This window comes from Actinoplanes campanulatus (assembly GCF_014647795.1).
Taxonomy (GTDB): domain Bacteria; phylum Actinomycetota; class Actinomycetes; order Mycobacteriales; family Micromonosporaceae; genus Actinoplanes; species Actinoplanes campanulatus.
Window position 1 is genome coordinate 1 of the sequence record NZ_BMPW01000015.1, and the last position, 57,671, is coordinate 57,671.

42 protein-coding genes and 4 pseudogenes (1 of these 46 running past the window's edge) are annotated in these 57,671 nt (G+C 67.8%); 23 read left to right on the forward strand and 23 right to left on the reverse strand.

The features are described 5' to 3' along the window. Window positions 1-58: 58 nt before the first annotated feature. Window positions 59-316 (forward strand): annotated as a pseudogene (locus IEZ13_RS46820) (ISAzo13 family transposase); the annotation flags it as partial. Between the two features lie 504 nt (window positions 317-820). On the opposite strand, the pseudogene IEZ13_RS26865 reads toward IEZ13_RS46820, so the two are convergent. The 4 genes and pseudogenes from IEZ13_RS26865 to IEZ13_RS26880 all read right to left on the reverse strand — a co-directional run. After that, a pseudogene (locus IEZ13_RS26865) lies at window positions 821-1,846 on the reverse strand (IS256 family transposase); the annotation flags it as partial. Between the two features lie 168 nt (window positions 1,847-2,014). After that, window positions 2,015-3,519, reverse strand: a pseudogene (locus IEZ13_RS26870) (ISL3 family transposase). Window positions 3,520-4,507: 988 nt separating this feature from the next. Then, window positions 4,508-4,804: a hypothetical protein gene (locus IEZ13_RS26875; protein WP_183218309.1), complete on the reverse strand. Its 297-nt coding sequence runs from the start codon at window positions 4,802-4,804 to the stop codon at window positions 4,508-4,510. Between the two features lie 242 nt (window positions 4,805-5,046). Next, a complete protein-coding gene (locus IEZ13_RS26880; protein WP_372441879.1) occupies window positions 5,047-6,198 on the reverse strand; it encodes a helix-turn-helix domain-containing protein in 1,152 nt (383 codons plus the stop codon). Window positions 6,199-6,344: 146 nt separating this feature from the next. Here IEZ13_RS26880 and IEZ13_RS26885 point away from each other — a divergent pair, with 146 nt between their 5' ends. Beyond that, complete coding sequence (locus IEZ13_RS26885) at window positions 6,345-6,635, forward strand: flavin reductase (protein ID WP_229795073.1); 291 nt, start codon at window positions 6,345-6,347, stop codon at window positions 6,633-6,635. Between the two features lie 48 nt (window positions 6,636-6,683). On the opposite strand, the gene IEZ13_RS26890 is transcribed toward IEZ13_RS26885, so the two are convergent. The 5 genes from IEZ13_RS26890 to IEZ13_RS26910 form a co-directional block, all read right to left on the reverse strand. Next, the gene (locus tag IEZ13_RS26890) at window positions 6,684-7,970 is read right to left on the reverse strand and encodes a tyrosine-type recombinase/integrase (protein WP_183218305.1); all 1,287 of its coding nucleotides are present in this window, start codon (window positions 7,968-7,970) and stop codon (window positions 6,684-6,686) included. Further along, entirely contained in the window at window positions 7,960-8,148 is a 189-nt protein-coding gene (locus IEZ13_RS26895; protein ID WP_183218303.1) for a helix-turn-helix domain-containing protein, read from the reverse strand. The genes IEZ13_RS26890 and IEZ13_RS26895 overlap by 11 nt, the downstream gene beginning before the upstream one ends. Next, window positions 8,145-9,482 (reverse strand): replication initiator, encoded by a 1,338-nt coding sequence (locus tag IEZ13_RS26900; protein ID WP_183218421.1) that lies wholly within the window; start codon window positions 9,480-9,482, stop codon window positions 8,145-8,147. Before IEZ13_RS26900 ends, IEZ13_RS26895 begins: the two co-directional genes overlap by 4 nt. Before the next feature lie 100 nt (window positions 9,483-9,582). Then, complete coding sequence (locus IEZ13_RS26905) at window positions 9,583-10,920, reverse strand: FtsK/SpoIIIE domain-containing protein (protein WP_183218420.1); 1,338 nt, start codon at window positions 10,918-10,920, stop codon at window positions 9,583-9,585. Window positions 10,921-10,946: 26 nt separating this feature from the next. Further along, window positions 10,947-11,270 (reverse strand): hypothetical protein, encoded by a 324-nt coding sequence (locus IEZ13_RS26910; protein WP_183218301.1) that lies wholly within the window; start codon window positions 11,268-11,270, stop codon window positions 10,947-10,949. A 156-nt stretch (window positions 11,271-11,426) separates the two neighbouring features. On the opposite strand from IEZ13_RS26910, the gene IEZ13_RS26915 reads away from it, so the two are divergent. Further along, window positions 11,427-11,990 carry a GntR family transcriptional regulator gene (locus IEZ13_RS26915; RefSeq protein WP_183218299.1) on the forward strand — a complete coding sequence of 188 codons (564 nt, stop codon included), beginning with the start codon at window positions 11,427-11,429 and terminating at the stop codon, window positions 11,988-11,990. A 1,151-nt stretch (window positions 11,991-13,141) separates the two neighbouring features. Here IEZ13_RS26915 and IEZ13_RS26920 read toward each other — a convergent pair. The 5 genes from IEZ13_RS26920 to IEZ13_RS26940 form a co-directional block, all read right to left on the reverse strand. Next, window positions 13,142-20,221 (reverse strand): polymorphic toxin-type HINT domain-containing protein, encoded by a 7,080-nt coding sequence (locus tag IEZ13_RS26920; protein ID WP_183218297.1) that lies wholly within the window; start codon window positions 20,219-20,221, stop codon window positions 13,142-13,144. Between the two features lie 29 nt (window positions 20,222-20,250). Further along, entirely contained in the window at window positions 20,251-24,141 is a 3,891-nt protein-coding gene (locus tag IEZ13_RS26925; protein ID WP_306421546.1) for a LamG-like jellyroll fold domain-containing protein, read from the reverse strand. 378 nt (window positions 24,142-24,519) lie between these two features. After that, window positions 24,520-25,560 (reverse strand): tyrosine-type recombinase/integrase, encoded by a 1,041-nt coding sequence (locus IEZ13_RS26930; protein WP_183218293.1) that lies wholly within the window; start codon window positions 25,558-25,560, stop codon window positions 24,520-24,522. Further along, window positions 25,557-26,000 (reverse strand): hypothetical protein, encoded by a 444-nt coding sequence (locus IEZ13_RS26935; RefSeq protein WP_183218291.1) that lies wholly within the window; start codon window positions 25,998-26,000, stop codon window positions 25,557-25,559. Before IEZ13_RS26935 ends, IEZ13_RS26930 begins: the two co-directional genes overlap by 4 nt. A 219-nt stretch (window positions 26,001-26,219) precedes the next feature. Then, window positions 26,220-27,647: a recombinase family protein gene (locus IEZ13_RS26940; RefSeq protein WP_183218289.1), complete on the reverse strand. Its 1,428-nt coding sequence runs from the start codon at window positions 27,645-27,647 to the stop codon at window positions 26,220-26,222. A 48-nt stretch (window positions 27,648-27,695) separates the two neighbouring features. Here IEZ13_RS26940 and IEZ13_RS47970 point away from each other — a divergent pair, with 48 nt between their 5' ends. Next, window positions 27,696-28,661, forward strand: a complete 966-nt coding sequence (locus IEZ13_RS47970) for a hypothetical protein (protein ID WP_372441880.1) — start codon at window positions 27,696-27,698, stop codon at window positions 28,659-28,661. Window positions 28,662-29,583: 922 nt separating this feature from the next. Here IEZ13_RS47970 and IEZ13_RS26950 read toward each other — a convergent pair. The 4 genes from IEZ13_RS26950 to IEZ13_RS26965 form a co-directional block, all read right to left on the reverse strand. Further along, window positions 29,584-29,979 carry a hypothetical protein gene (locus tag IEZ13_RS26950; protein ID WP_183218285.1) on the reverse strand — a complete coding sequence of 132 codons (396 nt, stop codon included), beginning with the start codon at window positions 29,977-29,979 and terminating at the stop codon, window positions 29,584-29,586. A gap of 5 nt (window positions 29,980-29,984) precedes the next feature. Further along, a complete protein-coding gene (locus IEZ13_RS26955) occupies window positions 29,985-31,961 on the reverse strand; it encodes a hypothetical protein (RefSeq protein ID WP_183218283.1) in 1,977 nt (658 codons plus the stop codon). Further along, on the reverse strand, window positions 31,958-32,737 hold the full coding sequence (locus tag IEZ13_RS26960; RefSeq protein WP_183218282.1) for a hypothetical protein: 780 nt from the start codon (window positions 32,735-32,737) through the stop codon (window positions 31,958-31,960). The genes IEZ13_RS26955 and IEZ13_RS26960 overlap by 4 nt, the downstream gene beginning before the upstream one ends. 103 nt (window positions 32,738-32,840) lie before the next feature. Then, a complete protein-coding gene (locus IEZ13_RS26965; RefSeq protein ID WP_183218280.1) occupies window positions 32,841-33,515 on the reverse strand; it encodes a Crp/Fnr family transcriptional regulator in 675 nt (224 codons plus the stop codon). Between the two features lie 358 nt (window positions 33,516-33,873). On the opposite strand from IEZ13_RS26965, the gene IEZ13_RS26970 reads away from it, so the two are divergent. The 12 genes from IEZ13_RS26970 to IEZ13_RS27020 all read left to right on the forward strand — a co-directional run bounded on the left by IEZ13_RS26970 (window position 33,874) and on the right by IEZ13_RS27020 (window position 45,342). Further along, entirely contained in the window at window positions 33,874-34,767 is an 894-nt protein-coding gene (locus tag IEZ13_RS26970) for a helix-turn-helix domain-containing protein (RefSeq protein ID WP_183218278.1), read from the forward strand. After that, a complete protein-coding gene (locus tag IEZ13_RS46825; RefSeq protein WP_221245157.1) occupies window positions 34,716-34,973 on the forward strand; it encodes an integrase core domain-containing protein in 258 nt (85 codons plus the stop codon). Before IEZ13_RS26970 ends, IEZ13_RS46825 begins: the two co-directional genes overlap by 52 nt. 285 nt (window positions 34,974-35,258) lie before the next feature. Next, window positions 35,259-35,522, forward strand: a complete 264-nt coding sequence (locus IEZ13_RS26975) for a metal-sensitive transcriptional regulator (protein WP_221245259.1) — start codon at window positions 35,259-35,261, stop codon at window positions 35,520-35,522. A gap of 121 nt (window positions 35,523-35,643) precedes the next feature. Then, on the forward strand, window positions 35,644-37,041 hold the full coding sequence (locus IEZ13_RS26980; RefSeq protein ID WP_183218419.1) for an MBL fold metallo-hydrolase: 1,398 nt from the start codon (window positions 35,644-35,646) through the stop codon (window positions 37,039-37,041). A gap of 25 nt (window positions 37,042-37,066) precedes the next feature. Beyond that, window positions 37,067-37,639 carry a rhodanese-like domain-containing protein gene (locus tag IEZ13_RS26985; protein ID WP_183218274.1) on the forward strand — a complete coding sequence of 191 codons (573 nt, stop codon included), beginning with the start codon at window positions 37,067-37,069 and terminating at the stop codon, window positions 37,637-37,639. 84 nt (window positions 37,640-37,723) lie between these two features. Next, window positions 37,724-38,503 (forward strand): sulfite exporter TauE/SafE family protein, encoded by a 780-nt coding sequence (locus IEZ13_RS26990; protein WP_183218272.1) that lies wholly within the window; start codon window positions 37,724-37,726, stop codon window positions 38,501-38,503. Window positions 38,504-38,535: 32 nt separating this feature from the next. Continuing rightward, on the forward strand, window positions 38,536-38,676 hold the full coding sequence (locus IEZ13_RS26995; protein WP_183218270.1) for a hypothetical protein: 141 nt from the start codon (window positions 38,536-38,538) through the stop codon (window positions 38,674-38,676). A gap of 1,025 nt (window positions 38,677-39,701) precedes the next feature. Continuing rightward, complete coding sequence (locus tag IEZ13_RS27000; protein ID WP_183218268.1) at window positions 39,702-40,301, forward strand: DUF4956 domain-containing protein; 600 nt, start codon at window positions 39,702-39,704, stop codon at window positions 40,299-40,301. Then, entirely contained in the window at window positions 40,298-41,083 is a 786-nt protein-coding gene (locus tag IEZ13_RS27005) for a polyphosphate polymerase domain-containing protein (RefSeq protein WP_183218266.1), read from the forward strand. The genes IEZ13_RS27000 and IEZ13_RS27005 overlap by 4 nt, the downstream gene beginning before the upstream one ends. Continuing rightward, window positions 41,076-43,040, forward strand: coding sequence for a CotH kinase family protein (locus IEZ13_RS27010; RefSeq protein ID WP_229795075.1), 1,965 nt, complete (start codon window positions 41,076-41,078; stop codon window positions 43,038-43,040). The genes IEZ13_RS27005 and IEZ13_RS27010 overlap by 8 nt, the downstream gene beginning before the upstream one ends. 140 nt (window positions 43,041-43,180) lie before the next feature. Further along, window positions 43,181-43,735: a hypothetical protein gene (locus tag IEZ13_RS27015; protein WP_189285753.1), complete on the forward strand. Its 555-nt coding sequence runs from the start codon at window positions 43,181-43,183 to the stop codon at window positions 43,733-43,735. Further along, on the forward strand, window positions 43,735-45,342 hold the full coding sequence (locus tag IEZ13_RS27020) for a CHAT domain-containing protein (RefSeq protein WP_183218262.1): 1,608 nt from the start codon (window positions 43,735-43,737) through the stop codon (window positions 45,340-45,342). The genes IEZ13_RS27015 and IEZ13_RS27020 overlap by 1 nt, the downstream gene beginning before the upstream one ends. Window positions 45,343-45,422: 80 nt before the next feature. Here IEZ13_RS27020 and IEZ13_RS27025 read toward each other — a convergent pair whose 3' ends face one another. Genes IEZ13_RS27025 through IEZ13_RS27045 form a run of 5 tightly spaced genes read right to left on the reverse strand, consistent with a single transcriptional unit; the run spans window position 45,423 to window position 49,156 of the window. Continuing rightward, complete coding sequence (locus IEZ13_RS27025; protein WP_183218260.1) at window positions 45,423-46,673, reverse strand: styrene monooxygenase/indole monooxygenase family protein; 1,251 nt, start codon at window positions 46,671-46,673, stop codon at window positions 45,423-45,425. Continuing rightward, complete coding sequence (locus IEZ13_RS27030) at window positions 46,658-47,278, reverse strand: GTP-binding protein (protein ID WP_229795076.1); 621 nt, start codon at window positions 47,276-47,278, stop codon at window positions 46,658-46,660. Before IEZ13_RS27030 ends, IEZ13_RS27025 begins: the two co-directional genes overlap by 16 nt. Continuing rightward, window positions 47,253-47,603, reverse strand: a complete 351-nt coding sequence (locus IEZ13_RS27035) for a DUF742 domain-containing protein (protein WP_183218258.1) — start codon at window positions 47,601-47,603, stop codon at window positions 47,253-47,255. The genes IEZ13_RS27030 and IEZ13_RS27035 overlap by 26 nt, the downstream gene beginning before the upstream one ends. Before the next feature lie 12 nt (window positions 47,604-47,615). Continuing rightward, window positions 47,616-48,095 (reverse strand): roadblock/LC7 domain-containing protein, encoded by a 480-nt coding sequence (locus tag IEZ13_RS27040; RefSeq protein ID WP_183218257.1) that lies wholly within the window; start codon window positions 48,093-48,095, stop codon window positions 47,616-47,618. After that, window positions 48,092-49,156 carry a sensor histidine kinase gene (locus IEZ13_RS27045; protein WP_183218256.1) on the reverse strand — a complete coding sequence of 355 codons (1,065 nt, stop codon included), beginning with the start codon at window positions 49,154-49,156 and terminating at the stop codon, window positions 48,092-48,094. Before IEZ13_RS27045 ends, IEZ13_RS27040 begins: the two co-directional genes overlap by 4 nt. Before the next feature lie 142 nt (window positions 49,157-49,298). Here IEZ13_RS27045 and IEZ13_RS27050 point away from each other — a divergent pair, with 142 nt between their 5' ends. From IEZ13_RS27050 to IEZ13_RS27075, 7 genes and pseudogenes are all read left to right on the forward strand, one after another. Further along, entirely contained in the window at window positions 49,299-50,381 is a 1,083-nt protein-coding gene (locus IEZ13_RS27050) for an amidohydrolase family protein (protein ID WP_229795077.1), read from the forward strand. A 13-nt stretch (window positions 50,382-50,394) separates the two neighbouring features. Beyond that, window positions 50,395-51,690 (forward strand): type I glutamate--ammonia ligase, encoded by a 1,296-nt coding sequence (locus IEZ13_RS27055; RefSeq protein ID WP_268240144.1) that lies wholly within the window; start codon window positions 50,395-50,397, stop codon window positions 51,688-51,690. A gap of 55 nt (window positions 51,691-51,745) precedes the next feature. Next, window positions 51,746-54,217, forward strand: a complete 2,472-nt coding sequence (locus tag IEZ13_RS27060; RefSeq protein WP_183218254.1) for a glycoside hydrolase family 5 protein — start codon at window positions 51,746-51,748, stop codon at window positions 54,215-54,217. 81 nt (window positions 54,218-54,298) lie between these two features. Continuing rightward, window positions 54,299-54,421, forward strand: a complete 123-nt coding sequence (locus tag IEZ13_RS47570) for a hypothetical protein (protein WP_260178810.1) — start codon at window positions 54,299-54,301, stop codon at window positions 54,419-54,421. A 9-nt stretch (window positions 54,422-54,430) separates the two neighbouring features. Next, complete coding sequence (locus IEZ13_RS27065; RefSeq protein WP_203833870.1) at window positions 54,431-54,763, forward strand: hypothetical protein; 333 nt, start codon at window positions 54,431-54,433, stop codon at window positions 54,761-54,763. A 270-nt stretch (window positions 54,764-55,033) separates the two neighbouring features. Next, window positions 55,034-55,231, forward strand: a pseudogene (locus IEZ13_RS27070) (response regulator transcription factor); the annotation flags it as partial. 37 nt (window positions 55,232-55,268) lie between these two features. Further along, on the forward strand, window positions 55,269-57,671 hold the 5' portion of the coding sequence (locus IEZ13_RS27075; protein ID WP_183218253.1) for a hypothetical protein. 558 nt of this gene lie beyond the right edge of the window; 2,403 of the gene's 2,961 nt are visible here — the first part of the coding sequence; the start codon lies at window positions 55,269-55,271; the stop codon falls past the right edge of the window.

The following is a 57,671-nucleotide window of genomic DNA, read 5'->3' on the forward strand; positions in this document are numbered from 1 at the left end:
GGCATAGCTGAATCTTCTCCCAGGTTTCGATGTCTCCATCAAACCCGGGGCGGAACACCTGTACGTGGCTTGCGAGGCCAACGCGCTCGGCCATGGCGGGATCACTGCGGTGGCAAGGCTGGCAGGGGTCTCGCGGTCGACCATCGTGCGTGGACGCGACGAGCTTGCCAGCGGTGCTGCGATACTTCGGCGAGTACGCCGTCGTGGGGGTGGACGCAGGCGGGTCGCTGAGCGCGACCCAAGCCTGGTCCCGGCGTTGGAAGCCCTGATCGAGCCGATGGAGATTGGCGACCCGGTCTCTCCGCTGCGGTGGACCGCGGCGCCTATCTCACCAAGACGGCCTGGACCAAGATCGTCCGGCACCAGATGGTCGACGGGTTCGCCTCTCCTGACGACCCCGACCGAACCGGCTACTGGACGGCCCGCAAGCGGCGCAGGAAACCACCCATCGACCGGTGGGGACTGATCCAACTGGAACGTCAGCGCGGACGATGCCCGCTCTGCCGCCAGTTGCTCCTGCACGCTGACCGCGAACCGCAGTCCCCCGCCGAGTGGGAACAGTGGATCACCGTGGTCCGGTCGGCGATCCGCCGTCAGGCGATCACCGCCGACCGGCAGGCCGTGTCACCGAACGGTCCACTCGCTTCACGCCTCGTGCACACTCACTGCGCCCGCAAGGCCGCGCGGCGCAACGAACGCGCACGACACCCCGCAGCAGAAGCCCACGGCACCTCTGGGTTTGCTTGAGCCGGATGCGGGGACGACTCGCACGTCCGGTTCTGAGGGGGCTCCGGCGCGGCAACGCGCCGGAGCTACCCGCCCAGGCCCGTTCCCAGACCGCGAGGGCCGCCCGATGCTTCTTACCGAGTTCGGACTCGGCCAGCTCCAGCAGGGCGGTCTCGGCCGCTTCGGCGTTCGCGGCGGTGTAGACCGGCTTCAGCCCGGCGGCCAGCTTCTTGCGGTCGGTGTAGGACACGTATCGCATCGATGCCCTGATCAGGTGAACGACACAGGTTTGGACGATCGTGTTGGGCCAGACCGTCTCGACCGCGGTGGGCAAGCCTTCCAGACCGTCGCAGCAGGCGATCAGCACGTCGCGGACTCCGCGGTTGCGTAGTTCGGTCAGCACCGCGAGCCAGAACTTGGCGCCCTCGGCGTTTTGCATCCAGATCCCGAGGACGTGCTTGACGCCGTCGCAGTCGACGCCGACGACCAGATGGGCGGCCTTGTTCCGCACGTGTGCGCCGTCGCGGACCTTCACGACCAGGGCGTCGATGTAGACGATCGGATACACGCCGTCGAGCGGCCTGGTCTGCCACGCCTTCACCTCGTCCAGCACGGCGTCGGTGACCACCGAGACGGTGTCCGGGCTGATGTCGGTGCCGTAGACGCGCTGCAGGTGATGGCAGATGTCCCGGACGGTCATCCCGCCCGCATACAGGCTGATGATCACATCGGACAGGCCACCGAGACGGCGTTCGCCCTTGGGTACCAGCATCGGTGTGAACGTGCCGGCCCGGTCCCGCGGCACCTCCAACGCGACCGGCCCGATCTCGGTCTGCACGGTCTTCGGGGTGCTGCCGTTACGCGAGTTCCCCGACCCTTTACCCGCCGGGTCGTGCTTGCCGTAGCCGAGATGCTGACCGAGCTCAGCCTGCAGCCTCCGCTCGAGCACGGCCTTGCACAACTCCGACAGGAAACTGCCCGGCCCCGTCAAGCGGCCACCGTCAGCACGGACCTGAGCCACCATCTGGTCCAGCATCTGCTCGTCCAACAACGCTTTCACCGCCGCCGCCGCCGCCCCCGGTACCCCATCCGACAACGGAAGCCGCGGCGCAACCAGCACGTCACCACCATCGTTATCCCTGGTGACGGCCTCGAACTCATCGGTCAGAGACATGATCACGATCCTGTCTGCCACACCGGGCACCAACCCGGCGATAACGGATAATCCACTCATCCGTTACACAGACCTTCCGGCTCTGGCGCAGAAACGGTGGTCGAGGTGACCTGTCTATGCGAGCAGGATTCGTTGACGCAGCAGGTCGAAGCCGGCGCGACCGTACATCTGCCGCTTGAGGAATTTCACTTTGGTGTTGGCCCCTTCGATCGGGCCGTTGCTGTAGGGCAGGGTCAGGCCGGCCACGACGGCGGACAGGTCCATGCGCAGGCCGTGGACGAAGCCGTGCAGAGCGGGCAGGTCATCGGCGTCGACGCAGGTCATCCACGCGTTGAGGGCTTCACCACGGCGGCCGGTAAGTAGTCCGGCGAACTGCCTGACACGCTCGGCGAGAAGGGCCAGGTGTCCGCAGGAGGCGAGTAGATCGTCCAGATGCTGCTGGTGAAGGGTAGGCAGGTCAGCGGGTCTGGTCATCAGCCACGAGACCAGCCGTCGTGGCGAGGGTGGTGTGCGGATCGCGTTCGCGCGGCCGTGGTTGAGGTAGCGGACCAGGAGGTTCGCGCTGCCGGTGTAGCCGAGTTGCTGGATCTCGGTCAGCAGCCGTGTCACCGGCACGCCGGGTTGTTCGGCGCGGCGGCGGCGCAAATGATCACGGAACGCGTCGACCAGGGTCTCGCGGTAGCGTGGTGGGCGTTTCAGCTGCTCGGCGGAGGCGGCACGGGCGTACCGTTTCACGGTGTTCAGTGCCAGCCGAGACGGCGGGCGCATTCCAGCAGGCCGTGGCCTTGATCGAGCAGCGCATGCACGGCCCGGTGCCGTTCACGGGTGCGCTCGTCCAATGGCTGATCCGGGCGGATCGGGCCGTCGCGCCAGCAGCCGCTGTGGGCGATCACGGTCTTCTCGACGGCCTTGGCAAGGTTCGCCCACAGGTGCCATCGGTCACTGACCTGCACTGCTTGGGGTGCTCCGGCGCGGATCGCCTCGGCATACGACGCGGAACCGTCGCGGCACACGACCTGCACGCCGGGATGTTCGCGCAACCACGCGGCCAGAGTTTCGGCCTTGCGATCGGGCAGCACATCAACGCGGCGATGGGTGACCGCGTCGATCAGCAAGGTCGCATAGCGGCGGCCCCGGCGCAGCGCGAAGTCGTCCACGCTCAGCACAGTCGGCACCGCCACGTCAGGCAGCGGCGTTGCCATCAGCACCCGCAACACCGTGCTACGCGAGACCCGGGCGCCTACCCGAGACAACACAGCCGTACCGGCCCGGCCAGCAGCGACGACGGCCAGATCAGCGACCAGCGCGGTCAACTGCCGGGTCCGCCGCGCCCAGCGCTGAGTCAATGCTGGCACCTGTTCACGAAACGTCCGCCGCGGGCAGGACAGCGCTGCGCAGACCAGGCGCCGGACCCGCAACTGCAACTGCACGACGACCGGACGCCCACCGACCGGAAGATCAGCAAGACGCCGCTGGTGATAGGCATGCACCCTTTCGCTGAGCTGCCCACAATCCGGGCAGGCCACCGCGGCCGATGAGGTCCGGGCGACCACGCCCACGGTTGTCCCCCGATCGAGTACCAGGCCGACCACGGCAACTTCGCCAAGAAGCCGGCGCACCTCGTCCGCGACGACACCGGCACACCGGCCGACGAGCCGACCGTGGAACAGCAGCAGGCCAGCAAGAAGGCCCACCGCCCACGCAAGCCGACAACCTGACCGCGAGGGCGCTGGTCCAGAATTGCTCCACTTAGTCAAGAGGAGCGGCCCGCCGAAGCCGGGCCGCGCGCACGCGCTACAGACCTACGGCCCCGCGCGCACGCCCAGCAGTACCGGGGCACGAGGGCCACAGCCCGCACGCCGGCAGGACGGAAAACGCGCCATGCCGGTGAGCCCGGGATCACTGCCGCAGCAGGGGCTGTATCCCTGACCGCAGCCCAGTCGGCCATCCGGTCGTTTTGATCGACATTTGTCGATAGCCGGTTTCACTTGACGGCAACGCTGACGATCCAGCACATGCAACGATGCCGATACCGCTACGCACAGCGGCGACTGGTTCGCTCGATCTCAACCGAACCGCATGTCACCACAATCTACCGCGGCCTTACGTACTAGACCCGTCAGGCGCAGATGGAAAGGGACGACCTAGCCTCATATAGACATCGGGCATCGCTTTGTTCCGCAAAGCGTCAGGAAATTCGCGCACTATCCAATCAAGCCACCTATCGACAAAACCTTCAACAGCCACCTTCAAATCCTGGAAATCGGCCTTCGCAATCAACGGACTATAGCTGCAGGCGACCGTGACCTCACCTGAACGAAGTCTAAATTCTAGATAATCATCTGATTCAGAGAAGGTAAAGGCTGTCGAATCCGTGAATTCGAGCGATTTCACGGCGACGGTCAAGCTGAGACACCAATCCAGAAGTGTCACCCAACCAAAGTTCGTACTGAAGTCGACTCCATGGAGTCGGAGGACAGCATCACCCATGAACGCCCCTTGAATCAGATCAGGCCGACTCACATACGCAAGTTCACCCTCCTCCTCAATCTTCCGCCCAGTGCGTGGATATCCTTTTACTATAAAATCTAGTTCTATCATGCATCCTCACGAGGGTACGATGGGCCACATGCTTCCCAATTCACCATTTGGAGCCATCCAGACCCTGACATGATTCTCACCATTAGCACCTACACCAGGCCAGCTCAGGATGTGCTCATGGTTACCACCCGCGCTTGTTTTTCCCGTGGCATTTGATTCATCAATTCTACTTACAAGACCATCGAAGATGTCCTTCTCGGTGAGATTCTCCGCAAACTTCGTCCCAACCACATCTGTGTCGCCATGATTAACCATCACATGGTTCGTAATACGTGCACGAATCTGCTTGAAATTCAGGTCCATCGGCCCACAGTTGTGCACCAGTACCGGCATGTTGCCGGCGAGCACATAGTACGTGTGGAGCAGCTACGGCGGACGAGGCAGCAGCACGGTATGGATCATGGCCCTGAGCTGGGAGACGGTCAAGATCTCCGACTGCCCGTCATCGATGAATGTCAACGTTGACAGCAGCCGTGACAGCAACGTGGGTGTACGTGCGCGCACGGTGGAGCGTTCGATCCCGGCCTGGCTCGGGGATCGGAGGGTCAGTGGCTGCCGGTGGCGGTCAGGCGGGTGACGGCGTCGATGCGGCGTTGGAGGCGGATGGAGCCGGCGTCGACGGCGCTGGTGTCGATGTGGTCGAGGATGTGGCGGGCGGCGTCGTGGTTGCCGGTGCGGGCGTAGCCTTCGGCGAGCCAGGTTTGGTAGAGGCCGACTTCGCGGACGTGGTCGGGGTTGTAGCCGGCCAGGGCATGGATGAGCAGGGGTTCGGCGTGGGTGGGTTGGCCGAGTTGGATGCGGCAGCGGGCGGCCATGACGTCGATTTCGGCGCGGTTGAGCCAGTACACCCATTCGGGTTCGCTGATCCCGGGGCTGCGCTGGTCGTAGGCGTCGTCGACGGCGTCCAGGGTGCGGCGGCAGGTGTCGGGGTCGTGGCAGCGGGCGGCGGCCCAGGCGAGACGTTCCAGCAGTAAAGCCCGTGCGACCGGGGTCGCGTCGGCGGCACCGACGACGGCGGTCTTGGCGATGAGCAGGCCGTCTTCGCGTTTGCCGACGTTGGTGATCTGGTAGGCGAGGCTGGACAGCAGTTGCCCACCCAGGACCCGATCTCCGGCCGTGTCGGCTGCGGCGGCACCGGTGAGGTATGCCTGTTCGGCGTGCCGGTAGTGGCCTGCGTCGGAGGCGATCCAGCCGACGAGTTGGGCCAGTTCAGCGATCACGGTGTGCAGGCGGACGCCGAGCCGGTCGGTGTAGACCGCCTCATCGGCCAGGCGGCACACGGCGTCGAGTTCCCCACGCACGACGGGGAGCAGTTCGCGGCTGCCGACCACGTCGTCACGGTGGCGTAGCTCGATCACCCGGGCTTCGAGGCGACGGAGCTGGGCGGTGCCGAGGCGGCGACCGTTTCTGGGCGTCTGTCCGGCGGGTGGCTGGTTGCCGCAGAGCCATTCGTGGGCCGTGCGGACCGGGTCGTGGGGGATGCCGATCGGGACGCCGAGGACCTGTTCGTAGCGGTCGACGACATCCGGGGTCGGATAGCGGTGGCCGGTTTCGACGTGGCCGAGGTAGGGCTTGCTGAAGTGGGTCAGCGCGGCCATGGTCGCGAGGCTGTGCCCGGCCGCTTCGCGGGCGGCGCGGAGCTGGTTGCCGAGGTCTCCGCTGGGTGGAGACGGTGGCAGACGGCCGTGGTCTTCCATGTTCATCCCTTGAACGCCGATGCTTGGTGTCAGGCCCAGCCGGAACGCGCTCCCACATTGCCGGACCTGTTGGTGCCGATCCGGGGAAGACCGGTCGCGGTGGTTCAGATCCCGTCGTCGATCCGGGTTCTTGGCAGCTTCGGTACATGCCGGTCTTCCCCACCGTAGCCCACCAGCCGAAGGGGAACGCCGCCGTGTCGATGCATGTTCCGGTCCATCCGGTGTGGACGTGTGCGGCGTGCGGGCGACCGTGGCCGTGCCCGAGCCGGCAGCGGCAACTGCTGGCTGAGTACACCGATGCGCGGGTGTCGCTGTTGGTGTTCCTGTCGGCGTGCTTCGTGCAGGCGTGCGCCGATTTCGGGACGACGCCGGCGGGCGTGCTCTACCGGCGGTTCCTCGCGTGGCCCCACGAGATGCCCATCGATCCAGATCGGTAGATGTGGATCTCCGCCCGGCTGGTGAGGGCCGGGCGGAGATCACAGGTGTCAGCTGTGGGTAGGATCGTCGCTGTCGTTGTCGGCTTCCGGATCGTCCTCGCTGTCGAGGGCGTCGCCCATGGATTCGATGGCGGCGCGTTGCATGCGGAGCCGGACGTGGGAGTACACGTCGGCGGTGGTGTGGATCTGCGCGTGACCGAGTAGGTCTTTGATCGTGACCAGGTCCACGCCCTGTTCCAGCAGCAACGTGGCGCACGTGTGTCTCAAGTCGTGAAACCGGATGTAGCGGACGTCGGCGAGGTCGCAGATGTCCTGGTGGTGGCGGTAGACGGCGGCCGGGTCCATCGGCGTGCCGATGCCGGTGGTGAAGACGAGCCCGGACTCTTTCCAGGTGTCGCCGGCCTCCCGACGGTCGATGTCCTGCCGGATCCGGTAACGCTTGAGCGAGGTGACGCAGTCGCGGGGTAGCACGATGCGCCGGGCCGAGCGATGGGTCTTGACCGGCTGGAATGTATGGCCGCCCCGGGTCCGGGCCAGGGTGCGCCGCACGTAGAGGTGCCCTGCGTCCAGGTCGATGTCGTCCCAGCGTAGGCCCAGCAGTTCCCCTTGGCGTAGCCCGGTGCGGAGGGCGAGTTCGAACAGCGGGCCGTGCCGGTGGTAGGCGGCGGCGAGTAGGTAGCGGCGGGCTTCCCCGGCGGTGAAGGGCTGGAAGTCGCTGCGCGGGGTGGGCAGCCGTACCGGGGAGGCGACGTTGCGGGCGAGGATGTCTTCGCGGACGCCGTCGGCGAGAGCGGCGGAGAGCACGGCCCGGATGTAGCGGATGGTGGCCGGGCGGATGTGTTTGCCGCAGCATGCACCGATGGCGCAGCAGCGAGGCCGACGGTCCGCGCGCGGGTGGTTCGGGTCCCGTTTCGTGTCCCAGCCCCAGGTGCAGCATTGGCACACGGTGGCGATTCGGTCGAGGAAGGTGCGGACGTCGCGGACGGTGAGGGTGGCGAGCTTGCGGTGGCCGAGGCCGGGGATGAGGAACCGGCGCACCAGCGACTCGTACGTGACATAGGTGGTGGCCCGCAGGCGGTGTCGGGCGACGCTGGTCAGCCAGGCGGTCAGGTAGTCACCGACGGTCAGGTTCGGGTCGGCGGCCACGACAAGGCCCCGGTTGGAGTCGGCGAGTTTCGTGGCGAGTTTGTCGGCTGCTTCGCGGCGGGTGGTGGCGTAGACGCAGATGCGTTTGCGGGTGCCGTCGGCGGCCAGGACGTAGCCGGAGCCGCACCAGCGGCCGTCGGCGCGTTGGAAGATGGTGCCTTCGCCGTTGGCTTTTCTTCTACCGGCCATCGCCGGCCTCCTTGGTCAGCGTGTCAAGGTATGCGGTGAGCGCGGTGGCGGGGATGCGTCGGCAGCGGCCGATGCGCACGGAGTGCAGTCGGCGGGTGCGGATCAGGTGGTAGACGGTGTGCCGGCCGATCTGAAGCCGGGCCATCACGTCATCGACGGTCAGCAGATCGACGCTCATGCCGACCGCCTGTCCCGTCCGGGGTCGGGACGGCCGGTGTAGCGCCAGTCGGCCACCACCAGCAGCGGCGTACCGGCGGGCAGGCCGAGGCGTTCGACTTGGCCGAGGGTGCTCCAGGTACGGCGTTCGGCGCGTAGCGCGGCGAAGGTGGTGGAGTAGCCGCGTGACTTCGACGCGAAGTGGCCGTGGAAGCCGAGTTGGTGCGCCCACCGCCGCAGCCCGGCATACTCCGACTGTCCACCGAGCCGCCAACACGTCTCGACCAGCGCGCGGACGTGCCCGGTCAGACGATCGAGCGTGATGCCGGGTCGCCGTCCGGTGCCGTTGCAGGACCGGCACAGCCGTCCGCCGGTGTGCACGGTGACGCCGCGTCCGGTGCAGGTGCGGCAGAACAGTGGCGGGATGTCAATCCCGGCGGCTTCGGTGGACTTGGTCGCGTACTTGGCGACGTACCCGGCCACCGCCGCGTCGGACATCCCGTTGCCGCCGATGCGCCGGATGTCGAGCTGGCGTCCCCAGCGCAGCACCCGCGCCGAGGTGATCCGGGAACCGGTAACCGTGATGCCCACTCCGGTTGCGGCAGCGCGGATCGCGGTCGTCAGCCGGCGCAGTGTGGCCCACCCGGGTGGTGCCGAGCCCGGCCCGGTCGGGCCGTCGAGGCGGACGATGGCGTGCAGGTGCACCACGCCGCGGGTCTGGAACTCGGCGACCTTCGCGAAGACCACCCGCACCTGCCCGGATGCCGCGGTTCGGGTCAGGCCCGCGGTAGCGGCGAGGTGGCGGCGGACGTCGATGGTGAACCGCGCCCACAACCGTCCGGCATAGGCGTTGAACAGCACCTGCCCGGTGTAGTCGTAGCCGCCCGGATCGAGCGCGGTGCCGATCTCCGGGTCGCCGATCGGGTGCCAGCGCCCGCAGCCACGTCGCGGATGACATCGGCGTGGTTTCCCGTCACGTGCGGGGCCGCAGTGCACGGGGCCGAACGAAGGCGCGGTCAGCGTGACGAACAGCCGGGGATGATCCGCGACCAGGGCCGGGGTGTCCTTGCCACCGCGTAGGCCGGCGGCGAACACGTGGAACGCGTCCAGCCGATACAACGCCGAACACGCCGGGCACACCGCCCGCCTCCGGTTGCGGCACCGCACCCCGACCGGGTGACCGTCGGCGGTGTCGAGGTCGTCGACGATCCGGCCGGTGTCGGGGTCCACGAGCAGCCGCCGACCGGTCAGCAGCACCGGCTGAGCACACTCGCCCACACGCTGTTCAGCGTTTTCGGCTGCGGCGAGGCGGATGAGGGCACCCAGGTCGACAGCGGCAACAGCGGGTGCGAGGATCGGGGCGGTTCCTTCCCTCGGTTGAGGGTCGGGGCTGGTAGATGACGGGGGCAGCGGTGTTGTTCTTGGCGGAATGGGCCGCTGCCGCCGTCGATACTGGTCAGCTCCTCCCATGCGTCATCACCTCCGCCTCAGCCGACAGCAACGCGAGCGGGTCACGCACCAGATGCGTGGTCTGCCCGGCGATCCGATCGGCCACGGCGTCCGGCACATACGGGGTACGCACGAGGGTGAAACCGGCCCGGCCTTCGGCGACCATCGACGCCACCCCGACATACGCCGGGTCCTGCAACCGGCGAGGATGCTCATCCGGGAACCCGCTGATGTCGGAGCCGAGCACCGCCGTGGCCGCCTCCGAGGTGCGCTGCGCGAACGACACCGCCACCTGGCAGTTGTCCCGGATCTTCGTAGGGATCGCGTCACCGGTCGCCTTCTGCGTGGCCAGGATGACCTGAATACCGACGTTGCGGCCCTTACGGATCAACTCCTCGACCAACCGGGCCGTCTCCCGCGCCAGGGCATCGAGACGCTTGGAGTCGGCGTCGGTGCCCCTGGTCTCGTTCAGGAACGTGTGCGCCTCATCGATCACCACCACGACCAACGGCCAGTTCCCGGACGGGCCGACGTGCCACATGTTCTTCACCCCGAGCACCGCCCGGATCGAGCACTGCCGAGCGGTCATCAGTTCCCGCACCCGCGCAAGGTGATCCCGCACAAGCTGCGGATCATCCTTGGCCGACAGCCACGCCCGGGTGAACAGGTCGCCGTAGTCCGGGCCGCCCTTGCCGTCGATGAGCACGAACTGCACCGCCGGGGACGGGGCGAGCTGGCAGAAGCGGGCGTTGAGGAAGCTGGTCTTGCCGTAGCCGGCGAGACCGGCGACCACGACGCCGGACACACCCGAACTGCGGATGGTGACCGGCTGTCCGTCGGCGTCGACACCCGCCAGCCACAGCCCCGGACCGGCCGAGCCCGTGGCGTCCTCGGTCCACTGGGTATGGCTGGTGAGCGGGTCGGTGATCAGGACACGCAGCCGGACCAAGCCAGGGCGGGCCTGCTCGACCCGCACCTGACCCACCCGCCACACATCGGCGAGATGACTCGCGGCGTTCTGGAACTCTTCGACGCCGAGACGGCCCACGGTGGACGCGTCCACGCGCACGCCCCACGGCTCGACCGCGACCCGGATCGCCGGTATGAGTTCCCGGAGGATTACCGCCGTGGCCGGGCGGTTCGACCACCACGGGGGACGTGATCGTTCGGTCTGCACGAGGCCGACTCGGCGGGCGGTGCACTTCCACGTGTACGTGATCCGCCAGGCCCGGCGCAGCATCGGACGCAACGGACGAGGCGTGCGCGCGTAGCGCACCAGGTGCCCGGCCAGCCAGACCAGCCCCACCACGGCGGCGAGGGCGAGGACGGCGGCCGGGATCAGCATGGTCAGCCGGGGATCGGGAGGAGACATCATCCGGGCTTCACCGCCGTCAACGACGCGGCCCGGAAGATCTGCCACGTCCGGCCGTTCTTCTCCCCCGACACGAACATCAATTCCGACGCGTGGACCATCTGCCCCACCGCCAGGCCCTTGGGCACACCCGGCTCGGGCAGCGAGATCCGCAACACCTGCGGTTGCCCACCATCCACGGTGAGCGCCACCGGCACCTCCACCAGAGGGGCACCAGTGACCCGGTCCGTCGCCACAATCCCGGCGGACCTGTCCTTGTACTGCGGCACGGGCGTCGCCAACACCAGCAAGGCCCGACTGCCATCGATCGGCAGCACCAACATGGTTGAAACTCCTTGACTCGACGGACCACACCCAACGGCACGGTTCCTAAGTTGCCTAAGCTTCACGTGACAATCGTGATCGAGTCAAGGGCTTATGGTGAAGAATCTTGGGATGCACGTGTAGCTCAATCAGGACAAGATGGCTACGATCAGCCCATGACGCACCCCGCCGACGACAAACGCGCCCTGTTCCAACGGGTCGTCGACGACATCGTCGACCAGATCCGCACCGGCACCCTGCACGGTGGGGACGCGCTACCCACCGCCCGGAAAATGGCCGAGAACTACGGGGTCGCGTCCATGACCGCCCAGCGCGCTCTGCGCGAGCTGCAACACCTTGGGCTCACCTACGCCGTCGTCGGCAAAGGCACCTTCGTGCACCCACTCGCCACCGAACGCATCGGCGCCAACGGACGACCCGACCCGGCACGCGGCGGCACCCCGGCCATGGCCGACGACCCGGACCTCAACCGGCGCGTCGCCCAGTTCCTGCTGAAACAGAACGAGATCGCCGGCCGCGTCGTCGACGCGATGATGGCCAAAGACGTCCGTGCCATGAACCTCGCCGCCCAGGAACTCGCCGACCTCAACGCCGCACACCAAGACCTCGCCGAGGACATCGCGAAGTACAAGGCCAACACCGGCATCGACCCAGACGACGCCGCACCAGCAGCACCCGAGTCCGCGAAGCCACGCCGCACCCGCAAACCGACCAAATAGCCGCAGCCAGGACGACCACCCGGCACCGACGCAGCGGCCAGTTGGCTAAGAAAAGCTATACAGGATCAAGAAGCGGCCCGGCCGAAGCCGGGCCGCGCGCACGCGCTACAGGCCTACGGCCCCGCGCGCACGCCAGGCTGAGCGGTCCCGCAACAGCCCGATCCAGATGGCAGCCATGATCTGCATGCCCCACCCGGCGAGACGATATCCAGGTAGCGACCTGAGCGCGCGACGCCACCTCGCCCCCAACCGCGCAAGCAAGCACCACCGGCCTGACACGAGTTGATCCATGTCGATATTCATGATCGGCTGACATCAACCGTGACAGCAACCCGTGCGACCAGCCACGCGCGCCAGCGCACCGCAGCTCCGAAGGATGCGATGCCACGAGGAGCTTCGACCACCGAACCTGACCGCTGGCAAATACCCGCACGACTGGGCGAAATGCCGAAGCACGCACCCGAGGCATACCAGTTCAGGATTTAGAATCGCCAGATCTTCTACTCGACCAAGAATTCCACGGTGGACATCAGGAAAAGACCATAGCCCATAGCCGTACCGATCTCTCGGAGATCTTCGTACTCAGTAAGCCCGATCGTGCAATTACTAGCGACAAGCAGTCTTAGAAGGAAGCGAAATGCGAGCTCGGGCCGAGCCTCCGAGTCGGCGTACTGATGGAGTGCTTCCACCGCTGCCGGAGACCCCTCCCCAAGGGCACCACCGAGGCCCGATCGAGTAAGGCAATCCGACAGACGATCATGGAGTTGCTGGATTACCCGTCGCACCTCGCCCCCGCACTCTCTATAGCGCAAACCAGACGACAGAGGCCTGCTCTCCCTCTTTAGCCTCTCGTTACATTCTCCAAGAACCAGCCTGAGGAGACCCTCGCTAGACATTCCGGCAAGCCGAGGCTGATAGTTCCCCATGGTGCTTGCAAACCAAAGACTTCCTGCGTAGTCGCCTCTCGCGTTCCATTCAATCATGAACGAGAGATCATCCGCCAGCGCCGCGAGATGCGCGGCAGACTGCCCATTTAGGTACGCAATAGCAACATCCATCGGCACCCCCTCACTTGGCCAGTCCTGATGGAACTGCTGAGCCAGGGCAGTGACGCCGAAATCAAAGTCAGCGACAGGATTCATTCGGACTCCTCAGCGAGGGTACGCTGTGTAGACATAATAACCTCCAGAATGCCCCTGAGCGCGCTGAAGAACGATGGTATAGGCATTACTGCTGGGTGAAATCGACCCATCCGCTCTTGCCACCACGCCAATCGGGTTATTCGCACCGAATCTGCCGTTGATTTCAAGGTTCCCCACGCCGCCTCCACGGAGCCACCTATCAATCTTGCCCTTATTCCCGGCCAATCCGTAGTCAACAACCTGCTGAGCGGTTTGAAGGTCAAGGAAACGCGATTTTACTCCAGTGGCTTGAGCCATTTGGACAAGTTGGGCGTTAGACACATTGACGTGCTCGTTGAGAACGTGAGCATTCGGGAACCGGGCAGCGTCACCCACAAGGTCGCCGCAGTTGTGCACCAGCACGGGCGTGTTGCCGGCGAGCACATAGTACGTGTGGATGGTGTCAACAGTAAGGTTGTAGACGGTGGTTTGAGGATTGGTCCACCGTTCGATAGCGGCGATCTGGGCATGTGTGCCGGCGTTGGTGCGTAGGCGCTGGCCGGACTTAAGGTCGGTCGCGTCGATCCACTTGCCGAGTTCAGGGACCCAGAACGGGTGTTCGGCGGTTGCAGTTATTTCGGCTGTCGGTGCATCGTCGGCGTTCGAGGGCTGGAAGCTTACTTTCACAAGGTGTTTGACGCCGCTGCCGACGATGAGATCGGTGACTTCCTCCGCTTGAGTTTCGCCAGTCACCGGATCGGTAGCGAGAACGAGGTCGCCAACGGTCACGTCTTCGATGGCCTTGGTGCGTCCATTTGCGAGCAGCACCAAGGTGCCTGCCGCGAAGCTGTTGCCGCCGTCTTTACAGGAAGCCGCGAGGACCTCAACGAGGCTAGCCCTTCCGCCACCATTCCTGCCGAGCCTGCCGAGTTTGCTGAATAGTCCTGCGCCTTTGCTGCCTACTAAGACATCGGCAGCCACGACGACCCCGCGGCCGACAGCCTCGTCTTGCTGGCCGCTGTTCCAGTCGTCGCGGATTGCGCCGAAGAGTCCTTCCCACATGGCGTCGACCGTGGCGCCAGGCTGGTCGATCAAGCTGACCAGTTGAGGGCCACCGGGTTGAATGCACGTGATTTGGTAGTAGGTCCTAGCGCAGTCGTACGCGCCTTTAGCTATCTGGAGCGGAGCCGTCACAATACCCAAGGCCGTTTCGAGGCCTTGTTCGTTAGCACCCGTGATGACGCCAGCGACGTCGTTGCCGCCATCTCCAGCAGATCCGTCGTTCGTCCCGCCGGATCCGCCGGGCTCTTCTCCCTCATCGTCGTCGTCATCATCACCGGTGCCGGGGGTTGGTTGCTGGGGGTCTCCGCCGGGGTTGCAGTTTGGGTCTTCGGCGCATCGGCCGCCACCGGGGTCGGTGCCGGTGGGGTCGGATTGGGTGATGGGGGTGTTGTTGGCGTAGTTGTAGCCGTTCCAGTGTTGTGGGTCGGTGAGGTCCATCAGGGGGTCGACGGAGATGAACCGGCCGAGTGTGAGGTCGTAACGTCTGGCGCCCATGTTGATCAGGCCGGTGGGGTCGGCGTCACCACCGACGAAGCTCTTGCTGTTGACCCACATGGGGTTGGTTCCCCGTTCGCCGCCGTAAGGAGTTTGGCGGCGGAGGGTAACGGCTTGGGTGCCGGCGTTGATGGCGATCTGCTGTGTGCCCTGGTGGTCGTTGAACAGCCAGGTAAGGCTGGTGATGTCGGATGATGCCTTGCGCGAGGCGAAGGTTGTGCCGGCGAGGCTGTAGTAGCGGGTGCCGGTGTTGACGGAGTTTTCGCGGCGGATCTCCTGGCCGGGCAGGTAGAGGGTGGTGCCGGTGGCGTCGCGCCGGATGAGCCTGCTGCCGTCGGCGTCGTAGACGCTGGTCTCGAGGGTGCCCTCGCTGGCGGTGACAGTCTCCAGTTTTCCTTCGGCGTTCCAGTTGAGGGTTTGGCTGTTGGTGTTGGTTTCGCAGTCGTTGCTGCTGCTGCCGGTGGTCGGGCGGCAGATCATGTTGCCGTTGGCGTCGTAGCGGTATTCGGTGGTGGTGGTCGAGTTGCCGACGGTGGTATCCATGCCGGTGACGGCATGGGGGCGTACGACGTTGGCTCCGCCGTCGGGCACGGCGTACTTGCGCACGGTGTTGGTTGCGGCGTGGGTGGTTTCGGTCTTCCGGGAGCCGGTGTTGTTGAAGGTCCAGTCCTGCCAGTACGGGGCCGGCCCGGCGAGGTCGTCCAGGTTGGGGTCGGTTTTGCAGGGCAGGGTGGCCTTCGGGGTCCAGGCGGTAGTCAGCTGGCCGAGGGCGTCGGTGCGGAAGCATTGCTTCTCACCGACGCCGACGGCGGGCTTCTCCTCGATCGAGGTGATGTTGCCGGCTTCGTCGTAGTCGTAATGGCGGTCGGAGACCGTTCCGGCGACCGAACTGCGTTCGACGGTGGTGTGGTCGATGCGTCGGGTGCCTTCTTCGCGGTAGATGACGTCCCGGACGAACGAGTCGACGCTAGGCATCTTGTAGACGGAGCCGGAGCGTTCACCGTAGGCGGTGTAGTAGGCGGTGGCCATAGTACCGGCCCAGTTGGTCAGGCTGGTGTCGAGGCGGGCCGGCATGCCGGTGGCAGGGTCGTAGGTGGTGGTGAGTTCCTCGGTGACCAGGCCGCCGCCTGCGGGGTAGGAGATGCTGGTGGGTTCGCCGGTGGCGGCCGCGTAGCCGTAGCCGTAGAGGTAGGTGCCGTTGAGGCCGGTTTCGACGTCGGGGATGACGTAGTTGACACCGACGGGCTGGTAGCGGCCGTTGAAGTTGCGGACCTGCCATTTGTAGGCGTTGGTGGAGCCGGCCGGTTCGTAACGGATCGCCTGGGTCAGTTGTCCGCGGAAGCCGGGCGTGGTGTCGGACAGTTCGTCGTAGAACCATGCGGCGCGTAGCGGTCCGGTCTTGGAGTCGTCGCGTACCTGGCGTTTCCGGCCGAGGGTGTCGTAGGTGTACCAGAGCTTTTCGCCGCGGGCGTCGACGGTGCTTTCCAGCTCGTCTTTGTCGTTGTAGGTGAAGTCGGTGGTGCCTTTGTCGGGGTCGGTGCTTTGGTCGAGTCGGCCTTTGACGTCGTAGGTGCTGGTCCAGGTGTTCTTGTCGGCGTCGACGACCGTGGTCTGTTGGCCCTTGCGGTTGAAGGTGTAGGTCGTCTCGAGGTAGGCGCCGTTGACTCCATCCGGGCTGGTGTGTTGCCGCAAAGCGGTCACCCGGCCGTCGATGTCGGTCAGGGTGGTGGTGGGGGTGCTGCCCTTCGGCGGTGTGATCTTTGTGCGGTCGCCTTCGTAGGTGGTGGTGGTATGCCAGTTCTCGACCAGGTTGGTGACACCGTCACCGCTGAGGAAGATCGACGTGGTGGCCCGGGAGGCGCGGTCGAAGACGGTCTTGGTGACTGATGGCACAGACCATTCCGGTTCCCACCAGAGCACGCCGGAGGGCGCGCCGGGTTCGGCATGGGCGCCGTAAGTCATTGCGGTCCGGCTGAATTCGTCGTAGATGGTGTCGGTGACGACCCGGTCGCCGCTACCGCCCAGCGACAGTGTCTGGGTTTGCCGTGGCCGTAGCAGGGCGTCCAGGATCTGGTAGGAGGTGACGTAGTTGCCGGCAGCGTTGAGCGTCTGCGACTTGACGTACGGGTAGGCGTCCCGGTTGGCTGCGAACGAGTACTCGTACTGTGCTGTCGGTTTGGTGGCGTTGGCAGCTCGGGTCCAGCCCAGATTCCACACCCGAGATACGCGACCGAACGCGTCGTAGTCCACGTCGGCAGCGATGCGGTTGTTCGGGTCGGTCTGTTTGTTGACTGTTCCCCAGTAGGGGTTGGTCTCGACGGTGGAGGGCCAGCCGAGCGCGTTCTTCGTGACGATTTTGGTGACGGGCCCGCCGACGGCCGGCGTGTAGGTGGTTGTGGTGACGTTGTTCCTGATGTCGGTGGTGGTCTTCGCCCGGCCGCTGGAGTCGTAGGTGGCCGCCGAGGTCATTTGCCACACCGTTCCGGTGGCCGACGTCCAGTCCTTGAGTGTCTCGGTTCTGGTCGGTGATCCCAGCGTTGGTGGTGTGGTAGTGCTGGTGGCGCCGTCGAAGAAGACTCGGCTGTCGGCGATGACGTGATCGCTGCTGGTCGGAGTCTGGCCGCAGGCCAGGGCGGTAGTGAGGGTGCGGCTGACCATCTGGGTCAGGTTCTTGTCGACGTTGCGGTTGTAGGTGTAGGCGGTGCATTTCTCGTCGTCGGTCTTGCTGATGTCGCCGTCGTCCTGCGACCAGTTGACCGTCCCGTAGGTGTCATCGAAGTCGCTGCGGCTACCGGAGATCCGCCAGCCGCGGCTGCCGTCCACACCGAGCGCCGTGGCGGTGTAGGTGTTCTGGGTGCCGGTGTAGCGGGCCTCGACGGTGTCGGAGTAGCCGGTGTCGTCGACGATGGTCCGGCTCGCGGTCGGGTTGGACCGCCACGGCACACTGACGGTCTTCGACACTGGCTTGGACTCGACACCGTTGAAGGTGGCCTGTTCCCGGATCCGGCCGGCGAACTGTTCGTAGTCGTACACCGTCTCGGAGCCGATTGAGGCCGGCACGGTCACGGGCCGGGTGCCGCCGGATGGTGCCGCCCGGTCGCCGTGCATGCCGCGCAGGAACGTGGTGACGGTCAGCGTCCGCGTGTCGACCTCGTCACCGACGGTGGTGCGGACCTGTTTGTAGCCGCGCCACTGATCCCAGGTCTTCCGGTTGGCCTCGACCAAGCCGTCGTCGTCGGCGTAGTGCCAGGCGGCATCGCCGACGTACTCGTAGCGGGTGTGTTTAGACGGCGCCGGATGACCGTTCGATCCCTGCAGGTCGTCTTCGGCGACATGGGTGACGACGTACTTGTGCCACCATTCCTCGACCATGACGTCGCCGCCGGGATCGGCGTTGTCGGGCACCTTCACCGGATAGCAGCGTCGCGTGTTGGTATGCGCTTTCAGCGTCTCTACGATCGCCTCGGTGCAGTCCTCTGGCGAGTAGTCGACCTTGATTCGGGCGCCGGTCTCAGTGACGATGCTGCCGATCCGCAGCCAACTATGGGTCGAGGTGTTCTCGGTCAGCACCCGGTTGGCCTTCGAGACCGCTTCGAAGGTCACCGGCGGCATGTTCACCTGCCCGCCGCCGACATGGCTGGCGCGGTCGATCCGCTCGAGCCAGAGGCCGGTGTGGGTAGTGTCGGCGGTGGCCGAGAACGTGTGCGTCAGCGTCCACGAATCCACGTCCTGCCATTGCGGCGTCGCGACGGTGGTGTCCCAGACCCGGGTGGTGACCTTCTTGAGCCGCTTGGTCGTCCAGAACGTCGGCGAGAACAGTTCCGGGCAGCTTGTCGCGGAGGCTTTGCACTCCTGATCCCAGGGCGTGTCTTTCCAATTCTCCACCTTCGGCGACGCCTCGGATCCACAGTCGGTGAAACACCGCACATCGGGTGTGAAGACGACCTGCGCGAACGGGTTAGCGTTGCGTTCGGTGACGCCGTGCGGCACCAGAGTGCGGTCGTAGGTGCCATAGTCGATCCGAGTCAGGTAACCAGCCCGGTCGTAGGTGACCGTCGCGGAGTCGGTGGCGTTCTGCGCGTACTTGTTGGTCTCCTTGGCATACCAGTACGACATGGTGTTGCCGCGGACGTCGACGACGTAGTCGAGGTTCCAGCGATAGGCCTGCACGCAGTCGGAGGCCATGAACCCGCTCTCATGGCACGGCTCGCCCGAGTGGTTGCCGAAGACCGGGACGGTCAGCGTCGAGTTGGTCGCGCTCGTCTCGCCAGGCAGGTCATCGAGGCCAAAGTAGTATTGGGTGCCGTCGGTGGAGGTGACCAGCCAGTGCTCGCCCACACCGTCCTTGTCCGTGTCACCGGTGTCGCCGTTGCTGGCGTTGACGAGCTTCTTGACCTTCGAGCCGTCCTCGTTGCGTAGATGCCAGCCTTTACCCTCCTGGAAGACCAACTCGTTACTGCGGCCGCCGAGGTTCAGGATGGCATTGCCCGACCGCCAGCACAGGTCGCCGCTGGTCTTACTGCTGTTGGGGTCGGTCTTATCGTCGGAGTCCCGATGACAGGGCACATAGCGGCGCTCGATGTAACCGGGCGTGTAGTCAAAGCCCTCACCGATCCAGGACGGCTGATTGTTTGTCACCTCCGAGCGCCCGTCTACCGACGCCGACGAGTAGTCCAGCGAAATCTCCGGAGACAGCCCGGTCGCCGGCGGCACCCGCATCGGATAGTTCCACGAGAACTCACCGGAGTTGCCACCCGCCGACCAGGTCGAAGACGGTGCGAGGCTGGTAGCGGTGAAGTCGCCGCTGTCGCCGGACGGCGCGGCCGCCAACATGACGAAGGAACCTGTCGCGGCGGCAGCGCTGGTAGTGGCCGTCGCGTCGGGGTCGACGGTCACGGTCGCTGAGATGGTGCCCACGTTGTGGTCGATGCTCGACGGCAGAGCAACCGACCGGCAGGCGACCTTGTCGGGTGCGTCGAGGGCGCAGCGCGGCACCTGCCATAGCCTCAGGCGGGAGGCCCAGTCACCGCCGTACGCCTTGCTGAACGCGCGGTAGTCGACCGAGAGCCGAGCCTTTCCTCCGTCGGCCCCCTGCGGCGCGGTGACCTCAAGGACCAGGCCGTCCCGCAAAGCCTGCGGGAGGGTGGCACGGTCGACCACCTGTACGTCAAGGCGGGACAACCGTTGGCCGCTGCCAGGGGCGTCGGCTACCCAGACCGGCAGGTTGCCTGCCCTAGCTTTGCGGGTGCCGCCCGCCGCCCGGGTGCCAGCCGTGGTGGTGAGGTCGACGCGGGCAGTCACCGCTGCGGGCCACGCTGGGGCAGCCGCCGGTGTGTCGCGGATCTGCTTCTGCGACCACGCCCGGGTGGTGACAGGGCCGCCGTCGTCGTCGAGCTTCTCCGCCGACGGCGGCGACGGCTGCCGCGCTGGCGGCGTGAGGGCCGCGGCGGATGTCGGAACAGCCACCCCGGACAGGATCAGCACAGTGGTAAGCGAGCTGACGAACAGCCAGCTCCATTGGCGCGACAGCGTGCTGCGTGAGCGTGTGAGCATTTCCCGTCTTCCCCGAATCGTCATGGCTACTAGCGCCGCCAGATGACCTGACCGGCCAGGTCGTGTAGCTCCAGGCGGCCGTCGTCGAAGAGCACCAGCCGGTCCGCAGCCGTGCCGTAGGTCTTGGTGTCCCACGCCGGTGTCTTGTTGGCGCGGTAGATCACGAGGTTGCCGTCGGGCTGCATGACCGTTTCCGCGCCCGGGTTGCCCCAGGTGTTGGGCGTCCAGACCGCCGCACCGTTGCGGTAGAGCACCAGGTTGCCGTCCGTCTGCATCCGCAGCTGGTAGAGGCTGTCGCTGGAACGAAGGATGTCGCCGCCCTTCATCACCTCGTTCTCGCCCAGCACGTTGGCGGCGCTGGTGTCGGTGATCTGGTGCTCGTACATCAGGGCGACCGCAGCGTCGGTCATCGCGCCCTGGAACACGGCGATGTCGTCGATTCCGCCGCGCCACTGGTCCGTCAGTGCACCATGATGGAGGCTCTGCCCGACCAGCAGCGGGCCGCCGGCATTGAACGGGGCCTCGGGCAGGGTTGTGGCATTCTGCCGTTGGCCGTTGACGTAGAGGCGGGTCTGTTTGGCGCTGGCGTCGTAGACGGCGGTCAGGTGGGTCCACACGCCGGCGACCGCGTCCGGGGCGGTCGTGTTGTGGATCGTCGAGGCGTCGGCGTTCTCGGAGTCCTGCGATCCGACCGCAAACGTCCACTCGTTCGCGTCCGCCTGGTACCGCAGCGAGAACGCACTCTCGTTCGTGCCCCGTTGCGCGACGACGGCGTGGTTACCGGTCTGCCCGGTGGCGGGCATCGCCCACACCGAGACCGTGTACGACACGTCGGTCCGCAGCACCGGCCGGTCCTGCCACAGCGTGTACTCGTTGCCGTCGTCGTCCGGTGGGGTGAGACCGGTCTTGACCGCCGACCTGCCGTACTCGGACGTGCTCTCCGGTTCGGTGCCGTCGCCAGCCGGGAAGTACTGGTCATCGAGCCACAACCCGAACTTGGTCGTGTCGCGGCCAGCCCCGATGTCGGAGCCTCGGCTCAGTGCGAGCCACCGGCCCCAGGCGGTCCGCGGGTCGGGCGCCTCACAGTAGTCGCGCAAATCAGCCCGGCGGCACCAGGTCGCCGCCTCGAAATTCCACGCCCCGACCTGGATCGGCGTCAGGATGCCCGGCTCGTCGAAGCCGTTGCCGTCCGGATCCGAGGCCAGCCGTCCGGTGAAGTCCTCCGGCACCAGCACCCGGTCGAAGACCTGAACGTCGGCGATCGCACCCTTCCAGAACCCGCTCGCGACCCCACCGGCGAAACCGCGGCCGACCGCGAATCGTCCCGTCGCCGACCACGGGGCAGCAGTCCGGTCGGCCTCGGCCACCAACGTGCCGTCGACGAACAGGCGCATCTTCTTCTCGACCGCGTCGAACGCGCCGGCAACATGGGTCCACCGGCCTGTGTCGGCTGTGGTAAGCGCGCTGGGCGACAGCACCGCGGCCACGACGCTCGACTGTGCGCTGGTGTCCTTCATGACGAACGACCAGTATGGCGCCGGTGTAGTGCCGCTACGGCGTACCCCGAGTTCGAACCCGGCCGCGTCCGCGCCGTCCTGAGCGGCGAATTTCAGGTCGGCGGTGGGCGGCGCGTCGAGGCGTACCCAGGCGCCGACGCTAAAAGATCCGGCCGTGTTCACCACAGCGGCATTCGTGGTCGCAGCGGACGAGGTGCCGTTGAACGTCGCGGTCTTGGCATCTCTTAACCGGGCGTTGTCTTCCCATATCACGTTCGCGGCGGTCAGCGGTGAGTCGACCGGGGCGGGTAGGCGGTCGGCCAGGGCCCCCGTCACGGAGGTTCCGGGATCGGTCTCCAGGCCCCACCGCGCCACCGGGGCGACAGGCTGGCCGACGACGGTGAAGTTCACTACCCCGGTGCCCTCGTTGAGGGTGGCGTCGATGGCTTTGAGCTGCAGGCTGTTGGTGCCCAGGTTCCGGGCGGTCACCTCGACCTCGGCGAATTTCGGTGTGGTTGTGGAGGCGGCGACCGCCTTGGTGGCGGCGTCCCAGCCGTACTGGAACTTGGTGACGTCAGTAGCAGTCGATTCGATCCGGATGCGGACCTTCCGCCCTGGCGCGGACGCGTTGGCGATCACCGTTCCCGTCACGGGCGGGACTTCGGTGTCTACATAAAACTGGCACCAGGCCGACCACGGACCCGTCTGGAAGTATGGATCCCGGTCGGTGGCCTTGGCACGGAAGGCGTACTTCTTGTTCTTCACCACCGACACCTCGGCGCTGGTCGCCGCACTGCCTGGTGTGACGCTGGTCTTGTTCGGTGGCGCCGTCTTACGTGCCGGCGACGTGTTCGTGACGGCACCCATCCCCGCAGCCGGAACCTCGATCCACTCGTAGGCGCCCGTCAGCGAGTCATCCGCCCCGTCAGGGTCGTTGAAGGTCGCCGTGAACGTCGGGGTGAGCGTCCCCACCGACACTGCGCCGGTGCCGCACGTCATGCCCGCCACCTGCAGTTTCGTGGGAGCGGTCGGCCTGTTGTCGTAGTTGGCCTGCAAGACGGCGTTGTCCGGCAGGAACTTCTTCCACCGCGCCTGTGTCGACTCGCCGTCACCTCCGGAATCGCGGGCCGTGAAACCCACCGTGACGTTCGGCCAGCTCTTGTCGGATGCTTCCTGCACGAACTTCCTGACAGGCTCCCCCGTGAAGATCATGTCCTGGTCGCCTTGGATCACCCCGCAGCCGCCAGCCTGATTGGCGCGTCCGGAGGCGCTGGCCAGGTAGCGCAACAGATCCATGGCCGACCAGGTGGCCTTCATCGTCGCGTTGATCGCCGAGGTCCAGTACATCGACGCGATCGTCTTGTCGCAGGACCAGGAATGCTCCAGCTTCATGTCGATGTGTGCGGACTCGATGTGCTTCCCGATCAGCGTCCACTTGCCCACGGTCATGTTGAACTGGAAGAACGATCGATAGAGGGCACCGGTGTCCGGGTTCAAGCCGACTCGGGCGGTGGAGTAGTCGGTGTTCGTCGAGCCGTTGTTCGTCGCGTACGCCCACTTCGCGTCGGCGATCGACCATTTCGGGTCGACGTACAGCGGGAACGCGGCGCCCTCGAGGAGCGTAGCGTCCGGCCGCAGCACCAGATCCCCGCCGGCCAACGCCACCGACACCGGCGCGGTTCGCGCCGCGTCCCCGGCCGCTTCGTCGGTTGACGGCGTGGGGGGTTGCGTCTGCTGGACCGAGCGCGTCTGCGGTGTCGCGGTGCTCGTCGTCCTCGAGTCCCACATCATCGCCGGCTCGGTCGAGGCCAGCACGGAGCCGTTGTGCACTGCCCGCAATCCACTACCGATCGGCTGGATTTCGGCGTCGCCGCCGAGATCGAAGTGGACCTCGCGGACGGCGTCCTGGGTCGCCGCGGTCGCCGATTTGATCACCAGAACGTGGGTGAATCCGGTCTCGGTCGCACGCACTACCAGGTCGACTCCGGACAACACCTCGGTGTAGGTGGCCGAGTTCTCGAAAACCGTGGGAGGCGGTAGCGTTCCCGGCCACGACATGGTCATCGTGCGCCCGCCGCGGGTCAGCGTTACCAGCGGAGCGATGCCGCCGTTGGAGAACGCCACATCGGCGACCGACGCTGCCGGACGCAGCAACCCGTCAGCACCGGGACTCAGCCGCAGGTCGACATCCGCCCACCCGGCGCCCCGCCGCACCCGCGCGGGCTGCACCGACGACTCGAACGTCATGCGCCCATCGGGCTGGGCGATAACCTGCGAATACTCGTTACGCAGGGCGTCCACCACCACCGGCACGCCGCAGCTCGCCGCCATCTCGACAGCCGCCGACTCGGTGCCCGCAACATCGCTACACGTCGCCACCGCGGGTGTCGCCAGGCTCGGCACACCAAGACCAGCAATCGTCAAGCCTGCTACCAGACAGGCAGGCAACATCCTTCGCCACATAGCGTCCCCCGATCGATGCACGGCAGCACCAGGACACTACGAGCAAGATCGAATAATGGCTAGATATCGATAGCTTGTCTATTGCCCCAAAGCAGACAAAGTGTGCGAGCAGGCCTTGTGATCAAGTCATCACAACGAGATGGGCAAGCATGCTTGATCAAGATCCACATCGCACGGTACGGGCACGGATGGCCAGCTGCACACCGATTCTGGCCTGAAGGTGTTCCGGCAGTGGCCATTGCCAGCCGGGTCGATCATGCACTGAGCCATGGTGGAGCCGTCGGTGGTGAGGCACTACGGTGGTGATCGCGTGATCGCCACCGCAGTGCCGTCTGCCTTCTAGTCTTCCGTCTCCTCGCTCAGGGCCAGCGGATGCGGTTCGCCCGTCAGCCCTGCCAGCGCGGTGGCGACCTCCTGCAAGGTCGCCTTCACGTACCGGGCGGTGGTGCCAGTGTCGTTCGGTGATTCGGCATGGCCTGCGTAGGCGAGTGCGACGCCGTATCCGTAGACCCGTTCCACCCAGGTCAGGGTGGTGTGACGTAGCCAGTGCGCGGACACGCCTTGGGCGGTCACCCACGGCAGGGTCCGGCCGAGGCGCACGAACAGGCCGTCGTAACGGCGCCGGCCGACCGGGCCACCCGTCAGATACCGCAGCAACAGTTCATCCTGCGGGGCCCCGCGCTGATGGACGTGGTGCAGCAGGAACGACATCAAGGTCGGTGACACCGGCTGGCGCCGGAAGGTATTGCCCTTCTCCCGCAGCATGACCAGGCACTGCTGGACGTCCAGGTCCATCGGCCGAACCTTAAGCAGGCCGCCGCGGCGGCAGGCGGTCTCGATGTGGAACCGGACGATCAACGCGTCCAGCTCCGGATCCCTCCCGCCCGTCGCCGCAGCCGCCACCAGCTCGCCGAGCCGCTCATCCGGCAGGGCGATCCGCTGCGACGTCGGACGGCGGGGCTTGGACACCTTCTTCGCCGGGTCGTCGGCATCAGCGATCAGCCGGTCCGCGACCGCCCTCCGATACACGCACCGCAACGCGGCGATCAGATGCTCGCCGGAGCCGGTGCCGCCCCTGAAGTTGCGGCGTTGCACCGCGTCGGCCTGGAACTGGCGCATCAGCGTCTCGACCTCGGTCGGCGTGACCTCATCCAACCGGCGATCACCCCACCGGTCCACGACCTTACGCAGATAGTTGCCATACGTACGCGCTGCCCCGGCGCCGATCGCGGCTAGGACGACGGGCACGTATTCGGCGAACGTCGGCACCTGCCGGCGCACGCCTGGCACCTGCAGCAGGTCATCGGTAGTGATGCCCATCTGCTCGAGCATCATCCGTGCCGCTTCGAGAACCTCGGGTTTGACCCTGCTCGCGGTCATCGCTCACCGCCCAGTACCGCGGTGTGGACCGGCATCGACCAGCGGTCCAAATGCACCATCGGATGCACCACCAGCCAGCCCGGTACGAGCAGCGCCGCCAGCAGCACCCGCTCCCGCAAACCGATCGCCACCGCCCGCCGCATACCCGCGGGCAGGCGTAGGCAGCCGCGGCCGCACACTGCTTGGCCGCCGGCCTCGTCGGCGTCCACGACGATCACGCCGTGGGCGACGGTGAACGTCACCCGCTGCCCGGGTTCCCAGCCGAGCGCGGCCATGACCCGCACGTCGGAGATGCGGCCCTTGTCGTCCAGGGCGCACATCCCGAAGACCGCTTCCCGACGCGGAGGGGGCGGCGCGTCGGGAAGCGGCAGCGGTTTACGGCTCACCGAAGCGCGACGGACCACGTCGCGGCGGTGACCTTCCCGGTCGCCGGTGCTCATCGTCGGCACCAAAGCCGGCAGCGGAATGCCCCTCACCACAGCGGCCACCCGCCCGAGTAACTGCGCAAGCAGAGCTGCGGGTCTACAGTCAGTAGTAGGAGAACTGCCCCGACAACTCCACAGCCGAGGGCTTCACCAGCCCGGCAGGCGGCAGATCGACCGTCGGTGGACAGGCGAAGAGCCTGAACCCGGGGTGGCGAAAATGCCGCAGCACGGTGTTCAGGCGCACTCGTTGACCACTTGTCCGAATGTGTAAGGAATGCCGCAATTGAGGGGAATAGTCCCCCCTCGGACACAAACTAAATCCCCATGAGAGTCCGCTACAGGCTGTGCCTGGACGCGGACTTTCTGTGTATCCGGGTGATAGGTGAGCCGAACCCCCAGTTGCTGGTAGACGGCGGCCCGGTCGGCTGGATCCGCCTCACCCAGGACGACGCCGATGTCACCGAGTTGCGCGACCAACTCTGTTATCTGTGCCGGGGTCATCTGCGGAGCCCGTGACGGCGGTGGGGCGTTCAACACCCGGGCAGCCTTCGCGCGCTCGGTCTGGGCCTCCTTGATCCAGCCGGTGACAACCTCCGGATCCGCGCCCGCTTCCAGTGCCGCCCGGTACGTGGTGAGCTTCGCGTCCCAGTTGGCCACCTGGACACGAGCCTGGCGAGTGGCCTCGCTCTCGACAGGTTCAGGAGCTTGGGCCGCCGCCATCATCGCGACGGTGCGATCGATGCGCCCGGGGCGGAACGCGGCAGCCAGTGCGTCGTCGAGAGGGCCGACGATGTCCCGTTCTCGCAGGTAGACGTTACGCGGGTGGACGATCTTGTTGGCCAGGGCGTACTCCTCGGGGTAGCGGCACCGGTAGTAGGCCTCCCCGTTCGAGCGCTGGCCCTGCATCTTGCGGTGGCACAGGCCGCAGTACACGCGTCCCTTGAACACGTATATGTGGCGGCTGCGGTGCTGCTTGTGCTCGAATCCTGGGCCGTCACCGCGTCGTTGCAGTACCTGCTGGACCTGGTCGAAGGTGTCGGCGTCGATCAGGGGTGTGTGCACGATGTCCTTGGAGATCACCCACTTCTCCTTCGGGTTCCACCGCATGATCGTGGTGTGGCCGAGGGCGACGTCGTCGACGTCGAGCAGGACCTCGTCGGTGCGCTGTTTGTTCCACACCTGCCGCCCGGTGTAGCGCGGATTGGTCAGGATGACCCGGATCGCACTCTTGGACCATGCGGTCCCACGCCGGTGGGGGTTGCGTGCGCGGTCGTAGGCGGAGGGGCACAGGATCCCGTCCGCGGTGAGGCCTTCGGCGATGACGTAGAGACCGTTGCCGGCCAGGAACTCCGTATAGATGCGCTGCACCACCGGGGCGGTGTTCGGGTCCGGGACGAGGCCGCGAAGCTGCCTTCCGTCGGCGGCCTTGGCCGGGTTCGGATGCGGACCCAGGTTGGCCAGGGTGTAGCCGTAGGGCGGGCGGCCGCCGAGGAACCTGCCCTCGACCTGTGTCTGCGACGCCATCGAGGTACGGACCCGCACCTTGATGCGGTTCCGTTCACCCTTACTCATCCCGCCGAAGACGGACATGACCAGGTCGTGGGCCTCGTTGTCCGGGTCGATCGGTCCACCGACCTCGGGCACCCACAGCCCGCCACGCATCGGCGCGCATCCGGCTTCACCCAGGCCGACCTCGCCGCACGTATCGGGATGTCGGTTCAATGGGTATCCGCCGTCGGACAGGGCCGAATGCACGCCGAACGGCTGACGGACCTCGTGAACATCAGCAACGTGCTGGGCTGCAGAATTGACGACCTGATCGGGCGGCCCCTCGACTCCTTGACGTCGGGCAGCCTGCGGGCGCCCCAGGCGGAGGCCATCGCGGCGGTCCGTGCGGTCATCATGAGAGCCGCCGTTCCCGGTCCAGAGCCGCGCGAGATTCCTTCGCTGGATGCGATAAGAGACCGCGTTGCCGACGCGTGGTCCCTCTGGCACGGCTCGCCCGTTGCGCACTCGACGCTAGGCCGGCTGCTTCCGGCCCTGCTCGACGACGCCATCGCGGCACACCGCAATGCCGACGATCGCCGCCAAGCTGCCCGGCCGCTGGCCTGGGCATACCAGATCACGCGGCAGTGGCTGCATCACATTCCCGACGGCGACCTGGCGAGGTGCTCGCTGACGCCGGGTGCTTCACCACCCGGGCGCAGGCCAGGACCGCGATCGCCGCTTTCATCGATGAGTACGACCACGACCGGAGGCACTCGACGGCGGGCCGGCTGTCGCCGACGGCCTACGAGGCCCGCGCCCGCGCAGAGCAGACAGCATGAGATCAAGACGGGATGCGGCGGCTGCGCCGCCACTGATCTCCGACCCAACAAGATCCAGGAACTCAAGATCGAAGTCTCTACGGTTTCAGGGGATTGCCACGTCGCCTGCGCCAACCGACGCGCCGACCGCCGTTCACCGACCTCATCACGGCTGCGACCAGCAGCTACTCGAACATGCAATGACCCTGCATCCCCCGACTACGAGTTGATCCCGCAGCCGTTATCCCCCGCACACCCGTCACGAGGCTCAACATCCGGCGGAAACATCCAAAAGCCACCCCGCACGAACTACTTGACCGGCCCCGCCCTTTCATGGATGACCTGCAGATCAGGTTGGAAGGCTCAGTGATCGCATCTTCACGCAGGTCAGCATCTCGGCTATTGCGGTTCGAAGTAGATATGCATCTCGAAGATCGGCTGACCTGGGTAGCGCTGATGAGAAACGCGCCTCCACAGCAATGCCTGGATTTCAACGGAGCCATCATTCTTGGCAATCCATTGTGCTGCCCGGTTGAATACTTCGGCCTCGCTGTCACCGTCAATACATACGGCCGCCACACTGTCGTCCCGACTTTCTTTCCACACAGGTATGCACTCCAATTCGCATGCTCGGTGCCGCGGTGTGCCGTACAATCTTGAAAATCTCACAAGAGTCGATGCAACCGCACTATCGATACATCCAGCAATCACCCGCTCGAATGAATCGACCTGTTTAAGACGATGCGCACAGCAGGAACCGAGCTAGGCGTTGCCACCTCAGAACAGAACCGCAGGCGCCAAAATGGTAATACCCGCCACCAGGAGACGGATCGACCACTTCATTCGGGCGAACCTGCGGTTTGCGATGAGGTTCGCCGCCCAGATCTGCGAGGCGACTGCTCTCTCGGCCGTCTCGCAGATCAGCCGCCAACGCGAGCCAGGCGTTGACGAAGCGCTCGCGATCGCCACCGAAGCGCCGGTCCACCTCGCGGTAGTGGTGCAAGGATTCGGTTGTGCTTTCCTGCTGGCGCGGTACGAGGGTGTATAGAGCCAAGAGAGCGCTAAGTCCTACAGCGGGCACAGCAGCGATGACGAGCCCATGTGCCCAAACCGAAGCGCTCGGACCCCAGAGACTGCGCGCGGTCCACAGCTGGCTTTCCAGAACACCGGCGGCTAAGCAGCCGCCGCCTTCACGTCGGCGAATCGAATCACTTCTTTGGCTTGTTGCAGCGCAGCCCATCCAGCCTGACTCGCCCGATCCTGGTTTGCATCGTCGTCATTCGGAATCATGCCTATTCCTCCAGGTGCCGCTCGTTTGCGAGGGGGTCCAACTGATCCGCGAGATCGCTTCGCCCGAAACTTCGGAAGACCACACCCAACTGGCGGACGAGATGAGCAAGTTCGTCGTCGCTCAGACCACGGAGAAAGTCACGTATTAGCTCCGCGAGTGCATGATTCGCGGGCGGGACGATTCGTTCCGCTGGCCGCAGTTCGCCAGCGATATCGGCGAAAGCGGTGCTGCTCAATACCTGCAGATCGCCAGGGTGCCGGGTGTGCCAATACATGCGGGCAATGTCGGGCTTCGTGAAAATGTCGTCGCGCAGGTACTCGAGGTATCGCAGCTCCCGCCGACGGCTTTCCCGTTCCGCATTCTCTAAACGGCGCGTGCGGATGAGCCGTCCCCACATCCCGGTTAACCTTGGCCAACGGGGTCGACGTGCGCGAGCGCCTCAGCGATGTGGTCACGGAGGTCACGGCGATCGGGGTGGGCCACGTCTTCCGCACCGGGCTGCCACGTGAACAGCATGCGCTGGAGGCGAACAATCCGCCTACTGCCGCCCGACGAGTACCGGACGACGTCAACGAAGAATCGGACGGCCAGCTCCCGGTCGGCGGGCGACCCTAGCGCGTTCGTGAGGGTGGATGAGCCGAACTCGTCGGCAGGGACAACCATCGACGGATCCGTCAGTGCCTCACCGAAGGCTCGCACGAGATCGCGGAGCGTCCCGTCATGTTCTGCCGCGACAGCAAGAGGGTGCACCTCACTAGCGGCGAGCTTACTCGCAATTCCCCAGGCAGTGCCGAGCCGACTCGACTCCCCCATCCAGGTCGTTACCGCCCGGATAATGCGGTGCCGCAACTGTGGGCGCTTCCATAGCATCACCACTGCGGTGATAACCTCTTCTCGTACCGCGCTATCGCGTCGGCCCGCAAGATGGCCCAACCTGGTAAAGGAAATACGCGGGTAAGATTCGGCCATATCCCCCGCGCAGACTCTGGCGATCACCCGTTGCAACTTCACGTCGGTCGAGTCTGTGGACGCCCAGTCATACAGTTGAGCTCGCACCTGCTGGCCTACCTCTTCACTGACGGCGGCTGCTGTAAGCGCCCGAAGAACCACGTCATGTAGGTTTTCCTCGTCGGCCCAGCGCTTCAGCTCGTACAACGGCGCCACGTCGAAGTGCCTCAGCACGATCTTGACCATCATCTCGGCAATCTGATTTCCGAGATCCTGGGCCTCCTGTCGGCCGCGGCCCAGGGGCAGCCCTACGGCCCACTTCCATAGCCCTGCCCGGAAACGGGTTTCCCTGTCGCCGTACAGGAAAGACAGTGTGGCTTCGGCGTAGCCCGGCTTACGGAATCGCAGTAGGCCATCCTGTATGTCGGCGTCGATGGCCTCCTTCAAAGCGTGCAGTCCTGCCGCTGCAAATCCTTCCGCACGGTAACTGGGCAGTCCGCTCACATTGTTCCCCAGTTCGTCGAGCACGTCGAGGATCTGGTGCGCGGGTCGGCCTTCTAACATGGCCGCCGCTGTTAGGAAGAGGCGTTCGCGCAGTCCGTGCTGCTTGTCGTCAAACCAGCGACTGAGAACTTCGCGCCACCCTCGGTAGGCGCCCAAGGTGTCAGTTACCAACTGATCGAGGCTGATGTCTTCGTCTGTCCCGGCGGCGTCTTCAAGAATCCGTGCAAAATGGGCCGCATCGGCGACTGAGGCGCGGTCTAACAGGTCGGCTACCGGTGTGTGGGCCAGCACGGCATCCACGTCGACTGCCTTCGCGAAGGAATGGTGCCGCAGCACTTCCACTCCAGATGGAGGGATAGCTTCGAGGACGTGCGGACCACCGAAGCCGCCGGCGGCCCGCCAGACGTCCGGACTGGCAGTGACGAGCAAGTGAGCGTCCAGGTCCGACAGCAACGCAGCGTGGCCCCGGATTTCCTCGGCGACATGCGGTCCGACGAGGCCGGGCTGGCGAGGCAGGCGAAGCAGATAGACAACGCCCTGCTCGGCCGGGAGGTCAGTACCCGCGAATTGCCCGGACTGCTCATCGTCGATGCGAATCCGCTCAAGTCGACGACCCTGCTCGCTGAACTCCTTTAATAGCGCCTCGGCTGCCGTGCCCAAACCCGATCCATACTCGCCCACAACGACGACAAAGGGTGACGTGGCGAGCAGGGCTGCAGCACCAGCGCGGTCCAGTTCCGGCCCTGTGGATATCCGGTAAGTGCGGGGCGCGAAACGCTTGAGCACCTCCTCAATTCGGCCACGGTCAAGCCGCTGCGCAACGATGAGCCGGCTCAGGAGGCGGGTCTCGTGCCGGTGCGTGTGCATACCGCCGTAATTGACGCCCGCGTACTGCCCGTAGTTTCTGAGCTCGGTCGTCTCGCTCATCCCGTTGCCCCTTCACCCTGGTGCATGCCACCGTGGTTGATCTGGGCTACCTGTCCGTAGTTGGTGCTCAGGAACGGCGAGGATGGAATCGTGGCCGTATGGTTCGCCGGATCGGCGGTTTTGGTGGGGTCGCTCTCAAATGGGCGGCCTGGCTGGGCTGGCAGGTGGAGCCAGGCGGGCTGGTCGAAACTCTTGCCTGCAACCCGGGCCGTCACGGGGACGAAGTTGTCAGGATGCAGGCCCGCGTATCGTCCGCGGACCACATCGTCGTAAACTCGCTCTGAGATGATCATTGCGACGAGGGCGATCTCTGGGCTGACGTCCCGCAGCGCTTCCTTTATGACGTCCGCGTCGAGCAACCGATGGGTGTCGTTGCGGGCCGCTCCGTTACCCGTGCTCGACGGCGCTGCCGAATCGACCGGTAAGGGCCCCACGTGCAGGCTGACGCGCAGGCGTAGCGCTACCTCGCCGGGATGTTCGTTGCGGCGCTGCGCGAGCCGATCCTGGAGCAGCACCGGGAACGGGTCGATAAGGAACGGCAGGATGCGCGTTGGCAGACCGACGGCGAACCCGTCGCCTGTGTCCCCGAAAAAGAAGGGCTCAACCCAATCTGCCTCAAGGCCGGCATCGCGCATTGCGCTACCGACGACCGACTTGATGGCGACTGAGGTGTCCTCATGGGCGCTGGCGGGGAGCTTGGTGAAATCCTTGGCGTCAACGGCAAGGATCGCCCGATAGGGCGGCAGCGGGCGGGATGGAGTACGGCTGATCGTCATTGACTTTGGCCTCTCCGATGGTGGACTGGCTGACCAGGTCATCGTGCCGGGCACCGAACCCACGCTCTGCCCACTATTGGGCGCTCAATAGGTGATGGGGCTATCACCCGTTCGCCCGACGGCGCAGACCTTCAGCCTCCAGGATGGTGATACGCCGCCGACCGGTATCGATGAAACGCTCAGCCCTCAACACGCCTAGGGCAAGAACTACTGCGTTACGCGATGCCCCCACGAACTCTGCGAGATCCTGCTGCGGCAGGAAGATGGTCGTGCGCCCGCGCTCGATCGCTGCGGCGTCGTGCAGGCGGACGAGTGCCCGAGCCACCCGATCGAGAACCGGTAGGACAGCTAGCTCGGTCCGCTGGCTGTCGGACTCCCGCAGCCGCCTGAACGTATAGCGAGCGAAGCCGGTGGCCACTTCTCGCCGTTCCAGGAAGAGTCGAAAATCCGGCCCACGTAGCAGGCGGCAGGTCAGAGCGGTGAGTGCGGACACCGATGCAGATCGCTGGCCGCCATCGACAGCCGCGATGTCACCGATCAGGTCGCCCGCAGATCGGACGGTCAAGACCGTTCTACCTCCCACAGCCTCGCTTCGGACCACCTTTACGGCCCCGGCCAGCAAGACGTAGACATAGTCACCGCTATCACCCTGACGACACAGCAGGTCGCCAGGACGGAAAGCCCGCCGGACGCCGGACGTCGCAAGGTCTACCCAGTCGGCCGCCGAGATGAAGGCGCGAAATCCGTGAGCAACTTCTCGCTCTGCATCAGACACCACAGGGTAAAACTTATAATGATCGATTCCTTATGCCGAGTATCTCTTCGGTTGTCCCGTCACAGTTGACGCTTGAGACTCGCGATCTACCCGGCACATGACATGATCATCGTTCGACTTTCTTGATCACGTATTGTTGCGGCAGCGCGAGGCCTGGGCGCCGGGATTGGTCCGGACGCGATTGCCGATCGTGGAACTGCGACATGAGATCGTCGTGGCCAGGCGTGCGGGTGCCGAAAACCTCATCCGCCCTGGTCACAGCCATCTCGAAAGCCGACGAGTGTAGGCAGGACTCGGGTTGGTTTCAGCGACCGGACCTCGGCGATATTCGATGCGGAGCGCTCCGCGAGGATGATCGGTTGTGTTGCTGCGACTGGCGTACCTCGGTGTGACCAACACCCTGGCTCTGCTGCGGCTGTTGCCGATGAGCGACCGTGACAAGGATGCCGAGATCCTCGCGTTGCGACACCAGATCACGGTGCTCGAACGGCAGCTTCATGGCGACCGGGTCCGGTTCACCCGGATCGACCGGGTCTGGCTGGCGGCTCTGCTGCACCCGCTGCCACGAGCTGTGCTGCACCAGTTGCGGCTGGTGGTGCGCCCGGAGACCGTGCTGCGCTGGCATCGTGATCTGATCGCCCGCCGGCATGCCAGGAGTTCCCGGACTCGCCGGTCGGTCGGGCGGCCACGAACGGTCCGGTCGATCCGGACGCTGGTGCTGCGTCTGGCGTCGGAGAACACCGCCTGGGGCTACCGGCGCATCCACGGCGAACTGCTCGTCCTCGGCGTGAAGGTCGCCGCCTCCACCGTCTGGGAGATCCTCAAAGACGCCGGCATCGACCCGGCACCCGAGCGTACGAGCATTACGTGGGCGACATTCCTGCGTTCCCAAGCCCAAGGTCTCATCGCGGCCGACTTCTTCGACACCGTGACGCTGACCGGCGCCCGCCTCTACATGCTGGCCGTAATCGAGCACGCCACCCGCAGGGTCCGGATTCTCGGCGTCACGCCCCATCCGACCGCCGCCTGGGTCGCGCAGGCTGCCCGGAACCTGGCCATGGACCTCGAAGACACCGACTGCCAGGTGAAGTATCTGATCCGCGATCGTGACGGCAAGTACCCGGCCCTGTTCGACACGATCCTCGCCGACGCCGGCATCGAGGTCGTGCTCAGCGGCGTCCGCATACCTCGGATGAACCGATCATGGAACGGTGGATCCAGTCCTGCCGCCATGAACTGCTCGACCGGACTCTGATCTTCAACCAGGCCCATCTGCTGTACGCCCTGCGCGAGTACGAACAGCACCACAACGAACATCGGCCGCACCGAGGCATCGCGAACGCACGACCCCTGCGAGCATTACCCGACCCGACTACCGAACCAGCAGCGCTCGCACGGCTCCGCATCCATCGACACGACCAACTCGACGGACTCATCCACGAATACGAACATGCCGCTTGACCAGCACGGATGTCATTAGCGGCACCCGCAGGGCCGGAGGACCTTGGTCGCCGACCGCGGCTCGTGGGATTCATGTCACCTTGCCTCGACGGATACCCCCGGGGGTATCTTGAAAGTGTCGCCGGCCGCCAGTCAGGCCGTTCCGTGCGCGTCGGCGGGCCGGGGCAGGCGACAGCGGCGCGCGAGTGGATCGATTCGCGCCGCCAGTGCGGATCGACGTGGCCGAGTCCGGGCTTGCCGGTACTGCCTGGGGTAGCTTTCTGATGGAGGTGGGTACTGGTGGAGATGAGTCCGGTCCTGCTCAGGGACGCGTTGACCCGACTGAAGCGGGCGCAAGGACAGCTGGGCGCGGTCATTTCGATGATCGAGAACGGGGAGGACTGCAAGCGGGTTCTCACTCAACTGGCCGCGGTGTCCAGTGCCGTCGATCGGGCCGGGTTCAAAATCATCGCGACGGGTATGCGCGAGTGCCAGGCCGCCCGCGAACGCGGCGAGGAGCCGCCGATGAGCGATGAGGAACTCGAGAAGCTGTTCCTCTCCCTTTCCTGATTGATCCGCCCTCGCCGCCCGCATAGGCGGCGAGGCGGTAAGACCTTGGCCGCATTGCGCTTCTCATATACCCCCAGGGGTATCTACTGAATGGAGTTCAAACGTGACTTTGAGACAGATTCTGGTGGATGAGCTGAGCGTGGAGGTCGTGCAGACCTCGTCTCTGGGCGACCGCAGTTACCTGGCCCATGACGGGCAGGTCGCGATCGTCGTCGACCCGCAACGCGACATCGACCGGATCCTGGCCCTGGCTGCCCGGCTCGGCGTACGGATTACGCATGTCGCCGAGACTCACCTGCACAACGACTACGTCTCCGGCGGCCTGGCCCTGGCGAAGCTGACCGGTGCCACGTATCTGGTCGCCGCCGACGACGAGGTGGGCTTCGAGCGCCGGCCGGTGGCCGACGGCGACGAGATCACCGTGTCCGGCCGGATGCGGCTGCGAATCGTGGCCACGCCCGGACACACCTTCCACCACCTGTCGTACGTCCTCGACGGCGACGCCGGACCGGTCGGGGTGTTCACCGGCGGGTCGCTGCTGTTCGGCACCACCGGCCGCACCGACCTGCTCGGTCAGCAGCACGCCCACACCCTGGCCGAGCATCAGCACGCCTCGGTCCGGCGGCTGGCGGACCTGCTGCCCGACGGCGCGCAGGTGTGGCCCACCCACGGTTTCGGCAGCTTCTGCTCCGCGACGCAGTCGGACGCGCCGGAGTCGACCATCGGCCGGGAACGCACCGCGAACCCGGCGCTGCGGCTGGAGACCGACGACTTCGTACGGGAAACACTGGCCGGCCTGGACGCGTATCCGGCGTACTACGCGCATATGGGCGCCCGCAACACCGCCGGCGCCGACCTGATCGACCTCACCCCGGTCGCCGCCGCCGACCCGGCCGAACTCGCGGCCCGGATCGCGGCCGGCGAATGGGTGGTCGACCTGCGCAACCGCAAGGCGTTCGCGCACCGGCACCTGACCGGCACCCTCAGCTTCGGCCTCGACGGTCCGATGTCCACCTGGCTGGCCTGGATGGCCCCGTGGGGCGCACCGATCACCCTGCTCGGCGACAACCCGGAACAGGTGGCCGACGCCCAGCGGGAACTGGCCCGGATCGGCATCGACCGGCCCGCCGCCGCGGCCATCGGCGAGCCCGAGCAGTGGGCCGGCAGCGACGACACCCGCCTCGCCCGGCTCACCACCGCCACCTTCGCCGACCTGGCCACCGCACGCGCCGGCACCCCGCCGCACGGCCTTCCCGAGGTGGATGTGCTGCTCGACGTGCGGATGAGCAACGAGTGGCGCGCCGACCACATCGACGGCGCGATCCACATCCCGCTGCCCGACCTGCCCGGGCGCCTCGCGGAGGTGCCCGGCGGCGCGGTCTGGGTGCACTGCGGTTCCGGCTATCGCGCCGCGGTCGCCACCAGCCTGCTGCAACGCGCCGGCCGGCAGGTCGTGCACATCGACGACGCCTATGCCGACGCCGCCGACGCCGGCCTGGCCATCATCCCCGGACACTGAAACAGAACAGGAGCACCGCACCCTCATGACCACCCCGCCGACCGGCACCCCAGCCGCCCTCGACGTCCCCGCCCTGCACCACCTGATCACGACCGGCCACGCGCCCCGGCTCATCGACGTGCGCACCCCGGCCGAGTTCGAGACCGCGCACATCCCCGGCTCCTACAACGTGCCGCTGGACCTGCTGCGCGAGCACCGCGACGAACTGCGCAACCACCTCGACGAGCAGGTCGTGCTGGTCTGCCGCTCCGGGCAACGCGCCGTCCACGCCGAACAGGCCCTCGCCGGCGCCGGCCTGCCCAATCTGCGGGTGCTCACCGGCGGCATCACCGCCTGGCAGGCCGCCCACGCCCCGGTCATCACCGGCACGCCGCGCTGGGACCTGGAACGGCAGGTCCGCCTCGTCGCCAGCGGCATCGTGCTGCTCGCCGTGCTCGCCAGCACGCTGGCCGAGCCGATCAAATGGGTGGCCGCGTTCATCGGCGCCGGCCTGACCGTCGCGGCGCTGACCAACACCTGCGCGATGGGGATGATGCTGGCCAAGCTGCCCTACAACCGCGGCCCGCGCACCGACCTCGACAGGTCGTCACCGCACTGACCGGCGATCGGCGGTAGGTCCTGTGCCTTGTCGACGCGCTCGCTTCCGGCCGACGCACGAGGGTCGGCCGGGCCGGGACCCGTCATGATCGCCGCTGTCGGATTCGGGGCGCTCATCGGGATCCTGCTCGGCCTGCTCGGCGGCGGCGGCGGCTCGATCCTCGCCGTGCCCGCCCTGGTCTACGGTGCCGGACTCACCCTGGCCGCGGCCGTGCCCACCTCCCTGCTGGTGGTCGGTGTCTCCTCGGCCACCGCCATGCTCCCGCGCCTGCGGGCGGGGTTGGTGCAGTGGCGCATCGCCGCCATCGTCGGCGGCACCGGCGCCGCTGCGGCGTTCGCCGGCGCCGCCATCAACCGGCTGCTCGACCCGCGCCTGGTTCTGGCCGGGTTCGCCGTGCTGATGGCGGTCGCCGGGTGGCGGATGCTGAGCGGCGCCGACGACTCCGGCGGCGACTGCGCCCTGCCCGGCGGCGGCGTCAACTGGCGCGGCTGCCTCCCGAAGTCCATCGCCGCCGGCCTCGGCGTCGGCTTCCTCACCGGCCTGTTCGGCGTCGGCGGCGGCTTCCTCATCATCCCCGCCCTGGTCCTGCTGCTCGGCCTGAGCATGCTCGCCGCCGTCGCCACCTCGCTGGTCATCGTCGTGGTCAACTCGGCCGCCGGATTCGCCGCGCACGCCGGGGACGCAGCCATCGACTACCGCATCACCGCGGCGTTCACCCTCGCCGCCATCACCGGCTCCCTGGCCGCCGGGCGGATCGCCGGCCGGCTGCCCACCCAGCGGCTGCAACGCGCCTTCGCCTGGCTCGTCTTCGCCATCGCCGCATTCGTCGCCGTCCAGGCGATCACCAACCCCGTCACGGCCTGACCGCATCAACACCTCATGGACGAGGTCCGGGCGTGCCGCGCGCCGTGTGGATCGGCTTCGCGCTCGTCTCCGGCGTGCTCGTCGGCGTCACCGCCGGGCTGCTGTCCGCCGGCGGCGCCACCATCGCGCTCGTCCTCGCCGTCGTGCGCTACGCCACGGGCGAAGGAGCATGAAACCCGAACCGCTCGTTGCGGCTGGTGACCCGCTTGAACTGCGGAAACACGCAGGCATACTATCGAACATGCGTTCGATTTGACCGCGGTGGGTTTGGCGGAGGTGGTCGGAATGGCGTCTCGCAGCACTCCTTGACGGTCGACCGGGAACTGGGACCTTTCCAGTTGGAAGGTCCTCGAACTGGTCGAGGACCGGGAAGGAGGAAAACCGTGACGGGCGGCCCCGAGGGAAGCCGTCGATGGTGGCAGAACTGGGCGGCGGTGGCGGCGTTGATCAGCGCCTTCGCCGCTCTGCTAACCGCCATCGCGACACTCGCAGGTGTTCTGAATGGGAGCGGCCCCGCCTAGCCGGACAGCTAGAACAGGGCCGCATGTGGTAGCTGGTCCGCCCTCATCGTTTGCCGCGTCGGGGGCGGGCCTTCTACGTGTCGAGCGGGCGATGACCCGCTCGATCCCGATTTTCGACGGATACCTCGCCGAGACGCCGGTGACGTCGCGCTCTTGCCCGCGAGACTAACCGAGTCCGGCCGCTCCGCACCACACGTATGGCGATGGTCGACTTCGCTGCAGCAACACCTGAGCAGGGGGAACCCGTGATCAGACCGGCCACCCCCAGAGAAGGGACGTTCTCGCGATGGCCGGGCAGATGGCGTACGCCGGGCGGACGTTGCGGGAGGACGAGTTCGCGGCGATCGCCGCGCTGCCGTGATACGACGCCCGACGCACTCCTGCTCCCACGACCGCTTCGCTGGCCCGAAACTTCCGGTCGCGATCTCGGTCGAACGCCGGGCCGCGCTGGTGTACCGTTTCGGACTCGGCGGCATCCGACTGGCCACCAGGCCGCCGAGGTGGTGCTCCGCGGCTGCACCGCGATTCTCGACGACCTGGACCGAGAGCCGGTGATCCGCGGGCCGCCCCGCGAGAAGACATTGACATTCATCGAATGTTAACCCTAGCCTTCGGTCGAAGTTCCGGATGTTTACCGAAACTTTCGAAACGTCTTCTTGCTCGGAGGAGGACCGCAGATGTCCGAATTAGCCCTACTCGGGGCCGAACTTGTGGCCGTCACCGTGCTGGTGTTCGGGCTCTACTTCCCGCGGCACCGGCGCCGCGACCTGGTGGTGGCCTACTTCGCCGTCAACATCGGGGTGCTCGCCGTGGCCGACGCGCTGCGCACCAGCGGCGCCGGGGCGGGCCTCGGGCTGGGGTTCGCGCTGTTCGGCGTGCTCTCCATCATCCGGCTGCGGTCCACCGAGCTGGACCAGCACGAGGTCGCCTACTTCTTCTCGGCGCTCGCGCTGGGTCTGCTGGGCGCCCTGGAGACCAGCTCGATCTGGCGCAACATCGCGCTGATGGGCCTGATCCTCGTGGTGCTGGCGATCGTCGACAACCGGTGGGTGCTGGGCCGTTACCGCCAGCAGATCATCGTCCTCGACTCGATCGTGACCAATGAGGACGAGCTGATCCGCCGGCTCGAGGACCTGCTCGGCGCCAAGGTCTACTCCGGCCGGCTGCTGCGGGTCGACCTGATCAACGACTCCACCGTGGTCGACGTCCGGTACGCCGGCCGGCCCGGCAAGCTGATCGCCCCGGTCAGCCCGCCGACCTACGCGGGGCAACGATGACCGCGGCCGTCGCGTTCGACACGCTGGGCGCGTTGCCCGCCGTCAGCCTGGCCGAGATGGATCAGCGGGCCGCACTGCAGTGCCGGTTCGACCGCAAGTACCTCCTGCCGGCCGGCGGGGCGCGCCGGCTGCTCGCCGAGCTCGCGCCGGTGGCCCGGGTACTGGAGATCGACGGGATCCGCCACTTCACCTACGAGTCGCTCTACCTCGACACTCCCGATCTGGTCAGCTACCTGCGAACCGCGTACCGGCATCGGCGCCGTTTCAAGATCAGGACCCGGACATACGTGGACTCCGGCTCCTGCTGGCTGGAGGCGAAGGTGCCCGGCCCGCGCGGCAGCACGGTCAAGTACCGGGCGCCGCACGTGCCCGGGCAGCCGCACCCGACCGAAACCGGGCTCGCCTTCCTCGACGAGGTCTTCGCCCGGCACGGCCTGTCGCCCGCCGACCGGGCCGGCCTCACCCCCGTGCTGCGCACCGCCTATCTGCGGTTCGCGCTGCTCATGCCGGGCGACAGCCGGGTCACCGTGGACACCGATCTGCGCTGGATCGCCGACGGCCGCGAGCTGCGGCTGCCCGGCGTCGCGATCGTGGAGACGAAGACCGGCTCGACCGCCGCCGAGGCTGACCGCCGGCTGTGGCGCCGCGGCCATCGTCCCGTCGCCATCTCCAAGTACGCCACCGGCCTCGCCGCGCTCCGCGCCGACCTGCCGGCGGCGCCGTGGCGCCGGGTCCTCCGACAGCACTTCACCCTCAGCAGAGAGGACCTGCTCCATGGGTAGGCACACGATCCGGACCGTCACCCTGGTCATCCTGGCGATGCTGCTCACCACGGCCGGCGTCCCGGCCGCGGCGGCCGCCGACGAGCTCGCCGGGGACATCACGTTCTCGGTGCCCAGCGGCACCTTCCAGGGCTCGGTGTCGGTGACGCTGGGCACCGCGATCGCCGGTGCGGAAATCCGCTACACCACTGACGGCACCCGGCCGGCGACCGCCTCGGCGGTCTACCCCGGCCGGCCGCTGACCCTGACCGGCACCACCCAACTGCGGGCGCAGGCCTTCCTGAACGGCGCGGCCACCGGCGCCCCGGGCACCGCGCTCTACGTGGCTCGCGCCGTGGACACCCAGCACGACCTGCCGCTGCTGCTGATCGACAACTACGGCAAGGGCAAGCCGGGCCGCGACTACATGGACGCCGCCGCGATGGTCTTCGACACCACGGCCGGCCGGACCTCCTTGTCCGCCGCACCGGCCGTCGCCACCCGCACCGGCATCCACCTGCGCGGCCAGTCGTCGGCCATGTTCGAGAAGGCGCCCTACCGGCTCGAGTTCCGGGACGACGCCGACGACGACGCCGACCACCCGGTGCTCGGCATGCCGGCCGACTCGGACTGGGTGCTGCGCGGGCCGTTCAGCGACAAGTCGCTGATCCGCGAGGCCCTGGTCTACGACCTCGGCCGGGAGATGGGCCTGGCGACGCCGCGCTACCGCTTCGTCGAGCTCTACCTGAACACCGACTCCACGCCGGTGGCGGCCGCCGACTACCAGGGCGTCTACATGCTGGTCGAGACGATCAAGAACAGCAAGGACCGGCTCGACCTCAAGCAGCTCGAGGAGGAGGACACCACGCTGCCGAAGATCGCCGGCGGCTACATCTTCAAGTTCGAGTGGCTGGCCGCCGAGGAACCCACGCTCACCTGCACCGGCGCCGCCGCGACCTGCTGGAACTTCCTCGAGGTCGAGGATCCGTCCCCGCTGAACACTTCTCAGCGTGCCTGGCTGACGCAGTACCTCCAGCAGTTCCACGACATGCTGCACAGCCCGCGGCTCACCGACCCGCAGACCGGCTACCGGACCTGGATCGACGTCGGTTCCTGGGTCGACCTGATCATCCTCAACGAGCTCAGCCGGGAGATGGACTCCTATCTGCGCAGCACCTACTTCTACAAGGACCGGGAAGGCCCGATCGTGGCCGGGCCGCTGTGGGACTACGACCTGACCTTCGGCGTCGGCGGCTTCTTCGGCAACGAGCAGACCGCCGGCTGGCAGTACCAGCAGACCCGGAGCCCGCAGGCCAACGACTGGTTCCAGATCCTGCTCGCCGACCCGGCGTTCCAGAACGACCTCAAGACCCGGTGGCAGTCGTTGCGCCGCGGCCTGCTCGCCACCACCTCGCTGACCAGCCGGGTGGACGCGCTGGCCGCGCCGCTGACCGCCGCCGCCCAGCGCAACTTCCAGCGCTGGCCGAACCTGGGCAGCCGGATGGTCGGGCCGTTCATCACCGACACCACGCCGAGCTGGGCCGGTCAAGTGCAGGTGATGCGCACCTGGATGACCCAGCGCGCGGCCTGGCTGGACGGCTCGTCGGCGTGGGGCGGTGCCACCACCTCGCCGTCACCGTCGGCCTCGGCCTCCACACCGCCGCCCGGAGGTGGGTGCACCGCGACCTATACGCAGGTCGGGCAGTGGACCGGCGGCTTCCAGGGCGAGGTCCGGGTGACCGCCGGAACGAGGAGGATCAACGGCTGGACCGTCACGCTGTCCTTCGCGAACGGCCAGCGGGTCAGCCAGGTCTGGAACGGGACGATGAGCACCGGCGAGACGGGGGTGGCTGTCCGCAACGCCGCTTACAACGGTGGCCTGGACGCCGGGGCGACCACGACCTTCGGTCTGCTCGGCTCCTGGAGCGGCAGCAACACCCCACCAGCGGTCACGTGCGCCGCCGGTAGCGTTGGGTGATCCCGCTCGGACACGTCGAACCCCACCAGGCATCAGGTTTCACGTGATGCCTGGTGGGGTTCTGTGCGTTACGCCGATCCACGTCCCGACATGGCCGGTCCGTCAGTAGAACGGTGAATCGGGTAGACGTTAGGAGCGCCGTGAGCATATTCAGGGTGGGGCAGGTGGCCGCGAATCACACCCCGCGCCGCACCAGATCCGCGACCGTCGACCGGCAGCCGGGCGCGACGCCCGTCATCAACGCGAGCAGCATCACCGACCTGGGCAAGGCCTGCCTCGTCTACATCCCCACCGAGATCGTCACGCTCTATGTGGTCGGCACATCGGCGCTGAACACCCCGGGGTCGCCGCCGGCCGGTGGCCAGTGGCTGCTGATGATCGTTTTCCTGGCGCTGACCCCGATCGCGGTCTGGGTCAGCTGGCTGGCCGGGCTACGGGCGCAGCGCAAGGACCGGCCGCGGCGCGTCGCCGAGTGGCCATGGGTGTCGATCCTGCTCGCCACTCTCGCCTTCGCGATCTGGGCGTTCACCCTGCCCGGCACCCCGTACGAGACGGTTTCCTGGTATAGGCCACAGGTCGGCAGTGTGGTCCTCGTGGTCGGCACCATCGTCATCGGCTACATCGGCGCCGTCTTCGAATCGCCGAAGCCGCCACTGCTCGGTGAGCCCGACGGGCAGAGCCGACAGGCGGGCTGATGCGCTACGAGGAGTTCGACCTGCGCATCGCAGCGGACGGTGACGAGGGCGTGCACCTCACCCTGTTGACGTCACCGGCCGGCGAGTCGGAGGAGCACGGGCCGAACCTGTTCACCGCCGAGGATCTGGAGCGCTTCCGGCGGGCGGCCGACCCCACGTCGGCCGGGTTCGACGCGTCGGGCCAGGAGCTGGAACGACTGGGGACCAAGCTCTACCGGGGCGTCTTCACCGGGTCCATCGAGACGATGCTGCTGCTCAGCCTCGATCGGCTCCGCTCCGGCGCCGGCCTGCGGATCCGGATCCGGATGGACGCCACCATCGAGAGCCGGGACCTGCCCTGGGAGGCAATGTACTGCCCACCGCTGCACCGTTTCCTGGCCCAGTCGGTGGAGACCCCGGTGGTGCGGCACACCTCGATGCCCACCCCGCCCGCCACAGGCGCCCCGGTCCGGCCGCCGCTGCGGGTGCTGGTCGTCATCGCCGACCCCGAGGACCTGCCCGCGCTCAACACCGAACGTGAATGGCGGCTGCTTCACCGGGCGTTCGGGCCCCTGCTGGAGAAGGGGACCGCGGTGCTCGACCGGCCGGCCACCGGAGGTCGCGACGACCTGATCCGGACGCTGTCCGAGCGCCCGTACCATGCCCTGCACTTCATCGGGCACGGCTCGGAGCAGGGGCAGCGCGGCGAGGCGGTGCTGCATCTGGCGGATCCGGTGACGAATCTGAGCCAGCCGATCACCGGCCGCGAACTCGGCGTGCTCCTGGTCGACCACCCGTCGATACGGCTCGTTGTGCTCAACTCGTGTCTCGGTGCCGGTGGTGGCCGTGCCGACATGACCGGGATGGCCGGTGCGCTCGTCCGGACCGGTGTTCCGGCGGTTGTGGCCATGCAGCATCGCATCACCGACGAGGCGGCCGAACGGTTCGCCGCGGAGTTCTACCGGGGCCTGGTCCAGGGCCGGCCCGTCGATACGGCGATCTCCACCGCCCGGAACCGGATGTTCGTCACCGGCTGGCGGGCCGAGTGGGCCACCGCCGCCCTCTACATGCGATCGCGTGACGGCGTCGTGCTCGCGCCGCCGTTGGGCAAGGCCACCCAGCCGAGGACCGGAGCCGCCCGGTCGACGGCCGTGGCCGGAGGCGGCGCCGTCCGCTCCCTCGGATCCCGGCCGGACACGCCCAGCCCACTGTGGATCGCGCTCCATCAGCCGAGGGCGATCGTCACGTTCTTCACCGGGCTGATGTTCGGGGTGCTGTGGGCGGCCTTCTTTCCGATGGTGTTCCGCCAGTCCGATGAGCCGGTCCGGATCTCCGTGCCGTCCTGGGGCGGCTTCATGTACCTCTACGAGCTGATGACCTGGCTGACGCTCTTCCCGATCTTCCTGGTCGTGTGCGGGCGCTGGCCGGTGGGTTCGGTGCTGGCGCTGGCCGCCGGGCTGTGGCTCACCATCCCGACGACGATCTACATCAACGGTGACGAGAACCAGTTCTTCGCAACGCTGGGCGGCTGGTTCCTCTCGATCGCGACCCTGACGATCGTCGCCTATCTGGCACGCCCCGTCGGTCGCCGGATCAGCGCTCTGCGACGCCGGCGCAGACGCGTGTGATCTGAACAGGCGGCGAACCTCATGAACGACGGTGGGCCCGCCTGAGCGGCGGGCCCACCGTCGTACCGCGGATCGGGGGTTCAGGCGCCGTTGACCTCGGCGAGGTAGGCGGCGGCCTTCTCCGGGTCGACGAACCAGTTGAGCAGGTCGTTCGGGTCGTTGAAGCCGGCCGCGAAGCGGCGGGCGATCTCCTCGTTCTGTGTGGACGCGCCGAGCAGCTGCTGCACGTGCGGCGGGAGCGGCTGGAGCATGGCGTTGGTCCAGCCGGTCACCGCCTGGCCGTGCGCGGTCCAGAACGCCTCGAACGTGTCGGTCATCCACTGCTCGTCGAACGGCTGGTCGCCACGGGCCAGGACGGCCCGCAGGTAGTGGTTCGCGGCCTTGGCCGCCGTGTTGCTGCCCTGGCCGGTGATCGGGTCGTTGGCGATGACCACGTCGGCGAGGCCGAGCACCCGGCCACCGCCGGGCAGGTGGCCGACCGGCTGACGGACGGTCGGCGTGTAGCGGCCGTGCAGGGTGGCCTTGTCGTCGGTGAGCCGCACGTTCGCGGCCCGCGCGGCGACCCAGGGCAGGTGCTCGCGGATCAGCTCGAGGGTGATCTCCAGGTGCTCCTCGGGAACCATCCGGCCGGTGTGACCGGCCCAGCGGTCCAGCGGGCCGCCCGGGATCGCCTCCCAGAAGAGGATGTCGCACGGACCGGTGTGGGTCAGGGCGGGAATCACGAACAGCTCGCCGAGGCCGGGCAGGGCGTGGAAGCCGACGTGCGGCTCCGGCCACTCCGGGTCCGGTTCCAGACCATGGACGTACGCGACGGCGAGGCCCCGCTGCGGCTCGGTGTACGGCGAGCGGGCCGGGTCCCGGTCGAACATCGCGACCAGGTCACCCTTGCCGGCCGCGACCACGGTCAGGTCGTACCGGCCGAGCTGGGTGATCGCGTCGAGGTCCTGGGTGGTGACCGCGTTGTAGATCACCTCGATGCCGCGTTCCTCGGCGGCCTCCAGCCAGTGGGCCATCTTGATCCGCTGGTCGGTGGACTGGGCCGGGCGCTCCAGCGGCGCGTTGAAGGCCAGCGCCAACCGGCCTTTCTCGACGGAGAGCTGGGGGCGCAGGCCGTGGATCGGCGGCGCCTGGTCCTCCCAGTGGTTCAGCCCGTACGCCCGCTCGGTGTTCAACGACAGGTCGAACATCGCCTGGGTCGAGGTGGGCCAGCCGGTCCGGATCTCCTCCGGCGTGCGCGCCGACATGAGGGTGACCTCGTAGCCCTCGGCCCGCAGGCCGAGCGCGAGTTGGAGACCGGCCTGGCCGGCCCCGACAATCAGGATCTTGCGCATGTTGTTGTCTCCTGTAGTACCGACCGACGTTCGGTCGCGTGGTCCACCACTGTCAGCAACGCGCGCGCGACGTTGCGCGGATCGCGGACGTCCGCGGCGATCAGCGGGATGTGTGGGGGCAGGGTCAGCGCCTCCCGTACCGCGGAGAGCTCGTGGGTCTGAATCCCGTGGAACGGGTTGACACAGACGATCCAGGGCACTGTCGCGTCGTTCTCGAAGTAGTTGACCGCGGCGAACGAGTTCTCCAGGTTGTTGGTGTCGACCAGGACCACGGCGCCGACCGCACCCCGGACCAGGTCGTCCCACATCGGCCAGAACCGGGGCTGGCCCGGCGTGCCGAACAGGTAGAGCACGAGGGAGTCGTCGATGGTCACCCGGCCGAAATCCATCGCGACCGTGGTGGTGACCTTGTCGATGCCCGGGTCGAGCCGGTCGATCTGGGCCGCCGCCGCGGTCATCCAGGACTCGGTGCGGATCGCCGGGATCTCCGAGATCGCCTCGACGGCGGTGGTCTTGCCGACGCCGAAGCCGCCGGCGATGACGATCTTCGCCGAGGTCAGCCGCCTGTTCAGGTTCGCCTCACGTGAGTCGGAGAAGGCCGGCACGAAGTCTCTCCAGGAGCGCTAGGTCTTGCGAGGAACGGGTGTCATGCACGACTAACTGACCGATTTTGAGCAGGTCGTTGATCAGCAGACGGGTCAGGCCGAGCGGCAGGCCGCAGGTCGCCGACAGTTCGGCGACCGAACACATCCGGCGGGCCTGCTCGTAGAGCGACCGGGAGGCGGGGGCCAGACTGGCGGCGAGGGCCGGGTCGTACCGGTCGCCGGTGGAGACCAGGGTGTGCATCAACAGCGGGTCGCGGCTGCTGGTGCGACCCCGGGCGGTCATGTACGGGCGCACCTTCCAGTGCAGCCCCGGCCTTCGGGCCATCGGTGCCTCCGATCAGCGAGCCGGCGCGGGCAGGGTGTTCTGGTGCAGCGCGTGACGGGTCTCCGGGGTGAGCGCGTGACCGACGGCCTGACTGAATGTGGTCATGGCATATCCCAGTTGGCCGATCTGGGTCTGCGGCTGGGCGGAGACCAGCAGCGCCGCGACGAACTCGCCGGCCGGGTCGTCGATGCGCAGGAAGGCCAGATGGCCGTGCGGGTAGCGGATGCTCAGGTTCTCCGGGGCGCCGAGCTGCAGGAGGCCGCCGAGCTGGCCGGTGATCCCGAGGAATCCGGCGGCGAGCGCGGCGACGCTCTCCGTGTGCTCGCGGCTCAGGTGGCCGGAGGAGGCGAGTTGCAGGCCGTCGGCGGAGACCAGGACGACCGCGGTGATCGTCGGCACCTCGCGGACGAGCTGGCCGATCAGCCAGGAGACGTCCGGTTGGCCGCCGTGGGCCCCTTCGCCGGCACCGGCGGGGAAACGGTAGTCAGTCATCGCGGTCCTTCGGTTCTTCCTGGGGGGGCGGCACTTTGCTGGGGGGCGTTGGCTCGGGCCGCGTCCACGCCGGCGTTGAAGTCGGCGGCGTCGTCGTGCCAAGCGGTCCGGTGCCGCTGGGCCGGGACCGGGGGCGGCGGCGCGCCGGCGCCGCGGACACTGGCCGGAACGCGGCGGGGCATCGGCTTCTGCAGTGCCGGAAGCACCATCGTCACGTCGTTCTGATGGTTGCCCACGGGCGGAGGCGCAGGCGCGGGCGCGGGCATCGGGTCGTGCCGCGGCGCCTCGCAGAGCAGGTCCGCGCCGATCAGCAGCATCGCGGTCGTGCCCCGCGGCGGCCGGGGCACCAGGCGCACCCGCAGCGACGCGTGGCGATGGGTGAGCACGGCGGCCACGGTGAGGCCCAGGTGCCCCGGATGCAGCTCACCGGCGGCGGGCTCGGCCGGGTCCGACAGCAGCCGCTCGATCCACGGCAGGTGCGCCGGGTTGAGTCCGATCCCGACGTCCTCGACGCGGATCACCACGTCACCGTCACCGGTCAGGTGCGCGGCGATGGTGACCGGCTCGGTCGGCGGAGAATAGCGGTCGGCGTTGTCGATCAGTTCGGTCAGGATCCGGATCACGTCGTCGGCCGCGGCGGCCGCCACCGCGAGGTCGGCGATCGGGCCGAAATGCAGGCGCTCGTAGTGCTCGACCGCCGCGCCGGCCGCGTGCGTGATGTCGTACAGCGAGGTGATCTGCTGATCCGGGTCGTCGAGCGGCTCGCCGGTGAGGACCCGCAGGTTCTCGGCGAGGCGGCGAACCCGGGTGACGGAGTGATCGATCCGGAACAGGACCTTGCGCCGCTCGGCGTCCTGCTCGCGGAACTCGGCTTCGCCGATGTGGTGAACGGCCTCCCAGGTGAGGGTGAGGAGGCGGAGCGCGAACTCGCCGGCGATCGGACGCCACGGGTCCGGCGGCGGCGCGACTGCGGGCGCCGGCGCCATTTCCGGTACGGCTTCCGGTACGGCGAGGGGCCGCCGCCGGCGTGACCAGCTCAGCCAGCGACCTGCTGCGGGCATCGATCACTCCCCAATCAGCCTTCCGTCTCACCGAGGCGGAGGAAGATCACCGGCTACGGAGTCTGTACCGTACCCGCCCGATTGTCCGGATGGCCATCCGCGGTATCTCACACACTGTCAGGGCGGCCGCGATACTGGACCGGTGCGCCTGATCGACCATCACTGTCACGGTGTGGTGACCGAGCCGCTTGAGCGGGCCGGGTTCGAGTCGCTGCTGACGGAGTCGGATCGGGCGGCGCCGCCGGGCTGTTCGATGTTCGACTCGCAACTGGGGTTCGCCGTTCGGCGCTGGTGTGCGCCGGTGCTGGGCCTGGATCCGCACGTGGAGCCGGAGGTCTACCTGGCCCGGCGCCGTGAGCTGGGCGCGGACGAGGTGAACCGGCGGCTGCTGCGGGCGGCCGGCGTCGACGTGTTCCTGGTCGACTCCGGGTTCCGCCCCGGTGAGCTGTTGGACGGGCCGGAGATGGCGGCGGCGTCCGGGGCGGAGGTTCGCGAGATCGTACGCCTGGAAGGGGTTGCCGAAGCGCTGCCGGAGGTGACCGCGGCGGGTTTCGCGGGCGCTTTCGCGGCGGCCCTCGACCGGGCGGTGGCGGGCGCGGCCGGCGTCAAGTCGATCGTCGCCTACCGGTACGGCCTGGACTTCGATCCGCTTCCGCCGGGCCGGCGGGAGGTGGCCCGAGCCGCGGGAAGGTGGCTGCGCCGTGGCCGGCCACGGCTGGACGACCCGGTGCTGCTGCGCCATCTGATCTGGGCCGGTGTGGAGCGTGGCCTACCCCTGCAGTTCCACGTCGGTTTCGGCGACCCGGACCTCGACCTGGCGCGCTGCGACCCGCTGCTGCTGACCGGCTTCCTGCGGGCGACCCGCGACCGGCACGTCAGCGTGATGCTGTTGCACTGCTATCCGTTCCACCGGCAGGCCGGTTACCTCGCGCACGCGTTCCCGCACGTGTACGTCGACGTCGGGCTGGCCGTCAACCATGTGGGCGCCCGCGCACCGGCGGTCGTCGCCGAGTCGCTGGAGCTGGCCCCCTTCCACAAGGTGCTCTATTCCTCGGATGCGTTCGGGCTGGCTGAGCTGCATCATCTCGGCGCGCTGGCGTTCCGGCAGGCGTTCGCAGCGGTGACCGGTGCGTGGGTGCGGGAGGGACGCTGGTCGGCGTCCGACGCCACCCGGGTGGGAGAGCTGGTCGGATCCGGTAACGCCGTGCGGGTCTACCGGCTATGAAGGGGAGATGGGTATGGCCGGGGTGCTTGAGTTGCGCGAGCGGGGTGTGCGCGGCGTCATCCTTTCGTACGTGGACACGGCCGGGATCAACCGCGTCAAGACCGTGCCGCTGTCCCGGTTGGAGCACGCCGTCCAATGGGGTGTCGGTATGTCGCCGGTGTTCGACGTCTTCCTGGCCGACGACTCGATCACGAGCACCGACCGGCTCGGCGGCCCGGATGGTGACCTGCGCCTGCGCCCGGATCTCGACCGGCTCGTGGTGCTGTCCGGGCAGCCGGGCTGGGCGTGGGCGCCGGCCGACCGGTTCACTCAGCAGGGCGAGCCGTGGGTCGCCGATCAGCGTGGCTTCGCCCGGCGGATGGTGGGCCTGGCGGCGGCCGAGGGTGTGTCGTTCCAGATGGCGATCGAGGTGGAGTGGGCGGTCGGGCGCGACGGTGAGGACTTCGTCCCCGCGTGCCGGGGTCCGGCGTACGGGATGACCCGCCTGGTCGAGTTGAGCGACTACGCCCGCGATGTGCTGATCGCTCTGGAGGAGCAGGGCGTCCAGGTAGAACAGTTGCATCCGGAGTATGCGGCCGGGCAGTTCGAGGTGTCGGTCGCCGCCTCCGATCCGGTCGGCGCGGCCGATGACAGTGTCCTGGTGCGCGAGACCATCCGCGCGGTGTCTCACCGGCACGGGTTGCGGGCGTCGTTCGCGCCGATGGTGGTCGCCGACCGGGTCGGCAACGGCGGCCATGTGCATCTGTCGGTGTGGCGTGACGGGACCAACCTGTTCGACGGCTTCCCGTCCGGTGCGGGCGGGTTCGCGGCGGCCGGGATCCTGGCCCATCTTCCGGCGCTGCTCGCGGTGGGCGCGCCCACTCCGGGAAGCTATCTGCGGCTGATGCCGTCGCGCTGGGCGGGGGTTTTCGCCTGCTGGGGCGTGGAGACCCGGGAGACGGCCCTCCGGTTCGTGCCGGGCACCGCGGGTCTGGCCGGGGCGGCGAACCTGGAGGTGAAGTGCTTCGATCTGACCGCGAACCCGTACCTGCTGCTCGGCGCGCTGGTGGCGGCGGCGCTGGACGGGCTCGCCGGGCGGCGGCCGTTGCCGGATCCGGTCACCGGTGATCCGGTGAATGTGCCGGGCGCGCCGCGGTTGCCGACGACTCTGGACGCGGCGGTGGGCGAGTTCGCGGCGGATGCGGTGTTGCGGGAGGCGTTCGGGACGACGCTGTTCGACGCGGTCGTGGCGGTCCGCCGGGCCGAGGCGGCCCGGTTCCGCGACGCCGGTCCGGAGGATGTGGCGGCCGCTCTGCGCTGGGTCTACTGAGAGGCCCTCGGGTGGGCTGACAAAACGCGGAACGCGAGTATGATTCGCGTCCACCATGATCCGCATCACACAGATCCGTGCCGCCGTCACCGCCGTCGTCATCCTCGTCGCCGTCCTGGCGGCCGCCGCCGTGGCGGATCCGTCGGGTCTGCTCGCGCCGATCGGCGGCCGAGGGCTTCCGCTGCTGGGTACGGGCGGCGTCTACCGCTGGGCGCCCCTCGTGATCGGTCTTCCGGTCCTGCTCGCCGGCACCGCACTGCCCACCTTCGTGGTCGCCGGGTACGCGGCGGCGAGGTGGGTGTTCGCCGCCGCGTGGGTCGCGGTGATCGGCGCCGGCTCCTTGGCGACCGCCGCGAGCGGGTTCGCGTCGGCGCTTCCGATGGTGGGGCCGCATCTGTCGGCCGGCTCGGCCCTGACGTACGCGCTCAGCACGAGCGGCTTCGTGGCGATCAAGTTTCTGCTGGTCGGCTCGCTGGTCGCGGCCGGCGCGGCGCTCGCCGCCCGGTTCGGGCCGCGGCCGGCACCTGCCGGGGCCGGGTCCTTCCCGGTCGCTTTCCCCCTCACGGTCATGGTGATGGTGACCGGTCTGGCCGCGATCGGGCCGGCGGCTCACTGGTGGCACGGCGGACCGGTCGGCTACGCGTTCGACGGGTTCCTGGCCGCACCGGGCGCGGCCAACGGCGTACTCGGCTTCCTCGCCGGCACGGCGCTGTTCCTGGCGATGTTCGCCGGGGCCGCATGGTCGGCGGGGCGGCGGCTGACGCAGGCCGGGCCGCTGGTGGTGTCGGTGACCGTGGGCCTGGCCTCGGTGGTGGCAGGCCTCGGCCTCGGGGTGGTCGATGCCGTCCTCGCCGCGATCCCCTCGTCGACGGACCAGTGGTGGGTCGCCACTTCGCTGATCAGCGTCGCGACCGGCATCGGTTACGGTGCGATGGCCGGTCTCGTCGGCGCTGCCCTGGTCGCGGTGGGATGGCGGCTGCGATCGCGGGTGCTGCCGGTCGCGGCCACCGGCGTACTCGTGCTGGCTCTTGTGCCTTTGATCGGAGCGCCGGCTCCCGCGGGGCCGCCGGCGGCCGAGGAGGTCGCGGCGTCCGGCGGCATGGAGTACCTCCGGGTGCTCCCGGCGCGTGACGGGGACGGGCTCGCCACGATCGGTGACGTCACCGGCCGGCAGGTGATCCTGCGCGGGGTCAACGTGAATCAACTGATCGACTACCACCTGCGTGATCCGGCCGTTCCGGCGACACAGCCGCTGACCGACGGCGACTTCGAGCAGATGGCGGCGATGGGCTTCAACGTGATCCGTCTCGGCATGTCGTGGTCGCGGCTGGAGCCCGTGCGCGGCGTCTTCGACGAGTCCTACCTTCAGCAGATCAGGGCCGCGGTGGCCGGGGCGAAGGCCCACGGGATCTACACCGTTCTGGACATGCACGAGGACGCGTGGGGCAACGCGATCGCCCGCCCCGCCGAGGAGTGCGGCGGCGGGACGACTCCGGCCCGCGGCTGGGACGGCGCACCCGCGTGGGCGACGATCACCGATGGGACGGCGCACTGCGAGTTCCTGGCGCGCGACCTGGCGCCGGCGGTGGCGACGGCGTTCGGGAACTTCTACACCGACCGCGACGGCATCCAGAGTGAACTCGTGCGTACGTGGGCGTTCGTCGCGAAGGCCTTCGCGAACGAGCCCGCCGTCGCCGGTTACGACCTGCTCAATGAGCCGGGGATCGGGGCCAACCCGCCGATCAGCTCGGGGCTCCTGCTCGGCCGGTACTACGACGCCGCGATCACGGCCATCCGCCAGGCCGAGCAGGCCGCCGGCGGGCACACCCACCTCGCCTTCTTCGAGCCGAGCGTGCTGTGGTCCGGTCTCGGGTTCGACGCGGCCCCGGCGCCCGGGTTCACCGGCGACCGGCAGTTGGTGTTCGCCCCGCACCCGTACAGCGAGTCGATCAGCATGGACCAGGGCCTGGGTTTGACGATCGCGTCCATCGAGCGGAATCTCGCCACGTCGGCCCGCGCCGCCCGGGCGTACCGGGCCGCGCTGTGGTTCGGCGAATGGGGCTGGTTCGGCGACCCGGCGGTGGACGGCGCCAAGGTGCGGCGCCTCGCGGCGGCCCAGGACCGGCTCGGCGCCGGCGGTGCGTTCTGGGTGTGGCGGCAGGGATGCGGTTCGCCCGAGACCGGCGCCGACGCCACGACATCGGGGAACCTGGTCGCCGTCGACTGCCGTACCGGTGCGTCGGCCCCGCCGCCGGAGGGCTTCGCCCGGCCCCTGTCCCGGGCTTACCCGCGAGCACTGCCGGGCCGGCTGGACTCGCTCACCTCGGACCCGGACGGTGGGCTGCGGATCACCGCCACCGCCGCCGGCGAGCCCGCGAACTGCCAGGTCGACATCTGGGTGCCCGGCGCCACGATGCCCCGCCTGACCACGACGGGGATCGCCGAGCTGTCGTCGGCGCAGGTCACGGGCGGCTGGCGGATCAGCGGCTGTGCCCGCGGCGCCTACACCCTGGCGGCGGCGCCTTAGGGCCGCGTACGCAGATCTGCGTACGCGGAAAGCCGCCACGCGACGGACGACCCGATGCGCGTGCCGCCCGAGGATGGTCCGGTGCGGTTGACAACGAAGCAACGGTTGGTCGGCGTCGAGCGGGTCTGCTGGGTCATCGGTCTGGTGCTGATCGGCTCCGGGTTGTTCCACCTCGCAGTGTTCGCCGTCGACGGTGGCCCGTGACAGGGGCCGGTGTCGTGGCGGAAGCCGATCACGTTCGGGCTGTCGTTCGGGCTGACCCTGCTGACCGTGGTGTGGCTGTCGGCGTACCTGCCGTTGTCCGGCCGGCGGCGCGGATGGCTGCTGGGGATCTTCGCGGTGGACTGCTGCGCCGAGGTCGCCGGCTTCCTCAAACCGGTGCACGCGCTCGGCCTGCACGGTGTCCTGGTGCTGCCCGCCCTGGCCTGGCTGCTGTCCCGGACCGGCTGGGACGAGACCCGGCGTACGCGTACCGTCGCCGTGGCCGTGGCCGTGGCCGTCTACGGCGCCTCCGTCGCGGCAGCCGCGGCGTACTCGCTGGTTTGAGAGGATGGTGCGGTGCGGGCTGACCTGGCGCTGGCCGTTCTGCTCGCGGTGACGGCTGTCGTGGGCAGCAGGGGCGCCGCCGAGGTGAGCCACCCCGCCGTGCCGCTGGATCCGGCCGGTTACGCCCTGGTGGTCGTGGCGGCCCTGGCGTGTGCGGTGCGGCGCCGGAAACCGCTGGTGACCCTGGTGGTGGCGGCGCTGTGCACGGCCGGCTACCTCGCCGCGGGTCACCCGTACGGCCCGATCCTGGTCCTGATGATGTTCGCGGTCCTGCCCACGCTGACCGCCCGGGAACGCGAGATCATGGTGCTCGCCGCCGAGGGGCTGGCGAACGACGAGATCGCCGGGCGGCTGGCGATCAGCACGGCCACCGCCCGGACCCACGTCAGCCGGGCGATGATCAAGCTCGGCGCCCGGGACCGTGCCCAGTTGGTGGTCTTCGCGTACCAGTCAGGTCTGCTCGGTTAGCTCTGGAAAAGAGTGGCCTCTTGCTCTACAAATAGGCATGCGCCGCCTCATGATCATCTTCATGCTGCTCTCCCTCGGCGCCGGCATGGCGTTCGGGCTGAGCGGTGCCCTGCGGCTGTCGTGGACGCCGGCCACGGTGATGGCCGAGCCGTCCGGCACGGCGCCGCAGCGGACCGCCGTCGCGTCCCCGATCGGGTCGGTGACGATGGACCGCCACACGCACCGGCTGGACGTCGCGGCCCGGGCGGTCACCGACGCCGTCGAGGGGCAGAACGCCGGCGGCGTGCTGAAGGTGATCGTGGGCGAGGGTGGCGCCGGCAAGGACTACCGGCTCGACCGGACCGCCACCGGTCTCACGCTGACCGCGGCGAGTGAGGCGGGCGCCGCCGCCGGCCTGTACTCGGTGGCCGATCAGATCCGGTCCGGTGTGCCGGTCGCCACCGGCCCGGTGACGCCGAAGCTGGGGCTGCGCCTGACCGACGTGGGCTCGGTCGGCCGCGAACCCGACGCGGCGCGCTGGAGCAAAGGCACCGACTACTCGCTCAACTCCGACATCGTCACCGGCACGCTGCTGCCGCGGGCGCCGTGGGTCGACCGGGCCGAGGTGGAGAAGGTCGCCGTCCAGTTCCGGCAGTTCGTCGACCACTCGGCCGCGCAGGGCTACAACGGCGTCGTCGTGCCAGGCTTCCTGGAGTACGTGACCTTCGCGAACGTCGGCGACGGCCATGCCGTCTACCCGGCCGGGGACCCGCACATCGCCCGCGCGCAGGCGATGGTCACCGCGTTCGAGCCGGTCTTCCGGTACGCGTCGGACATGGGCATGCGGGTCTACTTCATGACCGACATGCTGGCGCTGTCCGGGCCGCTCGAGGCGTACCTGGCGAAGCAGACCGACCAGTGGGCGGTCTACCAGGCCGGCCTGCGTGAGCTGTTCGCGAGCATGCCGTTCGCGTCCGGCCTGATGATCCGCATCGGCGAGGGCGGCTCCGCCTATGCCGCGCCGGGCTGGGACTACTTCTCCCGCATCGCGGTCACCACGCCCGAGAAGGTGCGGGCGATGCTGAAGGCCTTCCTCGCGGTGGCCGCCGAGAGCGACCGGGACATCATCTTCCGGACCTGGACGGTCGGCGTCGGCGCGGTCGGAGATCTGCACACCAACCCTGATTCGTACGAGGAGGTGCTCGGCGATCTCGCCGACCCCCGCCTGATCGTCTCGACGAAGTTCACGCTCGGCGACTTCTACAGTCACCTGCCGCTCAACACCACGCTGGCGGTGGGCGACCAGCGGCGCATCGTCGAGTTCCAGGGCCGGCGTGAGTTCGAGGGTTTCGGCTCGCTGCCCAACGACCTGACGGCCCTGCACGCCTCCGCACTGAGGCAGTTGCTGGCCGGCAACCCGCACATCGAGGGCGTCTGGCTGTGGACGCAGGAGGGTGGCCCGCTGCGCGCCGGGCCCATGACGCTGTACCTGCGCACCGGGTTCTGGCAGCTCTACGACCTGAACGTGTACGCGATGGGCCGGCTGGCCAGGCAACCGGACACCGACCCGGGCGAGATCACCGCCGACTGGGTGCGCCGGACGTTCTCCACCGACCCGGCGACGGTGGCCGCGATCTCCCGGATGTTCGCGAGCTCGCGTGCGGCAGTGACGAAGGGGCTCTATCTGACCCCGTACGCGGACAACTCGGTGAAGGCCCTCGGCCTCGAACCGCCGCCGATGATGTGGATCTTCGAGTGGGACATCGCCACCGGCGACTCCGCCGTGCTGAGCAGCATCTACGCGACCGGCCGCGACCACGTCGACGAGACGATCGCCGAGGGCGAGCGGGCCGTCGCGATCGCCGCCGAACAGTATGCGGGCGTGGCCGCCACCGACCCGGCGACGTGGCGTGACCCGGACCTGCGGGAGCAACTGCTGGACTCGCTCGCGTACCAGAAGGACCTGTACGGCACGCTCGGCGCGTACCGCACGATGTTCCTGCGGCGGGCGCAGTGGCTGGACACCGGCTCCGCGACGGCACGTGCGCAGTGGAAGGCCGCGGAGATCGCTTACCGGGAGGCCCGCGACGTCTACGTGCGCGAGTACGACGGCGACGTCGACCTGCCCGCCTACAACTTCACCGCGGCCGACCTCGGCAGCGAGCGGTCCGACCGGGATCCGGCGATGGCGATCCTGGCGCGCGTCCTGCTCGGCCTGCTGCTCGTCTCGATCCTGGTGCCGTGGCGGCCGGTCCGGTCCCTCTGGCGGGCGGCGATCATGCCGTGGAAGGCGCCATCGGCCCCGGACCGGACGGGACGGTGGATCGCGATCCTGTTCCCGGCGGCCGCGCTGCTGCTCAGCCGCGAGATCTACACCTGGTTCGCGGCCCCGGCCCACCTGCTGGTGACGCTCGGTTCCTGGGTCCTGTTCGCGCTGGTTGCCCGGCTGCTGGTGCGCGGC

Coding starts and splice junctions, on each gene's coding strand:
- IEZ13_RS26875 (WP_183218309.1), bottom strand. CDS start 4,804: ATGGACCTGAATTTCAAGCAGATTCGTGCACGTATTACGAACCATGTG.
- IEZ13_RS26880 (WP_372441879.1), bottom strand. CDS start 6,198: ATGGAAGACCACGGCCGTCTGCCACCGTCTCCACCCAGCGGAGACCTC.
- IEZ13_RS26885 (WP_229795073.1), top strand. CDS start 6,345: ATGCCGGTCTTCCCCACCGTAGCCCACCAGCCGAAGGGGAACGCCGCC.
- IEZ13_RS26890 (WP_183218305.1), bottom strand. CDS start 7,970: ATGGCCGGTAGAAGAAAAGCCAACGGCGAAGGCACCATCTTCCAACGC.
- IEZ13_RS26895 (WP_183218303.1), bottom strand. CDS start 8,148: ATGAGCGTCGATCTGCTGACCGTCGATGACGTGATGGCCCGGCTTCAG.
- IEZ13_RS26905 (WP_183218420.1), bottom strand. CDS start 10,920: ATGCTGATCCCGGCCGCCGTCCTCGCCCTCGCCGCCGTGGTGGGGCTG.
- IEZ13_RS26910 (WP_183218301.1), bottom strand. CDS start 11,270: ATGTTGGTGCTGCCGATCGATGGCAGTCGGGCCTTGCTGGTGTTGGCG.
- IEZ13_RS26915 (WP_183218299.1), top strand. CDS start 11,427: ATGACGCACCCCGCCGACGACAAACGCGCCCTGTTCCAACGGGTCGTC.
- IEZ13_RS26920 (WP_183218297.1), bottom strand. CDS start 20,221: ATGCTCACACGCTCACGCAGCACGCTGTCGCGCCAATGGAGCTGGCTG.
- IEZ13_RS26930 (WP_183218293.1), bottom strand. CDS start 25,560: ATGACCGCGAGCAGGGTCAAACCCGAGGTTCTCGAAGCGGCACGGATG.
- IEZ13_RS26935 (WP_183218291.1), bottom strand. CDS start 26,000: ATGAGCACCGGCGACCGGGAAGGTCACCGCCGCGACGTGGTCCGTCGC.
- IEZ13_RS26940 (WP_183218289.1), bottom strand. CDS start 27,647: ATGCGTGGCGGGCTGTGGGTGCCCGAGGTCGGTGGACCGATCGACCCG.
- IEZ13_RS47970 (WP_372441880.1), top strand. CDS start 27,696: ATGTCGGTTCAATGGGTATCCGCCGTCGGACAGGGCCGAATGCACGCC.
- IEZ13_RS26950 (WP_183218285.1), bottom strand. CDS start 29,979: ATGTGGGGACGGCTCATCCGCACGCGCCGTTTAGAGAATGCGGAACGG.
- IEZ13_RS26955 (WP_183218283.1), bottom strand. CDS start 31,961: ATGAGCGAGACGACCGAGCTCAGAAACTACGGGCAGTACGCGGGCGTC.
- IEZ13_RS26960 (WP_183218282.1), bottom strand. CDS start 32,737: ATGACGATCAGCCGTACTCCATCCCGCCCGCTGCCGCCCTATCGGGCG.
- IEZ13_RS46825 (WP_221245157.1), top strand. CDS start 34,716: ATGGAACGGTGGATCCAGTCCTGCCGCCATGAACTGCTCGACCGGACT.
- IEZ13_RS26975 (WP_221245259.1), top strand. CDS start 35,259: ATGAGTCCGGTCCTGCTCAGGGACGCGTTGACCCGACTGAAGCGGGCG.
- IEZ13_RS26985 (WP_183218274.1), top strand. CDS start 37,067: ATGACCACCCCGCCGACCGGCACCCCAGCCGCCCTCGACGTCCCCGCC.
- IEZ13_RS26990 (WP_183218272.1), top strand. CDS start 37,724: ATGATCGCCGCTGTCGGATTCGGGGCGCTCATCGGGATCCTGCTCGGC.
- IEZ13_RS27000 (WP_183218268.1), top strand. CDS start 39,702: ATGTCCGAATTAGCCCTACTCGGGGCCGAACTTGTGGCCGTCACCGTG.
- IEZ13_RS27005 (WP_183218266.1), top strand. CDS start 40,298: ATGACCGCGGCCGTCGCGTTCGACACGCTGGGCGCGTTGCCCGCCGTC.
- IEZ13_RS27010 (WP_229795075.1), top strand. CDS start 41,076: ATGGGTAGGCACACGATCCGGACCGTCACCCTGGTCATCCTGGCGATG.
- IEZ13_RS27020 (WP_183218262.1), top strand. CDS start 43,735: ATGCGCTACGAGGAGTTCGACCTGCGCATCGCAGCGGACGGTGACGAG.
- IEZ13_RS27025 (WP_183218260.1), bottom strand. CDS start 46,673: ATGCGCAAGATCCTGATTGTCGGGGCCGGCCAGGCCGGTCTCCAACTC.
- IEZ13_RS27035 (WP_183218258.1), bottom strand. CDS start 47,603: ATGGCCCGAAGGCCGGGGCTGCACTGGAAGGTGCGCCCGTACATGACC.
- IEZ13_RS27040 (WP_183218257.1), bottom strand. CDS start 48,095: ATGACTGACTACCGTTTCCCCGCCGGTGCCGGCGAAGGGGCCCACGGC.
- IEZ13_RS27045 (WP_183218256.1), bottom strand. CDS start 49,156: ATGCCCGCAGCAGGTCGCTGGCTGAGCTGGTCACGCCGGCGGCGGCCC.
- IEZ13_RS27055 (WP_268240144.1), top strand. CDS start 50,395: ATGGCCGGGGTGCTTGAGTTGCGCGAGCGGGGTGTGCGCGGCGTCATC.
- IEZ13_RS27060 (WP_183218254.1), top strand. CDS start 51,746: ATGATCCGCATCACACAGATCCGTGCCGCCGTCACCGCCGTCGTCATC.